This window comes from Novosphingobium aquae, from assembly GCF_037572715.1.
GTDB lineage: Bacteria > Pseudomonadota > Alphaproteobacteria > Sphingomonadales > Sphingomonadaceae > Novosphingobium > Novosphingobium aquae.
Map to the genome: position 1 here is coordinate 282316 of NZ_JBBHJY010000002.1, position 56042 is coordinate 338357.

52 protein-coding genes and 1 tRNA gene (2 of these 53 only partly in view) are annotated in these 56042 nt (G+C 63.8%); 24 read left to right on the forward strand and 29 right to left on the reverse strand.

The genetic code is table 11. The features are described from left to right. Positions 1–55: the 3' end of a GbsR/MarR family transcriptional regulator gene (locus WG900_RS06680; protein WP_339965756.1), read on the forward strand. The gene continues 401 nt to the left of window position 1, outside the view; only the last 55 of its 456 coding nucleotides appear in the window; its start codon lies off the left edge, out of view; it ends in the stop codon at positions 53–55. 52 nt (positions 56–107) lie between these two features. Continuing rightward, positions 108–242: a hypothetical protein gene (locus WG900_RS06685; protein WP_339965758.1), complete on the forward strand. Its 135-nt coding sequence runs from the start codon at positions 108–110 to the stop codon at positions 240–242. Between the two features lie 363 nt (positions 243–605). On the opposite strand, the gene tig is transcribed toward WG900_RS06685, so the two are convergent. From tig to sppA, 3 genes are all read right to left on the reverse strand, one after another. After that, positions 606–2144: a trigger factor gene (gene tig, locus WG900_RS06690; protein ID WP_339965760.1), complete on the reverse strand. Its 1539-nt coding sequence runs from the start codon at positions 2142–2144 to the stop codon at positions 606–608. Between the two features lie 73 nt (positions 2145–2217). Then, positions 2218–2302 (reverse strand) — tRNA-Leu (locus WG900_RS06695). 84 nt (positions 2303–2386) lie between these two features. Further along, positions 2387–4276, reverse strand: coding sequence for a signal peptide peptidase SppA (gene sppA / locus WG900_RS06700; RefSeq protein WP_339965762.1), 1890 nt, complete (start codon positions 4274–4276; stop codon positions 2387–2389). Positions 4277–4585: 309 nt separating this feature from the next. On the opposite strand from sppA, the gene WG900_RS06705 reads away from it, so the two are divergent. The 4 genes from WG900_RS06705 to glnA all read left to right on the forward strand — a co-directional run bounded on the left by WG900_RS06705 (position 4586) and on the right by glnA (position 9084). Further along, entirely contained in the window at positions 4586–5617 is a 1032-nt protein-coding gene (locus WG900_RS06705; RefSeq protein WP_339965987.1) for an aspartate carbamoyltransferase catalytic subunit, read from the forward strand. Then, on the forward strand, positions 5614–6843 hold the full coding sequence (locus tag WG900_RS06710) for a dihydroorotase (RefSeq protein ID WP_339965764.1): 1230 nt from the start codon (positions 5614–5616) through the stop codon (positions 6841–6843). Before WG900_RS06705 ends, WG900_RS06710 begins: the two co-directional genes overlap by 4 nt. Before the next feature lie 323 nt (positions 6844–7166). After that, a complete protein-coding gene (locus tag WG900_RS06715) occupies positions 7167–7505 on the forward strand; it encodes a P-II family nitrogen regulator (protein ID WP_264415199.1) in 339 nt (112 codons plus the stop codon). 169 nt (positions 7506–7674) lie between these two features. Beyond that, complete coding sequence (gene glnA / locus WG900_RS06720) at positions 7675–9084, forward strand: type I glutamate--ammonia ligase (RefSeq protein WP_339965768.1); 1410 nt, start codon at positions 7675–7677, stop codon at positions 9082–9084. Between the two features lie 165 nt (positions 9085–9249). Here the strand turns inward: glnA and WG900_RS06725 are convergent, their stop codons facing one another. Both WG900_RS06725 and WG900_RS06730 read right to left on the reverse strand, forming a co-directional pair. Further along, positions 9250–11574 (reverse strand): putative bifunctional diguanylate cyclase/phosphodiesterase, encoded by a 2325-nt coding sequence (locus WG900_RS06725; protein ID WP_339965770.1) that lies wholly within the window; start codon positions 11572–11574, stop codon positions 9250–9252. A 122-nt stretch (positions 11575–11696) separates the two neighbouring features. After that, positions 11697–12551 (reverse strand): arginyltransferase, encoded by an 855-nt coding sequence (locus WG900_RS06730; RefSeq protein ID WP_339965772.1) that lies wholly within the window; start codon positions 12549–12551, stop codon positions 11697–11699. A gap of 202 nt (positions 12552–12753) precedes the next feature. Here WG900_RS06730 and WG900_RS06735 point away from each other — a divergent pair, with 202 nt between their 5' ends. Further along, positions 12754–13464 (forward strand): spermidine synthase, encoded by a 711-nt coding sequence (locus tag WG900_RS06735; RefSeq protein WP_339965774.1) that lies wholly within the window; start codon positions 12754–12756, stop codon positions 13462–13464. Positions 13465–13466: 2 nt separating this feature from the next. Here WG900_RS06735 and WG900_RS06740 read toward each other — a convergent pair whose 3' ends face one another. Beyond that, complete coding sequence (locus WG900_RS06740; RefSeq protein ID WP_417597081.1) at positions 13467–15392, reverse strand: potassium transporter Kup; 1926 nt, start codon at positions 15390–15392, stop codon at positions 13467–13469. A gap of 102 nt (positions 15393–15494) precedes the next feature. On the opposite strand from WG900_RS06740, the gene WG900_RS06745 reads away from it, so the two are divergent. Both WG900_RS06745 and WG900_RS06750 read left to right on the forward strand, forming a co-directional pair. Next, entirely contained in the window at positions 15495–16835 is a 1341-nt protein-coding gene (locus tag WG900_RS06745; protein ID WP_339965776.1) for a DUF4118 domain-containing protein, read from the forward strand. A gap of 63 nt (positions 16836–16898) precedes the next feature. Further along, positions 16899–17474: a hypothetical protein gene (locus WG900_RS06750; RefSeq protein WP_339965778.1), complete on the forward strand. Its 576-nt coding sequence runs from the start codon at positions 16899–16901 to the stop codon at positions 17472–17474. Positions 17475–17560: 86 nt separating this feature from the next. On the opposite strand, the gene WG900_RS06755 is transcribed toward WG900_RS06750, so the two are convergent. From WG900_RS06755 to WG900_RS06765, 3 genes are all read right to left on the reverse strand, one after another. Further along, positions 17561–18406 carry a TauD/TfdA dioxygenase family protein gene (locus WG900_RS06755; RefSeq protein WP_339965780.1) on the reverse strand — a complete coding sequence of 282 codons (846 nt, stop codon included), beginning with the start codon at positions 18404–18406 and terminating at the stop codon, positions 17561–17563. A 91-nt stretch (positions 18407–18497) separates the two neighbouring features. Beyond that, positions 18498–19076: a TetR/AcrR family transcriptional regulator gene (locus tag WG900_RS06760; RefSeq protein WP_339965781.1), complete on the reverse strand. Its 579-nt coding sequence runs from the start codon at positions 19074–19076 to the stop codon at positions 18498–18500. Positions 19077–19159: 83 nt separating this feature from the next. Next, on the reverse strand, positions 19160–20800 hold the full coding sequence (locus WG900_RS06765; protein WP_339965782.1) for a tetratricopeptide repeat protein: 1641 nt from the start codon (positions 20798–20800) through the stop codon (positions 19160–19162). Positions 20801–21116: 316 nt separating this feature from the next. Between WG900_RS06765 and WG900_RS06770 the strand changes: the two genes are divergently transcribed. Together WG900_RS06770 and WG900_RS20195 are read left to right on the forward strand one after the other, a co-directional pair. Further along, positions 21117–21269 carry a hypothetical protein gene (locus tag WG900_RS06770; protein ID WP_339965783.1) on the forward strand — a complete coding sequence of 51 codons (153 nt, stop codon included), beginning with the start codon at positions 21117–21119 and terminating at the stop codon, positions 21267–21269. 39 nt (positions 21270–21308) lie between these two features. Continuing rightward, on the forward strand, positions 21309–21497 hold the full coding sequence (locus WG900_RS20195) for a CcdB family protein (protein WP_417597165.1): 189 nt from the start codon (positions 21309–21311) through the stop codon (positions 21495–21497). Between the two features lie 12 nt (positions 21498–21509). Here the strand turns inward: WG900_RS20195 and WG900_RS06775 are convergent, their stop codons facing one another. From WG900_RS06775 to WG900_RS06790, 4 genes are all read right to left on the reverse strand, one after another. Continuing rightward, entirely contained in the window at positions 21510–21824 is a 315-nt protein-coding gene (locus WG900_RS06775) for a DUF6481 family protein (RefSeq protein WP_339965784.1), read from the reverse strand. Between the two features lie 177 nt (positions 21825–22001). Beyond that, positions 22002–23819, reverse strand: a complete 1818-nt coding sequence (gene lepA, locus WG900_RS06780) for a translation elongation factor 4 (protein WP_339965786.1) — start codon at positions 23817–23819, stop codon at positions 22002–22004. 48 nt (positions 23820–23867) lie between these two features. Beyond that, on the reverse strand, positions 23868–25997 hold the full coding sequence (locus WG900_RS06785) for an EAL domain-containing protein (RefSeq protein ID WP_339965788.1): 2130 nt from the start codon (positions 25995–25997) through the stop codon (positions 23868–23870). Between the two features lie 176 nt (positions 25998–26173). Further along, positions 26174–28885 carry an EAL domain-containing protein gene (locus tag WG900_RS06790; protein WP_339965790.1) on the reverse strand — a complete coding sequence of 904 codons (2712 nt, stop codon included), beginning with the start codon at positions 28883–28885 and terminating at the stop codon, positions 26174–26176. Between the two features lie 189 nt (positions 28886–29074). Between WG900_RS06790 and WG900_RS06795 the strand changes: the two genes are divergently transcribed. Further along, positions 29075–30394: an FAD-dependent oxidoreductase gene (locus tag WG900_RS06795; RefSeq protein WP_339965791.1), complete on the forward strand. Its 1320-nt coding sequence runs from the start codon at positions 29075–29077 to the stop codon at positions 30392–30394. Positions 30395–30429: 35 nt separating this feature from the next. Here WG900_RS06795 and WG900_RS06800 read toward each other — a convergent pair whose 3' ends face one another. From WG900_RS06800 to WG900_RS06820, 5 genes are all read right to left on the reverse strand, one after another. Next, positions 30430–30765, reverse strand: a complete 336-nt coding sequence (locus WG900_RS06800; protein ID WP_339965792.1) for a hypothetical protein — start codon at positions 30763–30765, stop codon at positions 30430–30432. Between the two features lie 11 nt (positions 30766–30776). Then, positions 30777–31895, reverse strand: coding sequence for a DNA polymerase III subunit beta (gene dnaN, locus WG900_RS06805; protein ID WP_339965794.1), 1119 nt, complete (start codon positions 31893–31895; stop codon positions 30777–30779). A gap of 196 nt (positions 31896–32091) precedes the next feature. Beyond that, complete coding sequence (gene fabG / locus WG900_RS06810) at positions 32092–32841, reverse strand: 3-oxoacyl-[acyl-carrier-protein] reductase (protein WP_339965989.1); 750 nt, start codon at positions 32839–32841, stop codon at positions 32092–32094. A gap of 11 nt (positions 32842–32852) precedes the next feature. Then, positions 32853–33788, reverse strand: coding sequence for an ACP S-malonyltransferase (gene fabD / locus WG900_RS06815; RefSeq protein ID WP_339965795.1), 936 nt, complete (start codon positions 33786–33788; stop codon positions 32853–32855). 48 nt (positions 33789–33836) lie between these two features. Then, entirely contained in the window at positions 33837–34646 is an 810-nt protein-coding gene (locus WG900_RS06820; RefSeq protein WP_339965796.1) for an LD-carboxypeptidase, read from the reverse strand. A 55-nt stretch (positions 34647–34701) separates the two neighbouring features. Here WG900_RS06820 and WG900_RS06825 point away from each other — a divergent pair, with 55 nt between their 5' ends. The 4 genes from WG900_RS06825 (at position 34702) to WG900_RS06840 (ending at position 38243) form a co-directional block, all read left to right on the forward strand. Next, positions 34702–36123, forward strand: coding sequence for a glutamate ligase domain-containing protein (locus WG900_RS06825; RefSeq protein ID WP_339965798.1), 1422 nt, complete (start codon positions 34702–34704; stop codon positions 36121–36123). Continuing rightward, positions 36120–36593 carry a hypothetical protein gene (locus WG900_RS06830; RefSeq protein ID WP_339965799.1) on the forward strand — a complete coding sequence of 158 codons (474 nt, stop codon included), beginning with the start codon at positions 36120–36122 and terminating at the stop codon, positions 36591–36593. The genes WG900_RS06825 and WG900_RS06830 overlap by 4 nt, the downstream gene beginning before the upstream one ends. Positions 36594–36800: 207 nt before the next feature. Then, positions 36801–37085 carry a hypothetical protein gene (locus WG900_RS06835; RefSeq protein WP_339965801.1) on the forward strand — a complete coding sequence of 95 codons (285 nt, stop codon included), beginning with the start codon at positions 36801–36803 and terminating at the stop codon, positions 37083–37085. 78 nt (positions 37086–37163) lie between these two features. Further along, entirely contained in the window at positions 37164–38243 is a 1080-nt protein-coding gene (locus WG900_RS06840; RefSeq protein ID WP_339965802.1) for an alpha/beta hydrolase, read from the forward strand. Positions 38244–38282: 39 nt separating this feature from the next. Here WG900_RS06840 and WG900_RS06845 read toward each other — a convergent pair whose 3' ends face one another. Together WG900_RS06845 and WG900_RS06850 are read right to left on the reverse strand one after the other, a co-directional pair. Beyond that, entirely contained in the window at positions 38283–39230 is a 948-nt protein-coding gene (locus tag WG900_RS06845; RefSeq protein ID WP_339965803.1) for a DUF808 domain-containing protein, read from the reverse strand. Between the two features lie 81 nt (positions 39231–39311). Next, entirely contained in the window at positions 39312–39992 is a 681-nt protein-coding gene (locus WG900_RS06850; RefSeq protein WP_339965805.1) for a response regulator transcription factor, read from the reverse strand. A 244-nt stretch (positions 39993–40236) separates the two neighbouring features. Between WG900_RS06850 and WG900_RS06855 the strand changes: the two genes are divergently transcribed. The 5 genes from WG900_RS06855 (at position 40237) to rplI (ending at position 44910) form a co-directional block, all read left to right on the forward strand. Then, positions 40237–40767, forward strand: coding sequence for a hypothetical protein (locus tag WG900_RS06855; RefSeq protein WP_339965806.1), 531 nt, complete (start codon positions 40237–40239; stop codon positions 40765–40767). Between the two features lie 217 nt (positions 40768–40984). Next, positions 40985–43459 carry a TonB-dependent receptor gene (locus WG900_RS06860; protein WP_339965808.1) on the forward strand — a complete coding sequence of 825 codons (2475 nt, stop codon included), beginning with the start codon at positions 40985–40987 and terminating at the stop codon, positions 43457–43459. Positions 43460–43695: 236 nt separating this feature from the next. Further along, positions 43696–44058, forward strand: coding sequence for a 30S ribosomal protein S6 (gene rpsF, locus WG900_RS06865; protein WP_339965810.1), 363 nt, complete (start codon positions 43696–43698; stop codon positions 44056–44058). Positions 44059–44061: 3 nt separating this feature from the next. Then, positions 44062–44286 carry a 30S ribosomal protein S18 gene (gene rpsR / locus WG900_RS06870; protein WP_101798422.1) on the forward strand — a complete coding sequence of 75 codons (225 nt, stop codon included), beginning with the start codon at positions 44062–44064 and terminating at the stop codon, positions 44284–44286. 12 nt (positions 44287–44298) lie between these two features. Next, positions 44299–44910: a 50S ribosomal protein L9 gene (gene rplI, locus WG900_RS06875; protein ID WP_339965812.1), complete on the forward strand. Its 612-nt coding sequence runs from the start codon at positions 44299–44301 to the stop codon at positions 44908–44910. A gap of 115 nt (positions 44911–45025) precedes the next feature. Here rplI and WG900_RS06880 read toward each other — a convergent pair whose 3' ends face one another. Next, positions 45026–45430 (reverse strand): host attachment family protein, encoded by a 405-nt coding sequence (locus WG900_RS06880; RefSeq protein ID WP_339965813.1) that lies wholly within the window; start codon positions 45428–45430, stop codon positions 45026–45028. A gap of 158 nt (positions 45431–45588) precedes the next feature. Between WG900_RS06880 and WG900_RS06885 the strand changes: the two genes are divergently transcribed. After that, entirely contained in the window at positions 45589–45756 is a 168-nt protein-coding gene (locus tag WG900_RS06885) for a hypothetical protein (RefSeq protein WP_339965815.1), read from the forward strand. Positions 45757–45775: 19 nt separating this feature from the next. Here WG900_RS06885 and WG900_RS06890 read toward each other — a convergent pair whose 3' ends face one another. Continuing rightward, positions 45776–46315: a pseudouridine synthase gene (locus tag WG900_RS06890; protein ID WP_339965816.1), complete on the reverse strand. Its 540-nt coding sequence runs from the start codon at positions 46313–46315 to the stop codon at positions 45776–45778. 93 nt (positions 46316–46408) lie between these two features. Between WG900_RS06890 and WG900_RS06895 the strand changes: the two genes are divergently transcribed. Then, positions 46409–47842 carry an AMP nucleosidase gene (locus WG900_RS06895; RefSeq protein ID WP_339965990.1) on the forward strand — a complete coding sequence of 478 codons (1434 nt, stop codon included), beginning with the start codon at positions 46409–46411 and terminating at the stop codon, positions 47840–47842. Here the strand turns inward: WG900_RS06895 and WG900_RS06900 are convergent. From WG900_RS06900 to WG900_RS06915, 4 genes are all read right to left on the reverse strand, one after another. Further along, the gene (locus WG900_RS06900; protein ID WP_339965817.1) at positions 47839–48792 is read right to left on the reverse strand and encodes an energy transducer TonB; all 954 of its coding nucleotides are present in this window, start codon (positions 48790–48792) and stop codon (positions 47839–47841) included. The genes WG900_RS06895 and WG900_RS06900 overlap by 4 nt on opposite strands. Before the next feature lie 74 nt (positions 48793–48866). Further along, positions 48867–50672, reverse strand: a complete 1806-nt coding sequence (locus WG900_RS06905) for a M2 family metallopeptidase (protein WP_339965819.1) — start codon at positions 50670–50672, stop codon at positions 48867–48869. A gap of 95 nt (positions 50673–50767) precedes the next feature. Next, positions 50768–51523, reverse strand: coding sequence for an alpha/beta fold hydrolase (locus WG900_RS06910; protein WP_339965821.1), 756 nt, complete (start codon positions 51521–51523; stop codon positions 50768–50770). Continuing rightward, positions 51520–51969, reverse strand: coding sequence for a GFA family protein (locus WG900_RS06915; RefSeq protein WP_339965823.1), 450 nt, complete (start codon positions 51967–51969; stop codon positions 51520–51522). Before WG900_RS06915 ends, WG900_RS06910 begins: the two co-directional genes overlap by 4 nt. 94 nt (positions 51970–52063) lie before the next feature. Between WG900_RS06915 and WG900_RS06920 the strand changes: the two genes are divergently transcribed. Next, positions 52064–52735, forward strand: coding sequence for a hypothetical protein (locus WG900_RS06920; protein ID WP_339965824.1), 672 nt, complete (start codon positions 52064–52066; stop codon positions 52733–52735). A gap of 299 nt (positions 52736–53034) precedes the next feature. On the opposite strand, the gene WG900_RS06925 is transcribed toward WG900_RS06920, so the two are convergent. From WG900_RS06925 to WG900_RS06935, 3 genes are all read right to left on the reverse strand, one after another. Next, a complete protein-coding gene (locus WG900_RS06925; RefSeq protein WP_339965826.1) occupies positions 53035–54060 on the reverse strand; it encodes an aspartate-semialdehyde dehydrogenase in 1026 nt (341 codons plus the stop codon). 76 nt (positions 54061–54136) lie between these two features. Continuing rightward, complete coding sequence (locus WG900_RS06930) at positions 54137–54736, reverse strand: DUF1287 domain-containing protein (RefSeq protein ID WP_339965827.1); 600 nt, start codon at positions 54734–54736, stop codon at positions 54137–54139. Beyond that, a protein-coding gene (locus WG900_RS06935; RefSeq protein WP_339965828.1) for a DUF418 domain-containing protein crosses the window boundary here: on the reverse strand, positions 54702–56042 show its 3' portion. 45 nt of this gene lie beyond the right edge of the window; the window shows 1341 of its 1386 coding nt (coding positions 46–1386); its start codon lies beyond the right edge, outside the window — the gene reads right to left on this strand; it ends in the stop codon at positions 54702–54704. Before WG900_RS06935 ends, WG900_RS06930 begins: the two co-directional genes overlap by 35 nt.

Consider the following 56042-nt stretch of genomic DNA (forward strand, 5'->3'; position numbering starts at 1 on the left):
CGCGATGGAACAGATCATTGCTGCCGATACCGAGCGGGCGGAGAAGTCGGTTTAGTGCCGGTGCCTCCATGGCGCTCGTATCAAGCGCCCCGCAATGGATCAGCCGCATGTTCCGCACCGGCCTGGCGGAGAGCATGCCGAAAGACATTGCCGAAGAAATGGCCGTGCTGGTCAGGCGGGCGCGGACGGTTTTTTTGGGGTTTCGGGTTGCGCTGCCGCGCCTTTGGGATGGCTGCTTCTGACACGCTACCAATCCGGAACATCTTCGACGCGTCAGTATCTACGACTACGTTGACTTCATCCCTCTCAAGGCTTTGGCCGCTGCTTCCGCCAGCCCGCCCAAGTCGGCTCGCCGGTCGTTTGGCAACCTCGCGTTGGCATTGGTGAATGAGGATTAGACCTCCAGGCCGCATAATCGAGCGCAGTTGAACGGCAGCGTGTCATGAGACCCTACAATCACGCCCTTTCGGGCTAACGACGGGTCGTTGTCGTTACCGGAAAGTCCGCTCTCGGTTCCATAATTCGCCACGCCGCCCCGAACGCAAAAAGGGCGGGCAATCGCTTGCCCGCCCCCTTTGTCTGTCGCTCAAAAAGCGTCGCGCGAATTACTTCTTCGCGGCGGCTTTCTTGGCCGGAGCCTTCTTCTCAGCGGCCGGCTTTTCGTCAGCAGCCTTTTCAGCCTTGGGAGCGGCTTCCTTCTTCGCCTTGGCAGGCTTTTCCGCAGCCTTTTCCTCGGCGGGAGCAGCGTCCTCGCTCTTGGCAGCGGCCTTCTTTGCCGGAGCCTTCTTGGCGCCCTTGGCCGGGGCCGGAGCGGCGTCGTCGGCTTCGATCGCGGCCTGCAGTTCGTCCTTGGTCACGGTGCGTTCGGTGACTTCGGCCTTGTCGAACAGGAAGTCGACGACCTTGTCCTCATAGAGCGGCGCGCGCAGCTGGGCGGCGGCGAGCGGTTCGTTCTGAAGGTATTCGGCGAAACGCTGGCGATCTTCGGGGCGGTACTGCTGCGCCGCCTGCTGGACCAGCATGTTCATTTCCTGCGCGGTCACTTCGACGCCATTCGACTGGCCGATTTCCGACAGCAGCAGGCCGAGGCGCACGCGGCGCACGGCGATACCCCGGTAATCGTCCTTCTCGGTCTCGATTTCCTTCATCGCGGCTTCGGGATCGGGCTCGTTCTGTGCTTCCTGGGTCAGCTGCGCCCAGATCTGCTCGAACTCGGCTTCGACCATCGAGGGCGGCACGTCGAATTCGTGATCGGCGGCGAGGATGTCGAGCAGCTGGCGCTTCATCTGGGTGCGGGTCAGGCCGGCAGTTTCCTGCTCCAGCTGGCCGCGCATCAGGTTCTGCAGCAGCTCGAGGCTTTCCAGGCCGAGGCTCTTGGCGAATTCGTCGTCGATCTTGGTTTCGCCGGCGATCTTCACCGACTTCACGGTGACGTCGAATTTGGCGTCCTTGCCCTTGAGGTTTTCTGCCGGGTAATCGGCCGGGAAGGTCACGGTGATCGTGCGCTCTTCGCCTTCCTTGACGCCCATCAGCTGTTCTTCGAAGCCGGGGATGAAACGGCCTGCGCCCAGTTCGATCGCAGCGTCCTGAGCGGCGCCGCCTTCGAATTCAACGCCGTCCAGCTTGCCAACGAAGTCGACGATGATCTGGTCGCCGCCTTCGGCCTTCTTGCCCTTCTTGGCGTCGACAAAGCTCTTGGCGCCGGCAGCGATGCCCTTGACCGCTTCCTCAACCTGCTCGTCCGACACCGGCACGATCAGCTTTTCCAGCTTCAGCCCGTCAAGGCTGGGCGCGGCGATTGTCGGGAGCACTTCGAGCGAGACGGTGAGGACGGCGTCCTTGCCTTCTTCATAGCCATCGCCAAGCGCGACGTCGGGCTGCATCGCGGGGCGCAACTTGTTGTCAGCCACCAGCTTGTCCATCGCTTCGCGAATCGAATTGTTGAGCGCTTCCTGATGGATCTGCGGCCCGTGCATTTTCTTCACGAGGTTGGCGGGCACCTTGCCGGGGCGGAAGCCGGGCATGCGCACCTGCGGAGCGATCTTGGTGATCTCGCCTTCAACGCGGTCAGCAATCGACTTGGCGGGGATGGTAATCGTGAAAGCCCGCTTCAAGCCTTCGTTCGTGGTCTCGACAATCTGCATTTCAGTTCAAGCCTTCTCGCACAATCTGCTGCCCAAATTGCAGCCGGGCCGCGTCCTTCCGATCGTGGCGAACTGGTGCGGGCGAAGGGACTCGAACCCCCACATCTTTCGATACTGGTACCTAAAACCAGCGCGTCTACCAGTTCCGCCACGCCCGCATACCAAGACGAAGCCGAAAATCAGGCGCTGGCCCTTAGTGGCATGACGGCCAAAGGGCAAGCGCCGAGGACTCTATAGCGTGCCTATTCGGCCACCCTTCGCGCCAGCCATGCGGCGAGCCGTCCGGGCTCGGCACGCCGAGCCACCGGCGGCGCCGGACATTCAAGGCAATAGACCTGCGCGCCGGGGGCGGAGAGCAGGCGCTGGGCGTCGGTTATCACTTGCGCCACCAGCGACTGCTGGCGCTGAGCGATCATGGCGAACAGATCACCCTGCGGCGGGGCGGAATCCTCGTCGTCCTTTTCGCCGCCGGTGAGCAGGGCTTCGAGGAGCGATCCCGCCACCTTTTCCTTCGCGCCGAGGTAGAGGGGGTGCCAGTCCCCCTCGCCCAGTTTGGCGAGACTGGCGGCATGGGCGAGCGCATCGTCCAGCCCGCCGAATTGATCGACCAGCCCGACCTGCCGCGCGGTGCCGCCGTCCCACACGCGGCCTTGCGCGATGCCGTCGATCTGTTCGGGCGTCTTGCCGCGCGCCTTGGCGACGAGGCCGACGAAGCGGGAATAGCCGCGTTCGATGTTGGCCTGAAGCATACCATCGAGTTCAGGGGTGAAGCCGCCGAGCACGTCGGGCTGGCCCGATAGCGGCGTGGAGCGCACGCCGTCCGAAGTCACGCCATATTGCGCCAACGCCTTTTCAAAGCTGGGCAGCACGGCGAAGATGCCGATCGAGCCGGTGACCGTGGCGGGTTCGGCAAAGATGCGGGTGCCGGTGGTCGAAACCCAGTAGCCGCCGCTCGCCGCGACATTGCCCATCGAGACGACGACCGGAATGCCGCGCGCCTTGTGGCGTTCGATGGCCTGGCGGATGCGTTCCGACCCCGTCACCGTGCCGCCCGGTGAATCGACCCGGACGACCAGCGCGGCCACGTCCTTGGCCTCTGACGAATCGAGCAGTTCGGCGATGCGGTCGCCGCCGGCGGTGCCGGGGCCGGCCTTGCCGTCAACGATGTCGCCAGCAATCGTGATAACGCCGATCGCCTTACCGGGCGTCTCCACCGTCTGCGCGGCGAGGTAGGCCTTGAGGCCGGAATGGGCGAAAGAGCCGGGACGAGGATCGTAGGTGTCCTTGCCGACCAGTTCGGCGATGCGATTTCCGAAAGCGACCTTGTCCCCGATGCGGTCAACCAGACCCGCCGCCTTCGCCGCTTCCGCACCGTCGCCGCCGGAGGCGCGATACCACGCCGCCGGGTCCTTGATCGCGAGGTCGAGATTGGCCTTGGGCCGCGCCTTTTTCACATCGGCCTGCCACTGGTCGAACACCGAACCGAGCACTGCGGAGCGCGCGGCGCGGGCTTCGGGTGACATGTCCTTGCGCAGATAGGGCTCGACGAAATCCTTGTAGGTGCCGACGCGGTAGACGTGCGGCGTTACCTTGAAGCGTTCGAACAGGCCCGCGTAATAGAGGTTGTGCCCGCCCGGCCCCAAGATGAAGGCACCGCCCAGCGGATCGACCCATGCCTCTGTCGCGTGGGCGGCGAGCATCACGCCATCGTCGGCATAGCCGAAGGCGTGGACCAGCACCGGCTTCTTCGCCGCCTTCACCCGGTCGAGCGCGGCGCCGACGTCCATCATCGTCACCAGTCCGCCGCCGGTGAAGCGCGACAGATCGAGCACCACGGCCTTGACGTCCTCGTCCTTCGCCGCCGCATCGAGCGCGCGCACCACGTCGCGGGTGCGGTACTGCTTGGCCGGCAAGCTGCCCGAAGTCAGCGCCGCCCAGGGATCAACCGCCTCGGGCTCCTCGACGATCGAACCGTCCAGTTTGAGCAGCAGCGCCCCTTCGCGCACCTGGCTGGCGGTGGGGCGGCTCGACAGGACGGCATAGAGCGCGATGAAGAACAGCAGGAGGAACAACAGCGCGAGGCCGTCCTTGATCGCCACCAGGACGTGCCAGAGCTTGCGTGCGAAGATCATGAGTTGCCGGTTCCCGAGAAAAGGCTTGTGCCGCGCCTAGATAGGGCGAGGTCGACAATTGGCAAAGCGCAACTCTACGAGCGGCGTTGCCGTGGAAATTGCAGTTTCCCACCTTTACGGTTGGCCAAATCCAACTTATTAACCCCGACCATGGACGACCTGCTCAGCGAAATCGAGGATTTCTGCCGCCTTCATGGCCTCTCGGAGACGCGATTCGGGGAACTTGCGCTGCGCGACAAGCCCTTCGTTTCGCAGCTGAAACAGGGTCGGGATCTGCGCACCAGCACAGCGGACAAGCTGCGCCAGTTCATGCGCGAATACGGTGCGAACCCCGCCGCCCATGCTTCACGCTACCCCACTGGCAGTCTCGCCTTCCCGCACCGGCACCTGCTGGGCCTCGCTGGACTTGCCCCGCACGAACTGCTGTTCCTGCTCGACGAGGCGGAGCAGTGGGTCGAGCTTAACCGCCAGCCGGAAAAGCGCGTTTCGGTGCTGCGTGGGCTGACGATCATCAACGCCTTTTTCGAGAACTCCACCCGCACGCTGCTGTCGTTCGAGCTTGCCGGAAAGCGGCTGGGCGCGGACGTGGTCAACATGTCAGTCGCGACATCCAGCGTGAAGAAGGGCGAGACGCTGATCGACACGGCGCTGACCCTCAACGCCATGCGCGCCGATGCCATGGTGATCCGCCACGGATCGTCGGGCGCGGTGCGGCTGATTGCCGACAAGGTCGATTGCCCGGTGCTCAATGCCGGCGACGGCCAGCACGAACACCCGACGCAGGGGCTGCTTGATGCCCTGACCATCCGCCGCGCCCTCCGCAACCGTGGCCGTACAGAATTCAACGGCCTGAAAGTGACGATCTGCGGCGATATCCTGCACAGCCGCGTTGCCCGGTCGAACATTCATTGCCTGACCACGCTCGGCGCTGACGTGCGCGTCTGCGCACCGCCCGCGCTGATGCCCGAGGGGATCGAGCAACTGAAGGTCACAGCCTTCCACGATTTCGTTGCCGCGCTTGAAGGTGCCGAAGTCGTGATGATGCTGCGGCTGCAGAACGAGCGGATGCAGGGCAGCTTCATCCCCAGCCCTCGCGAATATCGCCACCTCTACGGGCTGACGCTTGAGCGGCTGAGACACGCCGCGCCCGATGCGCTGATCATGCACCCGGGGCCGATGAATCGTGGGGTCGAGATCGATTCGAACGTCGCCGATCTTCCCAAACGCTCGCTGATCACCACGCAGGTGGAAATGGGCGTGGCAATGCGGATGACCTGCCTTGAGGTACTGACCCGCAAGGCGCGCGGGATGCCCGGTTGGAATGGGGATGCTTGGGCATGATTTCCTCCGCTCTCACCATCACCAACGCGACGATCCTCACACCGCAAGGGCCGGTGAAGGGCGCGCTGCGAACCGAAGCTGACCGCATCGCCGCAATCGGCCCGGAAGTTACCGCGCAGGACGGCGACCGGACGCACGACGCCAAGGGCAAACTGCTCACCCCCGGCCTCGTCGACCTTGGCGTCTTCGCCATCGACAAGCCAGCCTTCCACTTCGGCGGCATCACCCGCACCGCGCTGATGCCGGACCAGAACCCGCCGCTCGACCATCCGGCACGGGTGCGGTTCGCGGCAAGTTCGGGCAAGCCTGACCTCTGGGTCCATCCCCTCGCCGCGGCTACACGCGGGCTGGAGGGCAGCGATCTCGCCGAACTGGCGCTTATGCGCGATGCTGGTGCCCGCGCGGTGGGCACCGGGCGGCGGTGGATCGCTGATAGCGGCACCATGCTGCGGCTGCTGCGCTATTGCGCGATGCTGGGGCTGGTCGTCGTCAGCCACGGCGAGGACAGCGGCATTGCCGGCAGCGCCGTGGCGACCGCTGGCGAGATGGCGACCCGGCTCGGCCTGCCGAGTGCCCCTGCCGAAGCCGAGGCGCTGGCCGTGGCGCGCGACATTGCGCTTGCCGAAATGTCCGGCGCGCGGCTGCATATCCGGCAAGTCACCACCCGCGCATCGCTGGCACTGATCCGCGCGGCCAAGGCGCGCGGCGTCAACGTCACTGCCGGCGTCACGCCCGCGCACTTCATGCTCTCCGACATCGCGATGAGCGACTTTCGCACCTTCGCCCGCCTTTCCCCGCCGCTGCGCTGCGAGGACGATCGCCGCGCGGTGATCGAGGCGGTGGGCGACGGCACGATCGACGTGATCGCCTCAGGCCACGACCCGCGCGGACCGGAGGACAAACGCTTGCCCTTCGCCGATGCTGAACCCGGCATGGCGGGCGCGGAAACGCTGCTCCCGCTCACCCTTACGCTGGTGCGCGACGGCGTGATCGACATGGGCCGCGCCTTCGAACTGCTCGCCGCCAATCCGGCCGCGCTGCTCGGCGTCGAGGCCGGGCGGCTGGAAGTGGGCATGGAAGCCGACCTCGCGGTGATCGATGCCGACCGGCCGTGGATCGTCGACAGTGACAAGATGGCGGCGGCGGCAGGCAATACACCGTTTGACCGTCAGCCGGTCCAGGGGCGTTGTCTGGCGCTGTTCAAGGGTGCGACTTTGGTGGGTTGAACACCCAGATCCTCACCATTTGCACTTCGTGAAAATGGGGAGGATTGAAAACTTCTGCCCAAATTTTAAGCACCCCTGCCCACAATTTAGGCAAAGCCCCAGCCCCGCACCCGGCAAGTCCGTTTCACCGGAAACCGGCGCGGGATAAGATTCTTGCGATTCCCCCTCTTTCGCGCCGAACGCGGTTCGCCTAGGGCGTTTGCAGCGCTCTGGCACGATTCTTGATACGGGATTCGCGTAGAGCTGTTTGGGTTGTCCGGGCCGTCATTGCGGTACCGGCCTTGCGCGCAGCGGCTTAAAAGCCACTCGAATTAGGGGGCCACGTGAAAAAGATTGAAGCCATCATCAAGCCGTTCAAGCTCGACGAGGTGAAGGAAGCGCTGCACGAAGTGGGCGTGTCCGGGATCACCGTGACCGAGGCCAAGGGCTTTGGCCGCCAGAAGGGTCACACCGAACTCTATCGCGGCGCCGAATATGTCGTCGATTTCCTGCCCAAGGTGAAGCTTGAGGTTGTCGTACCTGACAGCCTTGCCGACCGCACGGTCGAAGCCATTGCCAACGCCGCCCAGACGGGCCGCATCGGCGACGGCAAGATCTTCGTTATCCCGGTCGAAAAGGCCGTCCGCATCCGCACCGGCGAGCGCGACGACGACGCGATCTAAAGCACACGAAGTTCACTGAACTCCCCTCTCGCCTGCGGGAGGGGCCGGGGGAGGGAATGTTACCCGACCCCAAATCCAACAAGCCCTCCCCTAGCCCCTCCCGCGGGCGGGAGGGGAACTCAAGGGCCCCGTCCGCTGCGCGTCCGGGGGAAATCTAGAAGGACGAAAAATGGCCAAGGCAAAGGACATCATCAAGCAGATCGTTGACGACGAGATCGAATGGGTCGATCTGCGTTTCACCGATCCCAAGGGCAAGTGGCAGCACCTCACCATGGTCGCCGCGCTGCTCGGTGAAAGCGAACTCGAAGACGGCCTGATGTTCGACGGTTCGTCGATCGAAGGCTGGAAGGCGATCAACGAGAGCGACATGATCCTCAAGCCGGATCTCGATTCGATCTACATCGATCCGTTCAGCGCCACGCCGATGATGATCATCAACTGTGACATCGTCGAGCCTTCGACCGGTGACCTCTATGCCCGCGACCCGCGTTCGACCGCCAAGCGCGCCGAAGCCTATGTCGTCGCATCGGGCGTGGGTGACACGGTCTACGTTGGCCCCGAAGCCGAGTTCTTCATGTTCGACGACGTCCGTTTCTATGACGGCTACGACGGCAACGGCTTCAAGATCGACGATATCGAACTGCCGACCAATTCGGACACCAAGTACGAAGCCGGCAACCTTGCGCACCGTCCGCGTGCCAAGGGCGGCTACTTCCCCGTCGCTCCGGTCGACTCGTGCGTCGACATCCGCGGAGAAATGGTTTCGACCATGATCGAAATGGGCCTGCCCTGCGACAAGCACCACCACGAAGTTGCCTCGGCGCAGCACGAACTCGGCCTGACCTTCGGCACTCTGGTCCAGACCGCTGACCGCATGCAGGTCTACAAGTATGTCGTCCACCAGGTCGCCCAGGCCTATGGCAAGACCGCGACGTTCATGCCCAAGCCGATCATGAAGGACAACGGATCGGGTATGCACACGCACATCTCGATCTGGAAGGAAGGCAAGCCGCTGTTCGCCGGTAACGGTTATGCGGGCCTTTCGGACATGTGCCTGTACTTCATCGGCGGCGTCATCAAGCACGCCAAGGCGCTCAACGCCTTCACCAACCCGACCACCAACAGCTACAAGCGTCTCGTTCCGGGTTACGAAGCCCCGGTTCTGCTCGCCTATTCGGCGCGCAACCGTTCGGCTTCGTGCCGCATTCCTTACGGCACCGGTGACAAGGCAAAGCGCGTGGAATTCCGTTTCCCCGACGCGATGGCCAACCCCTACCTGTGCTATTCGGCGCTGCTGATGGCCGGCCTCGACGGGATCAAGAACAAGATCCACCCGGGCGAAGCCATGGACAAGAACCTATACGATCTGCCGCCGGCCGAACTCGCCGAAGTGCCGACCGTCTGCGGTTCGCTGCGTGAAGCGCTGGAATGCCTTGAAGCGGACAACGAATTCCTGCTGCAGGGCGGCGTGTTCACCAAGGACCAGATCGATGCCTACATCGAAATGAAGTGGCCCGAAGTGATGCGCTGGGAAACCACGCCCGCTGCCTGCGAATTCGACATGTACTACAGCTGGTAATTACTGGCTGGCGTCATTGCCAAAACGAAAGGGCGTCCGGAGCGATCCGGGCGCCCTTTTCTTTTGGGCGCCGTGCGGCAAATGGAAGCGAGATCTGACCCCGGATATCCGTCATGCTGAACTCGTCTCAGCATGACGAGCGTGATTGGGAACGAGCGGCGTGAATCAACCCGCCGCCAGCCGCAGCACGGTGCCGGAAGGCTCTGGCGGCAGCAAGGCAAGCGCCTTGGCCAGGGGCACGGCGCGCGAATGCAGGTGGCCCTGCACCAGTTCGCACCCGGCGGCTTCGACCAGTTGCTGCTGGAACAGCGTCTCCACGCCTTCGGCCACCACCTTCATCCGCAGCGTGCGGCCAAGGCTGACGATGGTCGTGAGGATCGCCTGACCATCAAGGTCCGCCTCGATCCCCTGCACGAAAGTTCGGTCGATCTTGAGCGAGTCGAACTGGAACAACCGCAGGTAGGCAAGGCTGGAAAAGCCGGTGCCGAAATCGTCGAGCGCGATGCGGAAGCCCATGTCGCGAATTTCGCTGAGCACGCCCAGCACGCGGTCGGAGTTTTCCAGCAGCACGCCCTCGGTAATCTCGAAGACGATGCCGTGTGGATCGACGCCGGTTTCCTCGACCAGAGCGTGGAGCCGGGTCATGAAATCGTGCGTGGCGAGTTGCAGCGGTGACAGGTTTATCGACACCTCGCGGCTGCCGAACTGGGCGCAGTCTTCGAACACGCGGCGCATCACCCATTCGCCGAGCGCCGGCATCAGCCCGCAATGTTCGGCCAAGGGCACGAATGTGCTTGGCGAAATCTCGCCCCGGTCCTCGTGGAACCAGCGCACCAGTGCCTCGAAGCTGACGACGCGGCGGCCGGCGACGTGGACGATCGGCTGGTAATGGACTTCCAGCCCCCAGTCGCCGCCCGCCGTGCACATATTGCAGGTGCTGGAACAGGTCAGCGCGCGGCGTAGTTCGGCTTCCAAGTCCTTGCGCCAGCGGATCGAGGCATTCATGTCCTCGGTGAAATAGCGATAGCGGCCGCGCCCGCGCTGCTTGGCGCGGAACAGGGCGATGTCAGCCAGCCGCAACAGGTTTTCGTGCGTGTCGGCCTGTTCGGGTGCCCAGGCAATGCCGCAACTTGCGGTCACCGGCACGCTGGTATCGTGAATGTCGAAGCGTTCGGCAAAGGCGGCGAGTACCCGTTCGCCCAGCTTCCTGGCCTCCTCGATTCCGGCTGGGCCGCGGTGGACGATGACGAATTCGTCGCTGGCCAGCCGTGCCAGCACATCGCCGGGCATCAGTTCGGCCTTGAGGTTGGCCACGGCCGCGATTAGCACGGCATCGCCAGCCGGGTGGCCCATCGCCTCGTTGATCGCCTTGAAGTGATCGAGGTCGATATAGGCCAGGAACACCGCGTCGCCATCGCTCACCCTGGCCAGCTGTTCATCGATGTGCCGCATCATCAGGCGGCGGTTGGGCAGGCCGAGCATCGGATCCAGCATGGCGTCCTGCTTGGCCTCAGCCTCGCGTTGGGCTGATTCGCGCGCCATCCGCAGCGCCTGCCGGACGATCACCGTGCCCGCTGCCAGGATCAGCAGATAGAACGCCAGATAGGCGATCAGCAGCGGCATCGTACGGTCCGAAATGATGGTGCCGACATCGTTGGGCTTCCACGCCAGCCAGCCAAGCGACTGACCGGTGGGCGAATGCAGTTCGATGGCATTGCCGCTGTCCGGCTGCCGGCGCTGCAAGCCGAAATCCTCAAGCAGTAGCCCCGCGCCGACATGGCGCAGATAGGCCGGATCAAGCGAGCGCACCGCGACCAGCGCGTTCGGGCGGCGCTGCAGCATGGCATAATCGGTATCAGGAATGATCGAGGCTGTCGTCACGATCGCTGTGCGCCGGCCAACATCGTCCAGCGCGCCTGACCAGCGGGTCAGCGGCTTGCCATCGGCGGCGATGGGCCACTCGGCATCGGGCAGCGTGCGAAATCGCACCGGATCACCGATCACCCGGGTATTGGTGTTCATGGCATCGAGAGCGGCGCGCACCTTGGGCGCGAGCGCGGCAAATTCATCGCCCTTTGCCGGCAGCCCCTGATTCCACGCGCGCAGCAACTTGCCTTCGGGGGACACCAGATAGAGCTGTTCGACCTGAAGATTGGCCCACAGGAAATCGCCGAAATAGCTATCGGCCCAGCGCTGATCGATCGGCACGCCGGCCCTTCCCGTCGCCCGGAAGGCATCGTCCCAGGTCAGCTGGATCTTCATCGTCTCGGTCAGGGCCTGGATCGCGCGATCGATCTGTGTGTCGACAGTGGCCTGTTCGCGGCGGCGCACTTCCCAGTCGGCAACCTCGGTCGCCCGCATGAAACTGCCGTAAAGCGCGAAGGAAAAAGTGACCAGCGCCACCACCGCGATCAGCAGCAGGCTGCGCAAGGCAGGGTGCAATCCCGTCAGATTGCGGATCGGAACAAACAAGCGGGTGACCACGGCCATGTTGCAATTGTTGCACGGCAGTCACGAAAAACTTGTTAACTGGATTGCGGGGTAATCACAGGTTCCAAAAATCAGGCGGCAGGCCGAAAATCAGACCTCGGGAAGCTCCGTCGCCAGAACGTTCACGCCTCTACGCGGTATTGTTCCTGATCGCCGTGCGCGCCGTCCTTCGTCTCGCCGTCAAGCGGCTTGGCCTCGCCCCGCTGCAGCGCGGCGGCATCGGCGATCAGGGCATCCTGTTCGGCATCGGACAAGCGATGCCAGCCATCGCGGGTCAGCCGCTCCATCGGGCGGTAACGCACCTTGTAGGCCATGCGCGGCGAACCTTCGACCCAATAGCCAAGGTAGACATAGGGCAGACCGCCCTGCACCGCGCGGCGGATGTGATCGAGGATGATGAAGTTCCCCAGCCCTGCCCGCTCGGCATATTCGGGATCGTAGAACGAATAGATCATCGACAGACCGTCACCCTGCCGGTCGGTCAGGCAGGCGCCGACAAGTCGACCGGGGGTGCCATCGACCGAGGCTTCGCGGTATTCGATCACCGTGCTGGTGACCGGCGTGTGTTCGATCATGTCAGCGAAATCGACTTCGTCCATCGCCGCCATGCCGCCGCCGGGGTGCCGCGCGGCGAGGTAATCGCGCAGCAGTTCGTACTGTTCGGAGGTCGACCATGGCCGGCATTCGGTGACCACCAGATCGGCGTTGCGCTTGAGGTTGCGGCGCTGCGTGGCTGAGGGGCGGAATTCATTGGCGAGCACCCGCACCGAAACGCAAGCGCTGCAATCGAGGCACGATGGGCGATAGGCCACGGTCTGGCTGCGGCGAAAGCCGATCCGGCTGAGCGCATCGTTAAGCGCATCGGCGTGCGGACCGCGCAGTTCGGTGAACACCTTGCGCTCGCTCTTGCCCGGAAGATAAGGGCACGGGCTCGGGCTCGTCACGAAGAACCGGGGAAAGCGAACTGGAGCCGTCACGCGCCTTGGGTTTCCTGTGTTGCGCCCCGCCGCGCCCATGCACGGCTGCTGTGAAACCTTGTATGCCTGCACGTACCAAAGAGTAAAAGGGCCTTAACCATCAATCAGGGTTAAACTGGTGTGAATCTTCCCTTCAGGGAATTCCCGTACCCCTTGGGGAAACCCTTGGCATGGCAAGGGCCGAGCCGCTATGCGCGGGGCCATGATCGCACGCGAACACCTGGGCACGGCCCGCATCCCCGGCGGGGACGAGCTCAAGCTCTATCGCCACGACCGCGATTTCATGATCGTGCTGGGCCATAACGAACTGATGTCCACGCGCAAAAGTGGGTCCGAAGTGGCGCTGGCGTCGATGCCGATCGACCGGCTGAAGGGCCGAAAGGCCCTGCGCCTGCTGATCGGCGGCTACGGCATGGGCTTTACGCTCCGCGCCGCGCTGGAAAAGTTGCGGCCGGACGCGCGCATCACGGTCGCCGAGCTGGTCCCCGGCATCATCGACTGGGCGCGCGGACCGATGGCCGAGGTTGCCGCCGGCTGCCTTGACGATCCCCGCGTGACGCTGGTGATGGAAGACGTCGCCGATACTATCCTTACCGCTGCCGCCGGCGGCATCCCGCGCTTTGACGCGATCCTGCTCGATGTCGACAACGGCCCCGACGGACTGGTGCGCGAGGCCAATGACCGGATCTATTCCGCCAAGGGCCTGCGCCAGACCAAGAACGCCCTCACCCCCGGCGGCATCCTCGCCATATGGTCCGCCGCGCCCGACACGGTGTTCAGCAACCGGCTGAAGAAAAACGGCTATGTGGTTGACGAACAGAAAGTCGCGGCGCGCAGCAATGGCAAGGGACCAAAGCACGTGATCTGGTTTGCAGTACCGGGTCAGGCGGAATCAGCCTTACCCGGCACCTGATTTCAGATCCGCAACTGGCTGCCCAGTTCGACCACGCGGTTGGCGGGCAGGCGATAGTAATCCATCGCCGATTCCGAAGCCTTGAGCAGCCAGGCAAACAGGTGTTCGCGCCATAGTGCCATACCGGCCACTTCCTTGGCGGCAATCAGCTTTTGCCGGCCGAGGAAATAGCTCGTCCGCATCGGATCGAGCGCCACACCCTGCTTGCTGATTGCGGCAAGATCGCGCGGAATGTCGATCTCTTCGGTAAAGCCGTAGTGCAGGATCACGCGGGTGAAGCCGCGGCCAACCTCATGCACTTCAAGCCGGCTCGCTGCCTCAACGCGCGGGGTTTCGGCGACCGCCACCGTCAGAAGCACGACATTCTCGTGCAGCACCTGATTGTGCTTCAGGTTGTGCAGCAGCGCTGCCGGCACGCCCTCCTTTGCGGCTGAGAGGAATACCGAGGTGCCCTTGACCCGGTGGACCGAAGCGGCGGTCGATTTGACGAAGACCTCGAGCGGGATTGAATCCGCCGCCAGATGCGCGCGCAGCACGCCGCGGCCCTTGGCCCAGGTGGTGAGCACGGTGAAGATCACCCCCGCCACAAGCAGCGGCACCCAGCCGCCATCAGCGATTTTGGCAATGTTCGACAGGAAGAAGGCGATATCGACCAGCGCGAACAGGGCAATCATGGCTGTCGCCGCCCAGCGATTCCAGCGCCACACCTTAAACAGCAGGAAGGCCAGCATGGCCGTGGTGATCAGCATCGTGCCGACCACCGAAATGCCATAGGCCGAGGCCAGCCGCGTCGATTCCCCAAAGCCCAGCACGAGCACCAGAACCATGATCAGCAGGCCCCAGTTGATCGCCGGCATATATATCTGCCCGGCGGACTTCTCACTGGTGTGAAGGATCTTGAAGCGCGGCAGGAAGCCTAGCTGGATGGCCTGATGCGTGACAGAGAACGCGCCGGTAATAACTGCCTGGCTGGCGATGATCGTCGCGCAGGTGGCAAGGCCGATCAACGGCAGTCGCGCCCATTCCGGCGCCATCAGGTAGAACGGGTTTTCCACTGCCGCCGGATTGCCAAGCAACAGCGCGCCCTGCCCCATGTAATTGAGCATCAGGCAGGGGAAGACGAGCACCAGCCAGCTTATGCCAATTGCCTTGCGGCCAAAATGGCCCATGTCGGCATAAAGCGTCTCTGCACCCGTCACCGCTAGGAACACCGACCCCATCGCGAGGAAGGCCAGCTTCGGGTCGTTCTGGAAAAATTCGACAGCCCACAGGGGATTGAATATCCCGAGTATTTGCGGCTGCGCGGCAATGTTGACCACGCCGAGCACAGCCAGCACCACGAAATAGACCATCACGATGGGGCCAAAAAGCGCGCCGACCCGGGCCGTGCCGCGCGACTGGATGAAGAACAGCCCGAGCAGGATCAGCACGGCAATCGGCAGGACCAGCGGTTCCAGCCTTGCCTCGACAATGGTCAGGCCTTCGACGGCTGATAGCACCGAGATCGCCGGGGTCAGCATGGCATCGCCATAGAACAGCGCTGCGGCCAGCACGCCAAGCACCAGCAGCACCGCCTTGCGCCGCTCGTCGAGGTGGCTAGATATGAGCGCGAGCAAGGCGAAGGAGCCACCCTCGCCGCGATTGTCGGCGCGCATGGCGACGAAGACATATTTCACGGTCACAATCAGCATAAGCGACCAGAAGATCAGGCTGAGCACGCCAAAGATGTGCAGCGGATCGACCGCGAGCGGGTGCGGGCCGATGAAGCTCTCCTTCATGGCGTAGAGCGGCGAAGTGCCGATATCGCCGAAGACGACGCCGATGGCGCCGATCATCAGAACAGCGAAACTGTCTTTGGGAGTGTCCTTTGTCGGGGCGGGGAGGACTGCGGCCTTGCCGGCAGGCGATGGCTGTGCGGTGTTTGACATGCCTTTATAATGGGGCCTGACCGCATAAAGATTCCATGTGGATTTCGCGCAGGACCACCGTAATTTCTCGACGTGCCGGCGCCGCAGGTCCATTCCTGCAGCATGACCGAAGACATTCTTGCCATACCTTACAGGCACCGCCCCGTGGCCATCCGACTGGCCGGATATTCAGGAGCCCTGCTGCTGGTCGCCCTCGCGACAGTGGTCGGACTGTTCCTAGCCTCGCGCTGGGGCAATTCGCCCGTTGTCATGCTCTACCTGCTGCCAGTGCTGGCCGCGGCGATCTATGGCGGGCTTGGGCCGGGCCTTTTGGCCGCAGTGGCCTCAGCACTCGCCTACAATTACTATTTCACCGCGCCGGTGCACACATTCGTCATTCACAGCGCGGCAGACATTGTCACCGTCATGGTCCTGTTCCTTGTCGCGCTGGTCTGCAGCCAGCTGGCGGCTTCGATTCGCCAGCAAGCGCAAATCGCCTCGCAGCACGCCGCCCGCAATGCTGCGATTGCCGGGTTTGCCCGCCGCCTGCTGTCGGCGCGCGGCGAGGCAGAAGTTGCCGAGGCCAGCGCGCTACGACTCGCCCAGCTGTTCGGCTGCCATGTCGTTATCCTGAGCCCTGACAATGAGGCACCGCCGATGGCCCGATCATCACCCGATGCAACGCTCAGCCCCAGCGATCTTGCCGCCGCCTCGTTCACGCTGCTGTCGGGCGAACGCTCAGGCCGGGGGGAAAAGCGCGCACCACAGGCCGATTGGCAGTTCCATCCCGTCATGGCCGATACCGATGTCATCGCGGCGGTCGGCCTCGCCCGCAACGATGGCGCGCCGCCGATCCGGGACGATGGCTTGTGGCTGTTCGAAAGCCTGACCGACCAGATGGCACTGGCGCTTGACCGGGCGAGACTGGACGGCGAGGCTCGCGCTTCGGCAGCGCTGCGCGCGCGTGACAAGCTGCGATCTGCCCTGCTGACATCGATCGGTGACGACGTGAAGCCCCGGCTGAAAGCCATACAGGCCGCCGTCCGCGCGCTCCGCCGCGAAGGCGCTGCCGACCGCACCCTGGTGGCGCAGCTCGATAGCGAGGTCACCGGGGTCGAGCGCCACATCGACAACCTCGTCGATGTCGGCCCGGTGGCACAACACGAAGCGATCGAGCTGGGTGAAATTTCGATAGACCTGCACCGCCGGACGGTGAGCAGACTTGGTGAGCCGGTGCACCTGACGCCCAAGGAATTCGCGGTACTGTCCGAACTCGCCAAACACGCCGGCCGGGTCCTGACGCATGCCCAGCTGCTCCGCGCCGTCTGGGGGCCGGCCCAGCAGGATCACGTCGATTACCTGCGCGTCGCCGTGGGCACGCTGCGCAAGAAGCTGGAGCGCGATCCGGCCAATCCCGAACTGATTCGCAACGAACCCGGCGTCGGCTACCGACTGGCAGCGTGACGGCCAGTTTTCGCGGATAGGGGCGGCAAAGGTTTGGCAATCAACCTGCATTAGGGTGGGGTCATGAACCGCACCGTGTCCAGCCGCCCGTCCGTTCCGGCCAGCTTTTTCGCCAAGCTGACGCTGCCCTTTGCCCTGCCGATCCTGCTGACCTTTGCTCTACTGATCGTAGTCGGCGATCGCTGGCCGCGCGATGTTGCGCCGGGTTCCGGGCTGAAGCTCGCCGGGCTGTTAGCTACTGCGCTGACGGCGACCGCCGTCTGGCACTTCATGGTTCGAGGACGGCCCGACGTACGGGTGCGCAAGTTCGCCGCGATCGCCTGTCTGGTCACCGGCCTGATGGGCTGGCCGGTGTGGACCGTGGGCCTGCTACCCAGCGCCAACGGGGCCGCGCTCGGCAGCGAATGCAGCGTGCAAATGGTGCTCGACCGCACCGAGACGACCACCCGGAGCAAGAGCCGCGCGCTCAATTACTGGGCGTGGCTGAAGCCGGGCGCCGAGGATGCGCCGCTGCAAGCGGGGCGCTATTTCATTCCGCAGCAGCGCCATGACGACTGGTCAAAGCGCCTGCCGACCACGGTCGAAGTGACCTATGCCGAGGGCGCGTTCGGTGCTGTCGTGATCACCGGCTACCGCTAGGACAACGCAAAAGGCGCGCCTGCTCCACCAGCAAGCGCGCCTCATGCAATGCCCCGGGGGACTGGGCCCGGGACCGTGCAATTGCCTCAGCTGAATTCTTCCTCGCCCAGCAGGATCGTGCGCTTGAGCAGGCGGCCGCAGTCCGGGTCATAGGGCATGGCGCGGTGCAGCGTGCCGGTGTTGTCCCACATCACGCTGTCGCCCACCTCCCATTCGTGGGCGTAGTGGTACGGCTCGCTGGTGGCGTGTTCGCGCAGGCCGTGGAGCGTACGGGCGCTTTCCTCGAAATCCTGACCGACGACATTGCGCGCCGTATTGCCCAGCACCAGGCTCTTGCGCCCGTTCCTGTGCGTCCAAACCAGTGGCAGTTCCTGCGTACCCTTCGACTGCCAGTCGAGCAGTTGCTCCATGCTGGGTTCGGGCGTGTGGTACAGCTGCGAAACCCACATGGCGTGGACCACGCGCAGCGGATCGATCTTGTCCTTCACCTCCTGCGACAGGTCGTCATAGGCGGCGTAGCAATTGGCGAACTCGGTATTGCCGCCCCAGGTGGGCAGGACCTTGCTGGTCAGGATCGAGCCGCGCACCGGCACGGGGTTCATCGTGCCATCGACATGCCAGAACAGCGATCCCTTGAGGTATTCGATCACCGACTTGTGATGCTCGCCGGCATCAAGGCTGATCGAGAAGATCGCGCCGCCATCGACGCCGATCTCAGTGGCATTGCCGCCGAGCTGGTTGGTGAAAACGATCTGCTCTTCCTCGGTGAAGTGCAATTGCTTGAACACCAGCACGCCGCGGGCTTCGAGCAGGTCGTTGATCTCGGCGGAAAGCTCGCCCGAAAGCAGCTCTTCCTTGGTGTTCAGCACGCGCGCGCCAATCTTTTCCTTGATCGGCTCGTAGCGCAGCTTGGTGGTGGTCATGACGTTCATCGCAGGCTCTCCCGGTGGCCCGTTAAGGGCTGACTGAACAGGTGTTCAGCAGGAGAAATAGCGGGTGCCCGAAACTGCGCCTTGATTCAGATCAAGCCGGGGCGGACTTGCGCCTGAGCCAGTCTTCGAACCATTCCCTTGCCTCGGCATGGCCGTAACCGGTTCCCATGCCGGACTCCATCACCAGGCTTCGGCCCAGCGCCGAAATCACGGCAACGAGCACGACGGGAGGAACTTCCTTGGCCCGTTCGCCCAGCGCGCGTTCAACTGCCGCTACCTGCAAGGCATGGGTCTGCCCGGCATGTTCGGACATCGCCTCACGCAGCGATGGGCGGTGGGCAGCCATGGCGATAAATTCAATCATCAGCGCGGTTCGTGTCGTGTCGATCGTATAGCGCCACAGCGCCAGCAATGGATCTGGATCGGCCAGCGCCTTTTCCAGTTCCTCGTTCGCCCATTCGGCCGATCGGCGATAGACGGCGACGAGAAGGTCGTCTGTGGTCGGGAAGTAATAGTGGACCAGGCTGGGCTTCAGCCCCGCGCGTGCCGCAACCCGGCGGGTGGACGCCGCAGCATAGCCCTCTTCGACGAGCACCTGCTCGGTCGCCTCGAGAATCGCCGTTCGAGTCGCAGAGTTTTCCGCCCCGACCCTGCGCCGTGGTGCCGTCATTGTAACCGATCCCCTATCCGGTCATCAGGGTTAGGCCAGAGCAGAGCAGCGCGCAAGATTGGCTTGGGCGGCATAGCACGGCGTCATTCGATCACCGGCCCCAGCCAAGCCAGCAGCCGCGCCTCGATCTCGGGAGAAGCAGGGCTGGCAGCAATGAATATCCGCGGACTGATGCCGAGCGCCGGCCGCTGGTTGATCGCCAGCTTCCAGGCCGCCTTGGCCGCAGGCACATTTCCTGAGCGGGCAAGGTAGGCCGCCTGGAACACCTGCCCCCAGACGGAGGTCCGGTTCTCGACAAGCACGCGGTCCAGCGCCTTGCCCGCACCGCCAACATCGTCGCGCATCATGGCGACGAGGAACTTGCCGAGGAAATAGCGCGCCGGCGGATCGGGATGGAAAGCGATCGATTCATCGACAAGCGCTTCGCCCGAAAGGTCGTTCTGCAGGATCATGAACATGCCGGCCAGGTTGATCAGATCGGGGTTGGAGCCGGCCGAGGCGCGCAGGCCCTTCACGGTTTCGTGAACCGACTCCCGATATCCCAGCAAGGCATAATTGCGCGCGAGGGCAAGCGCGATGTGCCGCGATTCCGGATAGCGAGCGCGCGCCCTTTCGAGCAGCTTGAGGGTGTCCCTGAGCTTGCTTTCCGTTGACCCGGAAGCCAGCGGAGCAAGCGCTGCGTTCATCTCGCTCCAGGCAAAGATCGCCACCGCCACCGGGCGCTGCGGAGCGTGTTCGTGCCACCGCCGTGTGCATTCCGACAGTTCCGGATCGTCGTACATCGGATCGGTACGCACTTGCTGACTGAAACGCAGCCAGCAATCGTAAGGCGAGTTGGCCGCCACGCTGTTGCGCGATTCCAGCGATTCAATCTGGCCGGAATAACCGAAGATTGCATAGGCCGCCCGGCCCAGGGCAAGCCTGCTCGCCGCATCCGGCTGCCCCGCGCTGACCGGCACCTCCGCCTGATAGGTCACGCGGTTGCGCTTGAGGCTGGTCACCTCGATCCGCACGATGCGGCCCCCCGCCTGCCCCGGCTTCACCTGAAGATCGACTAGGTAGGTCACCTCGCCGGTCATGGCATGGGCCAATCGGATGGCTTCATAGGGACGGATGGCCTCGCGGAAGCTGTCGGCAATCTCGCGTTCCTCGGGCGAGGCAGAGGCCCCGGCCGGACTGGCCAGCCGGACCAGAACGTTGGGGAAATTGGTCTGCTGCCACGTCGCCGCCTCGATCAGCGAGCGATTGTAGAGCCATTGCCCGGCGAACAGGGCGCAGGCGAGGAGCATCATCAGGATCGGCCAGCGATAGCGGCGCAGGATTGTGAGGGGCCGGGCCGCAAGCGCGTTTTCGAGCTCAGGCCCTGGCGCTGTCTCTCCTTCTGCTGCGTTCTCAAGCACAACCTTGTAGGACCCGAGCGGAATGTTCAGCCGCTGCCCACTGGCCCGTGGGTCAGTCTGGTAGAACGTATCGAGCGCCCGGCGCAGGCGCACCATGGCGACGCGCGAATAGGTATCGAGCTGCGGATCATGCCCGCTCTCGCGCCCCAACCCGTCAACCGCGACGGTGTACGATTTCAGCCGCTCCGCCCGCCCGGCAATGCTCTCGTCGACGAGGTAGCCCAGCAGCCGCGACAGGACGGGCGAGCGCGCAAAGGCCGGGCTGGCCAGCACTGCGGCCAGTTCGGCCCGCATCGCTTCGGGGGTGGGGCGGTCCTGATCCATCGAAGCCGGTAGCGCTCCCTGAGGCTCCACCGTCAAGGTAGTTGCCGATTGTCTTGTTTTTTCGATCCTGCGCCTAATGGTTGCCGACGCATCAAGCAACACTTGTGTCTTTTGGCTAACGCCGCGCTTACCTTCGCCCATCCCGCAAACTCCGCGCCGCTGCACCCCGTGAAACCGTTTCACACCCCCGGGCCACTGTATGAACCTTGCGAGCGCCCGCAGGCTCTGGTGAATCACGGAGCGGCCGATCGAATGTAGTCCAACCTCCCACCCCCTGTTGACGCGCTCGGTCGGCCCACGGAGTTGCAAAAAGCCAATGAGCTACATCTGGACCGACAAAGAGCAGGCGGGCAACGCGCAAGGCGCGAACCGCAAGCCGTGGAGCGAACCGCAGATCGTACGTCTGCGCCCCGGCACCCCTGAATACGACCGCGCGCGCAAGGCGCTGCTGGGCCACCAGGAGGACTGATCCGCGCGGCGGCAGGCGGGCGATTATTTACCACAGCTTCTGGCTGACGCACCAAAGCCCGCGCACAATCTCAATCCACTGTTCGATGTTGATGGCGCAGGCCATGTAACGCTGGCGCAGCAGCTATCCGCGGGAGAGCGGCGGGAGCTTGGCGCGCAAGTCGGATCACTTGCAGAGCATGAGCGCGAGATTGTGAACGCGCTGGATTTCCTGCTGACGGGGGTTTGAAGCCCCCCGCCCTCACTTCTTCCTGTTCTTCCGCGCGGCATACTTCGCATCGCGCGCCGCCTTCAGTTCTTCCTCGGTCGGCTTGGCGACTTCGGGCACCATGGCGGCGGCCTTCTTCTCCGCCTTAGCCTGCTCAAGTGCGGCCTTCTTGGCGGCGCGCTTTTCGGCTTCGGCGGCTTCCTTGGCTTCGCGGGCGGCCTTGCGGCGGGCAACTTCGGCCTCGTCGACGGGCGCCTTCTTGGCGGCGAGGAGCTTCAGGGCCTTTTCGCGGGCCTGCTGGGCCAGCGCAGTGCGGTCCTGGAAGCTGGGGTCTTTGTAGGATGCCATGGTGGAGCGGGCCTTTCGTGCACTGCTATAGGGGTTAACTGCCGGTTTGGCGAATAGGTCCGGCTGGGCCGGAGGTTTTTGGTTTTGCTGGGGTGGTGCGGGGAGTTTTACCCTCCGTCAGCGCTACGCGCTGCCACCTCCTCATCTGGGCTGCACAAAAATGGAGAGGGTCTTTGGTTACTCTTCGCCCATGCGCAGGGCGGCGATGAAGGCTTCTTGCGGGATGGAGACGTTGCCGTATTCGCGCATCCGCGCCTTGCCCTTCTTCTGCTTGTCGAGCAGCTTTTTCTTGCGACTGATGTCGCCGCCATAGCACTTGGCCGTCACATCCTTGCGCATGGCGCTGATGGTTTCGCGGGCCACCACCTTGCCGCCGATCGCCGCCTGGATGGGGATCTTGAACAGGTGGCGGGGGATGAGGTCTTTCAGGCGTTCGCACATGTGGCGGCCGCGGGTTTCGGCGACGGAGCGGTGGACGATCATCGACAGCGCATCGACCGGTTCGTTGTTGACGAGGATGCCCATCTTGACGAGGTCGCCTTCGCGCAGGCCGATCTGTTCGTAATCGAAGCTGGCATAGCCGCGGCTGATGCTCTTCAGGCGGTCGTAGAAATCGAACACGACTTCGTTGAGCGGCAATTCGTAGCTCACCTGGGCGCGACCGCCGACATAGGTGAGGCCGGTCTGCACGCCGCGCCGGTCCTGGCAGAGCTTGAGGATCGAGCCGAGGTATTCGTCTGGCGTGTAGATCACCGCCTTGATCCACGGTTCCTCGATCGTTTCGATCCGGCTGGGATCGGGATAGTCGGCCGGGTTGTGCAGCAGAATCTCGCGCGCGTCGTCGGTCTTCGATTTGCGTAGCTGGATGCGGTAGACGACGCTGGGAGCGGTGGTAATCAGGTCCAGATCGTATTCGCGGGTGAGGCGCTCCTGGATGATCTCGAGGTGGAGCAGGCCGAGGAAGCCGCAGCGGAAGCCGAAGCCGAGCGCAGCGCTGCTCTCCATCTCGAAACTGAACGAGGCGTCGTTGAGGCGCAGGCGGGCGATGGATTCGCGCAGCTTTTCGAAGTCGGCGGCATCGACCGGGAACAGGCCGCAGAACACCACCGGCTGGACTTCCTTGAAGCCCGGGAGCGCCTGCGCGGCCCCGTTCTTCACCGTGGTGATCGTGTCACCGACGCGGGCCTGGGCGACTTCCTTGATCTGCGCGGTGATGATTCCGATTTCGCCGGGGCCGAGTTCCTCGAGCACTTCCAGCTTGGGCGTCATGCAGCCGACGCGGTCAATCAGGTGTTCGGTTCCGCCGGCCATGAACTTCACGTTCAGGCCCTTTTTGATCACCCCGTCGATCACGCGCACGAGGATGACGACGCCGAGATAGGAATCGTACCAGGAATCGACCAGCATGGCCTTCAGCGGCGCGGCGCGGTCGCCCTTGGGCGGGGGAATGCGGGTGACCACGGCTTCGAGCACTTCGGCGATGCCGATGCCGCTTTTCGCCGAGGTGAGGACGGCCTGGCTGGCGTCAAGGCCGATGACCTCCTCGATCTCGGCCCTGACCTTGTCGGGTTCGGCGGCGGGGAGGTCGATCTTGTTGATGACGGGGACGATCTCGTGGTCATGCTCGATCGACTGGTAGACATTAGCGAGGGTCTGCGCTTCCACGCCCTGCGCCGCGTCAACCACCAGCAGCGCGCCTTCGCAGGCGGCGAGGCTGCGGGAGACCTCGTAGGCGAAGTCGACGTGGCCGGGGGTGTCCATGAGGTTCAGCTCATAGGTGATCCCGTCCTTGGCCGTGTAGTTCAGCCGCACGGTCTGCGCCTTGATGGTAATCCCGCGCTCTTTCTCGATATCCATGTTATCAAGGACTTGCGCGCTCATCTCACGCTCGGTCAGCCCGCCGGTGTGCTGGATCAGCCGGTCAGCCAGCGTGGACTTGCCGTGGTCGATATGCGCGATGATGGAGAAATTACGGATAAGGGCGAGATCAGTCATCCGGGCCCGTTAGCAGCGGCGCTGCAAGGTGTCACGCCATCAGCGCATTCAGGCGGCTTTGCCCTGCTTTCCGGCGGTTTCCATGGTGGCGAACTTGGGCAGGTGCATACCCCCGCTGGTGTTGAGCGCGACCACGGCCGCGGTGCTGCCGGGGGCCGGCATACCCATCGCATCGAGCAGGTGGCGCGGCACGCGGTGGCGGGTGCACAGGCCGCCCGCGCCGTCATCGACCAAGGCGCTTTCGAACTCGAGACCCTGCACCGCGCCATCTGAACGGCGCACGATGGAAACCATCAGTTGTCCCTCGCCCAGATCCACGACGAATTCGGTGCCGATAGGAACGTCGAACAGTCCTTCGACCAGTGCGCCCCCCCGGCTGAGGTTGCGCATGATCACGTCATAGCGGAAGTCTTCGTGGATGACCCCGACGCGGCGATAGACCGAGCGGCGGTCGGCGCGCTGGCGTGCCGGACCATCGGGCTCGAGAATCCACAGTCCGGTCGCCAGCGCGTCGATCACTTCCTCGATCCCGCACGGCGGCGAATAGATGTAGCCCTGCACCTGCTTGATGCCGAGGTCCTGCATGGCCTTCAATTCGTCGCGCGCCTCGACGCCGACGGCAATCGCCGTCATGCCAAGCTCTCGCGAGAGCGTGACGATCGACGCTCCGATGGCTGCGCAGCGGCTGCGGCCCGAGGCCATTTGCTGGACCACCTGCCGGTCGATCTTGACCTTGTTGAAGTGATGGTTGCGCAGCCGTCCGAGTGGCGAGATGCCGGCGCCGAAATTGTCGAGCGTGACGCGCACGCCCAGCGTTTTCAGTGCGCCAAAGGTCTCGTTGATCAGCTCCTCGCTGACACCGAAAACCGCTTCGTTGAATTCAAGCTCAAGCCGGTCGCCGGGCAGTTCCGACTCGGCCAGGGCCTGCATCAGTCCCGCCATGAAGCCGTTGTGCGCCAGGTGGGCAGGCGCGACGTTGACCGCGACAAACAGGCTGCCCGGCCACTGCGCTGCCTCGCGGCAGGCCTCGCGGAGAGCCCATTCGCTGAGCCCGACGATCAGGTCCGATTCCTCGGCGATGGGAATGAACATCGACGGAGACAGCTCGCCGAATTCGGGGTGCTCCCAGCGCATAAGCGCCTCGAAGCCACAGACTATGTTGGTCGCCGGGGTGACAATCGGCTGGTAAGCGAGCCGGATCTGCCCTTCTGCCAGCGCATGGCGAAGGTCTTCTTCCAGCACCTTGCGCTTTTCGGCGGTGTTCTGGAGTTCGATCGAGAAGAAGCGGAACTGCCCGCGTCCGCCGCCCTTGGCCGCGTAAAGCGCCAGGTCGGCATTGCGCACCAGTTCCTCGCTGGTCGCGCCATCGAACGGCGCCACGGCAATGCCGATCGACGCGCCGATGACGCAGCGCGAATTGTCGATCGAATAGGGCTGCGATACCAGCGCGATGATCCTCTTGGCAATGTCGCCCAGCTTGCCGCGGTCCTCGCAATCAGGGAGGATGATCTGGAATTCGTCCCCACCAAGGCGGCCGATCTCGCCGTCCTTGCCAATCACGCCGCGCAGCCGTTCGGCCACCTGCTTGAGCAGCGCATCGCCCACCGGATGGCCCAGCGTATCGTTGACCTGCTTGAACCGGTCCAGGTCGATCATCATCAGCGAGCACGAACGCTGGCTCGACTTATAGGCGCTCAGCGTCGATTCAAGCCGCTGCCCCATGGTGAAGCGGTTGTTAAGTCCGGTCAGCGAATCGAATTTGGCGAGCCGGCTGGTGTCGCGCCTTTCGCGCAGCTGTTCGGTGATGTCGACGCCATTGCCGCGAAAGCCGATGAATTCGCCCTTGGCATCCAATTGCGGACGGCCGGATACCGACCACCAGATCTCCGCGCCTTCGCGCCGGGCGCGCAGCGGAAAGTCGGCGAACGTCTTGTGCGAAGCGAGCGCGAGGGGCAGCGTGCGGCCCGTATCCTGTCGTTCCTCGTTATCGAGAAAGAACAGGGCGCCCAGCGGCTGGCCGACCAGTTCGCCGGGCTCCTTGCCCAAGGCCTTGGCAACGCTGGACGAAACATAACGCAAAAGGCCATCGGCATCGGTAGTCCAGAACCAGCCAAGGCCCGATTCCTCGTAATCGCGAAGGGCGGCCAGCGCCTCGCGCTCCTCGTCCACCGACGGCACGGGTCGTGCCTCGGAGGAGGATGCGCTGCGCCTGAAGTTGCCAAGCCTTCTAATCATCTGTGCCTCTGGCCGGCGGCCGGGCAAAAAGCGCGGTGCGGCTTGGATGCACTTGTAAACCCGCAATGGTTAACCAACCACCAAGGTTTAGGGGCTTGTCCTTGGGGAAAGCCCTCGGCCTAACCCGCTTTCAGCAGCTTTGATCGATCAAGCAGCGGCCGCTTCACCGGTTCGGGCATGAGGATCACGCGGCCGCTCTCGTCAGTATCGAGCGGCCGGGCAAATTCGATGCCCATGCGGTCTTCCTTCGACCAGCGCGAGGTGATGGTGAGCACCTGGCCTTCACCCAGTTCGAGCGTGAACACGGTGCCTGACGGCACGTTCCACAGCCCCGATACCAGCGCCCCGGTGCGCGAGATATTGCGGATTGTCGCGTCATAGCGTTGCTGTCCGTGCTGCAGCATCACCCGGCGCAGCATCGTCTGACGGGGGCTGCGAGCCGAACGCGGACCATCGGCGGTCACGGCAAGGCCGCGCGCCAGCAGCGCCTCGGCATCTTCGCGGGTCAGCGGCTTGGCATAGACGAAGCCCTGAACGTGGCTGCAGCCCAGAACGCGGACCAGATCGAGCTCGTCCAGCGTCTCCACGCCTTCCGCCGTGGTTTCCATGTCGAGCGCTTCGGCCAGACTGACGATCGAGGAAATGATCGCGCCGTTGCGGCTGCCGTGAATCGTTGCGCCGTGCACGAAGGACTGGTCGATCTTGATCTTGTCGAACGGCGCTTTCTTCAGATAGCCGAGCGAGGAATAGCCAGTGCCGAAATCGTCGAGCGCCAGACGCACGCCGATCCGCTTGAGCGCGGCGAACATCGCGTCGGTGCCGTCGCTGTCATTGAGGAACACGCTTTCGGTGATTTCCAGTTCGAGCCGCGAGGGATCGATCTGGGCCGAGGCGATGACATTGGTGACCACTGCCGGCAGCGTCGGGTTGGCAAACTGCAGCGGCGAGACGTTGACCGCCACGCGCACGCCTTCGGGCCACTTGGCCATGTCATGACAGGCCGTGCGCAGCGCCCATTCGCCAATCTGGACAATCAGACCGGCGTCCTCGGCGATGGGGATGAACTTTGCCGGGCTGAGCTGCCCGCGCACCGGATGGTTCCAGCGCAGCAGCGCCTCGAAGCCGGTGATCTTCTCAGTCGTGGTCGAGACGACCGGCTGGTAATACAATTCCAGCCCGCCAGTAGTCAGCGCATCGCGCAGGTCCTGTTCAAGCTGGCGGCGCTCCTCGGCGTCGGAATGGAGGTCGGGCGCGTAGAAATGGTGGCGGCCGCGCCCGCCGTCCTTGGCCGCGTAAAGCGCAAGGTCGGCGTTGCGGATCAGGGCTTCGGAGGTCACCCCGTTTTCCGGGGCCAGGGCAATGCCGATCGAAGCGCCGATCATCACGCGGTGCCCTTCGATCAGATAGGGCTGAGACAGCGCCTCGATCACGCGGCGGGCGAGTTCGGCAAGCTCGGCATTGGGCGTGTGGCCCGGGACGATCACCTTGAATTCGTCACCGCCCAGGCGCCCGACTCGGCCGGCCCGGCCGACCACGCGTTCAAGCCGCTGCGACACCTGCTTCAGCAGGGCATCGCCAGCCGGGTGGCCCAACGTATCGTTGACCTGCTTGAACCGGTCGAGATCGAGGAGCAGGACCGCGCAGGCGCGCTGCGCCTCGGCCCTGGCGGTCAGGATCTTCTCGAGCATCTGCGACATTTGCAACCGGTTGGCGAGGCCGGTCAGCGAATCGTAATGCGCCAGACGGGTCACCTTTTCTTCCGAACGGCGGCGCTCGGTCAGGTCGCTGCCCGAACCGCGAAAGCCCTGGAAGTTGTTGTAGTCGTCATAGATCGGCAGGCCGTTGATCGACCACCAGCGCTCGTCACGGTTCTTTGTTGCCGCGTGGACGGCGAGCTCCTGGAACGAGGACCGGGTGGACAAGTGGAACGCCAGCGTGCGCTCGCCTTCCTGCGACTGGTCGTCGAGGATGAACAGTTCGGTGAAAGGCCGGCCAATCAGGCGGCGGCTTTCGCGCCCGACGATCTCACCGATGGTCGGCGAAACATAGGTGATCATGCCGCGCCGGTCGGTTTCCCAGAACCAGCCCTGACGGGTCTGTTCGAAATCGTTGAGGATCAGTTCGGCCCGCTGCTGCGCCCGCTCGACCTCTTCCTGCGCTTTCTGCGCGCGGTTGTCTTCGCGCGCCTGCTGGCGTGACGAATAGAGGCCCATCAGGGCGGCGGCGATGATCGCCATGAGCACGACAGGATGGAACGAGGTGATGAGAAATCCCAGCCACAGGGCCAGCTTGCCGGTGATCAAGGCCTTCAGCCGTCCACTGGTCTTGATCGCGCAGATCAGGTCGAGCAGCACGAGGCTGGCAACTTCGACGCCCAGCACGCCATCCGCTTCGAACCACATTCCCATCCCTGCGCCGAACAGGATCATCGGCAGGCCGACCATCAACGCGACGACAAGATAAGTCGCCTGCGTGCTGAGTTCGTGGTCCTGCTCGAAAGCAATGGCCTTGCGCGCCAGCATGGCAACAGCCATGGCAACGCCGCAGATCAGGCTCTGGACGATGGACGGGAGCGACCACGAAGTCAGCCCGTTGCCGACCATGACAATGGCCATGACCGGCCCCATGTGCCACCATTCAGGCGGCAGGGCATAGCGCTGAACATAACGCTTTCCGCGCACTTTCGCGGTGGTCGCGGCGCGGCGCGAGGAGCCGGAATTGACCGGGGCCGGACCGGAATTTTCCGTTACCAGCGACGTGTCTGGAGCAGGCGTCAACGGGCGCGCGGCATCCTGCGCGGATATATCCCGTTGAACCAAATCATCACTCATTCGCCAACCCTGCCAAACTGCCCCTGCAAAACGGTTAATTGCGCGCCGAATTTCCTCAATTTTACAAGTCAAACACCACGGCCCGCCGCTGGCTGGTGGAAAATCTCAGAAAAGCCTTGCGCAATGCCGCGATTCCGATTGCAAATGGTCCTCACAGAAAATGACGAAATAAACGAATTGGGGTGAGGCGTGCGGCAGATTGCGATCATCGGTTCAGGACCGGCTGGATATTACACCGCGGAAGCCGCGCAGAAGCAGTGGGGCGAGGATGTTGTGGTCGACATTTTCGACCGCCTGCCCGTGCCTTTCGGCCTGATCCGCACCGGCGTCGCGCCCGATCACCAGTCGATCAAGGGTGTGTCGAAACGTTACGAAGCCGTCGCCCTGTCAGACAATGTACGCTTCATCGGCAATGTCACCGTGGGCGAGGATATCTCCATCGCCGAGCTTGAGGCCATGTACGATGCGGTCGTGCTCGCCACCGGCGCGCCGCATGACAAAAAGCTGGGGCTGGAAGGCGAAGACCTGGCCGGAGTTTACGGCAGCGCCGCCTTTGTCGGCTGGTACAACGGCCACCCGCAGTTCGCCGGGCTCGATCCCGACGTGTCGGGCGGCCACGCCGTGGTAATCGGCAACGGCAATGTCGCACTCGACGTGGCGCGCATTCTCGCCAAGACGCGCGGTGAATTCGCCGGCAGCGACATTGTTGCCCATGCGCTTGATATCCTTCAGCAATCAAGAATCGAGCAGATCACCATCCTGGGCCGCCGCGGACCCCACCAGATCGCCATGACGACCAAGGAACTGGGCGAACTCGCGCACCTGACTCGCGCTTGCCCGCGCGTCGATCCAGCCGACCTGCCCGACGAGGGCGAGGACGCGCTGCTCGAACCCGGCCAGCGCAAGTCGGTCACTCACCTGCGCTCCTTCGCCGCCATTCCGGAAAGCCACCGCGCCGACAAGGACATCGAGATCGAGTTCGATTTCTTCGCCTCACCCAAGCGTATTCTGGGTGATGGGGGCAAGGTTACGGGTGTCGAAGTCGAGCGCACGAAGCTGGACGGCGGCCGCGCCGTTGGCACAGGCGAGACTTACGTTGTGCCCGCCAGCCTCGTCGTCGCCTGCATCGGCTACCAGACATCGCCGATCCCCAGCGTACCGTTCGAGGAAAGCGCAGGCCGCTTCGCCAATGTCGATGGCCGCATCCTGCCAGGGCTCTACTGCGTCGGCTGGGCGCGGCGCGGACCTTCGGGGACGATCGGCACCAACCGGCCAGACGGCTTCTCGATTATCGAACGTATTGTAGAGGACCTGGCGTCAGGCGCAGCCAAGGGCGGCAAGCCCGGCCGCGCGGCCTTTGATGCGCTGGCAGAACAGCGCAACCTCAAGATTGTCCGCTTCCGCGACTGGCAGAACATCGACGAAGCCGAAAAGGCCAACGCCCGCGAGGATTCGCCGCGCGAGAAGTTTGTGAATGTCGATCACATGATCGAAGCGGCAAAGCGGTAAGCCGGGAGCGAAACAGGCGGCCCCGCCAAACGCGGCTATTTGCCCTGAAGGACGTCGCCCCAAGTGGTCATCCGCGTTCCGAGATCCATCATGCGCGGCAGGCACTCATCCTTGGCACCTTCGATTTCCGCGCCGTTTTTATTGATGTAGTCGGCAGTCAGGCCCTGTTCGAAGCGCTTGCCCGTGGTGCCTTCCCAGCGCCCAATGAAAAAGGCCAGGACGAGCGACATGCTGCTGGCCAGTTCCTTGTCCTTCTGGTTGGTCCCGACCATCATCGCCGCCCAACCGGCACAGCGCAGGTCGGAATCGCCGATTGCCGTTGCATTCGCGCCAGAGGCAGACGTCGCCAGCAAGCCGAGGGCAAGGGTCATCGACATCGCGGTCAGACCCGCATCGGCATCAGCACGTAAAGCGCAGCCGACTTGTCATCCTTGCGGATCAGCGTCGGCGCGCCGGCATCGGCAAGGTGCAGTTCGACCGTGTCGCCATCGATCTGGGCGAGGATATCCTTGAGGTAATTGGCGTTGAAGCCGATCTCGATCCCTTCGGACTTGTAGTCCGCAGGCAATTCTTCCGCCGCCGTGCCGTTGTCGGGCGAGGTGACCGAGAGGGTCACGCGGTCATTGTCGAGGCTGATCTTCACCGCGCGGGTCTTTTCGGTGGCGATGGTCGCCACGCGGTCCACACCTTCGTAGAAGGTGCGCGGATCGAGGCGCAGAAGCTTGTCGTTCCCGGTCGGAATCACGCGGCTGTAATCGGGGAAAGTGCCGTCGATCAGCTTGGACGTGAGCACGACGCCGTTTTCGCCGCCAAGGGTGAAGCGCACCTTGCTGGCCGAAAGATCGATCAACACGTTGGTATCGAGCGATTCTTCGAGCAGCTTGCGCAATTCGGCGACGCATTTGCGCGGCACGATCACGTCGGGCATGCCCTCGGCGCCGTCGGGCCGCTTGAGGGTATAACGTGCGAGGCGGTGGCCATCGGTGGCGGCTGCCTTCAGCTCGTCATCGCTGACGTGCAGGAAAATGCCGTTGAGGTAGTAGCGCGTTTCCTCGGTGCTGATGGCAAAGCGGGTGCGGTCAATTAGTTCGGCCAGCGTTGCGGCGGGCAGTTCGAAGCTGGTCGGCAGATCGCCTTCGACGATCACCGGGAAATCGTCCCGCGGCAGGGTCGGCAGGCTGAAGCGGCTGCGGCCGGCCTTCACCGTCATGCGGTTGTCGGTGACTTCCAGGCTGACCTGGCTGCCGTCCTGCAACTTGCGCGCGATATCGAACAGCAGGTGGGCCGAGACAGTGATCGCGCCGGCCACGTCGACCGAGACCGCGTTCATCGTTTCGACGACCTGAATGTCGAGGTCAGTCGCCATGATCTTCACCGCGCCGGCGCCCGATGCCTCGATCAGGACGTTCGACAGGATCGGAATGGTATTGCGCCGTTCGACAACGGACTGGACGTGCGACAGGCACTTCAGGAGTGTCGCGCGTTCGATAGTGGCTTTCATCGTCGTCCCATTCCCCATCGCGCCTTCGCGCAAAGACCCTTGATTGGCACGCAGCAGACAAGAATCGGCTGCAAACCGGAAATTTTCGGACTTTCTTCCTTAACGCGGGGTCCGTCGCGGGCAAGCGTAAAGGGCCATGACAAGGGCGAAACTGGGGATAATTCCGGGGTTTCGCCCAATCAAACCAGCAGCCCCGTTACAGCATCGCCATGCCGCCGTTCACGTGGAGCGTCTGGCCGGTGATGTAACTAGCCTCGCGGCTGGCGAGATAGGCGACGGCAGCGCCGATATCCCCGCCCTCGCCCATGCGGCCCATCGGGATGCGGCTGTTGAGCGCGTCCTTTTGGCCGTCGGGCAGGCCGTCGGTCATGGCGGTGCGGATGAAGCCGGGGGCGACACAGTTGACCGTCACGCCGCGGCTGGCGAGTTCCTGACCCAGCGACTTCGACATGCCGACAAGGCCGGCCTTGGCGGCGGCATAGTTGACCTGCCCCGGATTGCCGGTCGCGCCGACCACGCTGGTGATGCTGATGATGCGGCCAAAGCGCGCCTTCATCATCGGCTTGGTCGCAGCGCGCATCAGGCGGAAGGCGGCCTCCAGATTGACGCGGATCACCGCGTCCCACTCCTCGTCCTTCATCCTCATGGCAAGGTTGTCACGCGTGATGCCGGCATTGTTGACCAGAATGTCGATCTTGCCGAGCGTGTCGACGGCGGCAGGCACGAGATGCTCGACCTGCTCGGTGTTGGAGAGGTCGCAGGTTATCTCGACATGGTCATGGCCATAGGTGTCGTTCAGCTCCTCACGGAACGAGCGCAACTTGGACGGGTTGGTCCCCGAAAGCGCCAACCGCGCACCCTGCTTGGCGAGTGCGTGGCTGATTGCGGAACCAATACCGCCGGCGGCACCGGTGACGAGGGCGGTCATTCCTGTGAGATCGAACATCTTGTCCATAATCAGAGTCCCTTCGCCAAATCTTCAATATCCGCCATGCCGATCACGCTGGTGATCGAGACATCGGCGACCGATCGCATGATCATCGGGCCCAGCACCTTGCCGCCCAGTTCGACGAATTGCTCCACACCGGCATCGACCATGGCAATCGCGCTTTCGCGCCAGCGGACGCGGCCGGTGACCTGTTCGACCAGCAGGCGCTGAACTTCGGCGGGATCGCTAACCACGGCGGCGGTGACATTGGCGAATAGCGGCACGCGCAGTGCGCCGGGCGCGGTCTTGGCGAGTGCTTCGGCCATGGCATCGGCAGCCGGCTGCATCAACGGGCAGTGGAACGGGGCCGAGACCGGCAGCAGCAGGCCGCGCTTGATCTCGAAGTCCTTGACCATGGCAATTGCGCGTTCGATCGCTTCGCGGTGGCCCGAGATCACGACCTGCGTGGGATCGTTGTCATTGGCGATGGTGCAAACCTGGCCCTCGGCTGCGGCTTCGGCAAGCCGCGTGGCCTTGTCGATGTCCGCCCCCAGCAGCGCCGCCATCGCGCCCACGCCCACCGGCACGGCCGCCTGCATCGCCTGTCCGCGCAGCTTGAGCAGGCGGGCGGTATCGGCAAGGCTGAACGCCCCCGCGGCGCACAAAGCGGTATATTCGCCCAGACTGTGCCCGGCGACGAAATCGGCCCTCTCAGCGAGGTTAATGCCGCCTTCGCGTTCCAGCACGCGCAGCACCGCGATGGCATTGGCCATGATCGCCGGCTGGGCGTTCTCGGTCAGGGTCAGCGCGTCTTCTGGGCCTTCGCGCATGATCGCGGAGAGGTTCTGGCCGAGCGCGTCGTCGACTTCCTGAAACACCTCGCGCGCGGCGGCGCTGGCTGCGGCGAGGTCAACGCCCATGCCAACCTTCTGGCTACCTTGACCCGGAAATACGAAAGCGCGCATGGCTGCAACCTCTCCATCTGTAATGTGGCGCGCGCCCTATTGCCGGCGCTACGCTGTGGCAAGTCCGAAGGGGACGATCTTGTTGGCGGCATCATGGCCGATGTCGGCCCGGCCCAGAAAGGGAATCGCGTGGCGCTGGCACCAGTAGCGGGCAATGTCCTCCGCCTCGGCGCCGAACGGCCGGTCGTTCTCCGGCACTTGCCCCACCCGCCCGAGCCGCAATCCGGCAATGCCCGAAAGGTGCGCGGTGGCGTGAAAGAACAGGCGGTCGACGGCGTAGAGGTGCTCGCTGACTTCCTCGACCTGCACGACATGGCCCGCAAGCCCCGGCATCAGCGGCGTGCCGCAAAGCATGGCCAAGGTCGTCAGATTGAAGGCAACCGTCGGATGACTGTCGAGCGAAGGTTCGATGCCGGCATGGTCGCCCTCCAGCCAGTCAAACACCCGCGTAACCGCATCTGCCCCGCCCTCGCGGCGAATGTCGGCGGGCATGGGGGCATGGACCGGGCGGCCGATCCGCTCGCGGTACAGCCCGCCGAGCAGGTAGCCCATGTCGGAATAGCCAAGGAACGCCTTGTCCTGCGCCGAAGCATTCAACCCGGCCATCGCCGCCTCGGCTATCCGGTTCGAGCCATAACCGCCCCGCGCGAACCACACCGCGTCAAAGGCGGGATCGTTCGCGCACTCAAGGAAAGCCGCCAGCCGCGCCTCGTCCGGGCCGGCGAAGTGGCCTTCGCTCTCGAAGCATTGCGGATGGAACATCAGTTCGATATCGCGCCCTTCGGCAAGGCGCGCCACTGCGGCCGCGTCGTCATGCGTGATCGGGCAGGCCGGGGCGCAGATGGCGATGGAGATCATGGCAACCTCCTATCCGAGGTTGTTTCCAAGGCAAAGGGCGCATACCGACGAACTGATGACTCAGCCTGCCGACAGCCTCACTTCGCATCCCTGGTTCTTCTGCGGCATCGGCGGCTCCGGCATGTTGCCGCTCGCGCTGATCCTCAAGGGCCACGGGGCGACTATCGCCGGTTCCGACCGCAGCCGCGATCAGGGCCGCACCCCGGAAAAATTCGCCTGGCTGGAAAGTCTGGGCTTCACGCTGTTCCCGCAGGACGGCAGCGGCGTGACCAGCGCCGACCAGACGCTGGTGGCCTCCGCCGCGGTTGAAGACACCGTGCCCGAGATGGTTCGCGCGCACGAACTGGGCTGCCCGCGTATATCCCGCGCCGAGCTGCTCGCCGCGCTGTTCAACGCCTCGCCTTGCGGGATCGCGCTGGCCGGCACCAGCGGCAAGAGCACGGTCACTGGCATGACCGGCTGGATCCTTGATCAGGCAGGCCGCGATCCGACGATCATGAACGGCGCGGTGATGAAAAACTTCGTTTCCCCCGACGCGCCCTTTGCCTCGGCGCGGGTCGGCCAAGGCGACGTCTTCGTTTCCGAGGTCGATGAAAGCGATGGCTCCATCGCGCTGTATGCACCGCAGATCGCCGTGCTGCTCAACGTCAGCCTTGACCACAAGTCGATAGAGGAACTTCGCGAGCTGTTCGGCAATTTCCTTGGCGCGGCACAGGTTTGCGCGGTGAACATCGACGATGCCGAAACTGCGGCGCTGGCCGGGCGGGCGAAGGCGCTGGTGACCTTCGCGGTTCAGGCCCCGGAGGCGATGATCGGCGTGGAGCAGGGCTCAGTGCAGGAACGCCCGACCAGCCTTTCGGCCTGCGTGATTGATCGGCGTGACGGGTCGATCCACGCGCTCGGCCTGCAGGTGCCCGGTAGGCACAACCTCGCCAACGCGCTCGCCGCGATTGCTGCTGCCAGTGCTGCCGGGGTTCCGGTGAGCGAGTCCGTGGCTGCGCTCTCGACTTTCGCCGGCCTCGCCCGCCGGTTTGATATTGTCGGCACATCGCCCTCCGCCGTGACCGTGATCGACGATTTCGGCCACAACCCCGAAAAGTGCGCGGCGACGCTGTCGGCTTTGAAGGCGCACCCGGGCCGGGTTATCGCGTTCTTCCAGCCGCACGGCTACGGCCCGCTGCGCCAGATGGGCCGCGAACTGGCTGAAGTCTTCGCCCGCCTGCTGGGCCCCGATGACGTGACGATCCTCTGTGATCCGGTCTATTTCGGCGGCACCGTCGACCGCAGCGAAGGCAGCGAGCGTATTGTCGGCCTGATCAAGGCAGGCGGCGGTAACGCGGAATACGTTCCTTCGCGCGAGGATTGCGGCAAGCGCATCGCGCAGATCGCCCGCCCCGGCGACCGCGTGGTCATCATGGGCGCGCGCGACGATACTCTTTCCGCCTTTGCGAGGGGCATTCTGCAGAGCGTTGAATGATCAGGACCACTGTTGCCATCGCCGCTCTGCTCGCCGCGCCGGTCGCGGTTCTGGCCAAGCCGACCCCGAAGAAGCCGGTGCTCTTGCTGCAAGGCGGTTACCGTTTCACCAGCAGCGATTTTGACAGCGTGACGAAGAAGCCGGTCTGCACCGAAACCTGGACCTTCAACCTCGGCAAAATGCTGGTAGAAAGCGGCGAGGAGCGGGTTGAAAAGCGCTTCCGATTGATCACCGACCGCACGGGCAACTGGCTGGTCGCTGCAACGCTTTCAACCAATGGCAAGCCAGATTGCACCGGTTACGCCAGCGCGACCATCAACCCGGACGAATCGCGCATTTACATTTTGCCGCTGAACAGCGGCGACTTTCTGACCTGCCCTGCCCCGACCAAGACCGCCAGGGGCATTCCGCTGATCGCCAACTGCTTCGGCTCGCTGCGCCGGATCGCGCCCACGGCTACCCCGCGTTAACCACCAAGGCACCTGCAACAACGCCAAAAAACCCACCCCCTTAATCCCGCAGTTAGCCCTCCGTCCTTCCCATCAGGTTTCAAAAGAACGGGGAAAAACGGCGGTGACTGACAGCATTGAAACGATGGGAATCCAGCTGCGCCGGGCCGAGCGGATCGCCTTTGATATTATGGTCAAATACCGGCTCTGGGTTTTCGTGGCACGATCATGCTGAAAGACATGCCCCCGCTTGGCGCGCGGATCGAAGGCATGTCGGACGTGCGCATGGGCGATGCGATCACCCTGCTGCTGCCCTGCCTTGAGCCCAAGCTTTCCAACGTCGTCTGGCAGGATAGTTCGTCTGCCGGGGTCGAATTCGACCACCCGCTTCACGGCGAGGTGTTCAAGGAACTGGTCCGGGATTACGCCCCCTCACGCCCGTCGTTCGAACCGGTGCCCATGCCGATGCCTGCGGCGATGCCCGCATCGCGGCCGATGCGCGCGGCGGCCTGATCCATCGCTGCGGCGCTCTGGCGGTTAGGCAGTTTGCGCAATAGACTTCCTCCCGGACACAAGATCCGGGAGAGAGACATGCGCCGCCTGATCCTGCCGCTACTGGCCGCCAGCGCCTTTACCACGGCTCTCCACGCCGATGAGCCGAAGCCGCGTCCGGTCTTCTCCGAAGATGGCTCGGTCAAGGTTCCGGCCTTCGAGCTTCCTCCCTCCACTCTGCTCAGCCCCGAGGCGCTTGCCCAGCAAAAGTCGCGGGCGAAGATGGCCATGCCGGTCATGGACACCTCGCGTGCGCAGATGAGCCCTGCTGACGCCCGCAAGGCGCTGGCCCGCTATCTCCAGCCGCAAGTTGACCGCTATCTCAAGCATTTCGCCGTCGACGTCAGCGAAACCACCGTCGGCGGGGTTCCGGCGCGCATCATCACGCCCAAGGGCGGCAAGGCAGAGCCGCGCCGCGTGCTGATCAATCTCCACGGCGGCGCCTTCACCACCTGCTGGGAAAGCTGCTCGCTGATCGAATCGGTGCCGATCGCGGCAACCGGCAATTACAAGGTCGTCTCGGTCAATTACCGCATGGGGCCCGAGGCGAAGCACCCCGCCGCACTTGAGGACGTAGAGAAGGTCTATCGCGACCTGCTCAAGACCTATAAGCCAGGCCAGATTGGCATCTATGGCTGCTCGGCAGGTGGCGCGCTTGCCGCGCAGCTCGGCGCATGGCTGCCAAGGCGCGGCCTGCCCCAGCCGGGAGCCCTCGGGATTTTCGGCGCGGGAGCCCTGCGCTTTGGCGCGGGCGATTCGGCATGGATCGCATCGGCCATCGACGGGTCCTTTCCCGCCCCGGCCCGTCCCGGCGAAAAGACCGCCGACATGACCAAGGGCTATTTCGACGGCGCGGACATGAGCGACGAAGTGCTCTCCGCCGCCCTCCATCCCGCGGTCATGGCCAAGTTTCCGCCCAGCCTGATCATCACCGGCACACGCGCCATGGATATGACGCCGGCGATCTTCACCAATTCCAAGCTGCTGGAAGCCGGGGTGAAATCAGCCCTGATCGTGGGCGAAGGCATGGGCCATTGCTATATCTACAGCGAGGAATTGCCCGAGGCGCGGGCGGCGTGGCAGGTGATCGTCCAGCATTTCCGCCAGACGCTGAAGTAACGCCCGTTGTCCCGGATCAAGTCCGGGACGACAGGCGGATCAATGGTCCTTGTGGCCGATCCTCAGCACCTTGTGCAGCACGAAGACCACCAGCATTCCCATGACAAGCCCGACCACGGCGGAAAGCGCCGCGTAGGTCAGCCAACCGAGCAGGCCGGCGAGCGGGCCGGTGACGACTTCGACCGCGTGCTGCGCGGCGTGGGCTACGTCCGATGGCGCGTGCAGGCCAAGTTCGTGCGAGCCGTGCAGCAGAATGCCGCCACCGACCCAGAGCATCGCCAGTGTGCCGACCGAAGACAGCAGCGCCAGCACCACTGGCATCGCATGTAGCAGGCCACGCCCGACGGAGCGGGCCGCTGCCGTCTTGCGATTTTCGACCATGTGCAGCCCGATGTCGTCCATCTTCACGATCAGTGCGACCGCGCCATAGACCATGACCGTAATCACCACCGCGATCGCCGCAAGGATCAGAGCGCGGTTGAGCAAAGTCTCGCCCGCCACTTCGGCCAGCGAGATCGCCATGATTTCCGCCGACAGAATCAGGTCGGTGCGCACCGCGCCGGAAACACGGTCCTTTTCGAAGGCCGCCATGTCGGTGATTTCATCACCCAGCGTCTCGCCGTGCTTTTCGCCGCCGAGCTTTTCCAGCACCTTTTCCGCGCCTTCATAGCACAGGAACAGGCCACCCAGCATCAGCAGCGGGGTGATCGCCCAGGGCACGAATTCGCTGAGCAGCAGCGCTGCCGGGAGCAGGATGAGCAGCTTGTTGCGCAAGCTGCCCTTGGTGATCTTCCAGATGATCGGCAGTTCGCGGTCGGGGGTGAATTCGGTGACGTAGCTGGGGGTGACGGCAGCATCGTCGATCACCACGCCCGCCGCCTTCGACCCGGCCTTCGCGGCAGCAGCGCCAACATCGTCAATCGATGCAGCGGCGGCCTTGGCGATGACCGAGATATCGTCAAGCAGGGCGACTAGGCCGGATGGCATGGTGAGAGAACTCCCGAAATTCGTGATGGTTGCCGCGCCGATGTGCGTCAGCGCGGTGATCCAATCAAGGGGAGCACGCGATCAATCCAGCGAATCGAGCACGTAGCCCAGCGAACGCACAGTGCGCAGCGGGTCTGCCGCGCCTGCCGCGACGAGGCTGCGGCGCAGTCGGCCGATCCACACGTCGACCGTGCGTTCATCGATACCCAGCGCATGTTTGCCGAGATGCTCGATCAACGCCGCGCGGGAAAACACCTGGTCGGGATGTTCGAGGAAGTGGACGAGCAGGCGGAACTCGTTGGGCCTGAGCGCGATCACACCGCCATCGTGGCGGACCTGGTGCGCCGTGCAATCGACCGCCAGAGTGCCGTGGCGATGGACCACCCGTCGATTGTCCAAAGCGCCTTCGGGCGGGACCAGCCCGACGCGGAGCAGCACGGCATCGGCATTGAGCGGACCGACCAGATAATCGTCAGCCCCGGCTTGCAAGGAGCGGCGGCGCGCTTCGACATCGCCGCTTTCCAGCACCATCGTCAGGTGCGCACGGCGGGTTGGTTCGGCCTCGCGCAGGCGGCGGCACAGTTCGAGGCCGGACAGGCTGGGGCAGAGCCAGTCAATAAAGCCCCAGACGCGGCCGGCGATCGCCTCGGGCGGCGGAGCGTCGCCAATCTCCATCACGCACCAATCCGGACGGCGGCGCGCAAGGTCGACGATGAGCCCCGGCGGCGGAGCAGTGATCAGCAATGTGGTCTTGTTGAGCATGGATAAGGCGGACGATTTGCTGGTGTTCGCAGCCCTTGTGCCTGCGCTGAGTGACGCTTTCATGACGGGCGGGTGTCAATCCGGTGCCTGTCGGACGGCGGTCGCAGCAAGGTAACGCCGATGTCCGCAAAATGCCGGCCTGATCCGCACTGGTGGCCGCGTTATTGTCATATTACTGTCACACTAAACCGCGTGATTTCCGGGCTTTCTACGCCTAACCTTGCCGGCGATGACTTTTGGGAAAATGATCGTCTGCACTCTCGCCGCGCTGCTGGCCTGGGTGCCTGTTGCCGCTCATGCGGAACAGCTTGAATTCGATCACCGGCTCTATCCTCCGCTCAAGCAGGTCCTCGATAGCGGCGATGCCGGCATGGTGAAGTTCGATGCCAGCAACCCGCGCCGTTTGGTTGACCTGATCGCCGTGCGCGGCAAGTCGGCCAAGGACTGGACCGAGGCTCTCGAAATCGTCGCCACTTTGCCGTTTCCGCAATTAGGGTCGGCGCAAGCGTGGATGGAGTTTCAGCGAGACGCGGCCATCAAGCGGTGCCCCGGAGCAACTCCCGCGACGTTCAAGGTAATCGCGCAGGACGATTTCTCGATCACGTTCGAACGCCAGTCCCCCGGCTGCCGCGCCGAGCGCGCCGAGACCGGCATCTACCGCCTGCTCACCGGCAAGCGGTCGTGGTTCCAGCTGGCGGTGCTGGCAAAAACGCCGCTCGACGCAGCGGCGCGCGACCAGTGGCTCGCGCTGCTCGCCTCGGCGAAGTTCAAATAACCCAGAGACTGCGGCCCGTGCTGCGGGCCTGACAGCGCATTGTCATGAGACCGGAATATCCGTGTCACATGGCTGTCGTTCAACTTACGCAGAGCCGACATGGAGCGCGCTTAGAGGCAGCTGGAAGCCGGCCTCGGGGGCGATTCGGATCATAAACGATCGGATCATCAGAGGGGTTGGCATCTGACAACAATTCCAATCTCAGGGAACGATCCAGATGACCGTGTTTAACACTCGCACCAATGCCTCGCTCGCCGCACTCGCCACTGCGCTTGTGTTTGGCCTGGCCACCCCGGCGGCCGCGTCGATCACCGTCACCGCCGACGGCGTAACCGTGGCCAGTGCCGATACGGGCGCCGCTACTGGTGCTGAACAGACCGCTGCTCCTGCCGAAGCGCAGGCCGAACAGACCACCGAGGGCAAGTACAGCTCGGGCCTCACCGAAATCGTCGTCACCGCTACCAAGCGCGAGACCAACCTGCAGAAGACGCCGATCGCGATTTCCGTCCTCGCGCCCGAAGCGATCAAGGACCGCCACGTGCAGAGCCTGATCGACATGGCCGACGGCGTGGTCCCCTCCTTGCGCGTCGCCACTTTCGAATCGCGCCAGACCGCGCTGACCATCGGCATCCGCGGCATCGTGCCGGCTGACGCAAACCAGACCGCCCGCGATCAGGGCGTCGGCGTCTATATCGACGGCGTCTACCTTGGCCGCCAGCAGGGCCTCAACGCCGCGCTGTTCGATATCCAGCGCGTTGAAGTGCTGCGCGGGCCGCAAGGCACGTTGTTCGGCCGCAATGCCGAAGGCGGCGCGCTGAACATCGTCACCCGCAAGCCGAGCGGCGAATTCGGTGGCCGCGTCACGGCAGGCCTGGGCAACTACGGCAGCTACAACGGCGAAATCCACCTCGACCTGCCCGCCGTCGCCAATATCGCGATCAAGATGGATGCACTGGTCAACCATCAGGACGCCACGACGAAGAACCCGCTTTCGGGCCAGTTCGGCTGGAACTATCGCCACAACATCGGCGGCCGCATCACCGCGCTGTGGAAGCCGTTCGATGGCTTCAGCGCCGAACTCTCGTACGACAAGGCCAAGGGCGAAAGCACCCCCTATTACAGCCAGCTGATCAACTACAATCCGCTGGGCCGGACGGTTGGCCAGTACGACCCCGTGACGCTCAAGTTGGTGGCACCGGGCAGCCCGTCGGGCACGTCCACGGTCTGCACCACCTGCATCGCCCCGCTTTCGCCGCTGGTCGTCGTGAGCGGTGAGAACACCCGCCAGACCGTCGCCGAAATCGGCGTGCCGCAGCAGCCGAGCGTGGACCGCACCGACGGATTCACCTCGACACTGAAGTTCAAGGTCGCGCCGGAGCTGGAACTGCGCTCGATCACCGCATGGCGCAGCGTTGGCACCGAACAGTGGGACAATTCGGGCGGCGCACACCGCACGATCTTTGCTCCCAATGCCAACTTCAGCCGCTACAGCCTGTCGAACCTTGCCCAGACCCAGTTCAGCCAGGAACTGCAGGCCGTGGGCAGCATGGACCAGTTCGAATATGCCGTCGGCCTGTATTATTTCACCGAGCAGGTCCGCGAATTTGCCGCGACGCCTTCGACCAACAAGTGGAATGCGACCGGCACCGGCTACACGATCAACGATGCCATGACCTGGCAGCAGGCCAACTGGTCGCGCCAGCGTGACAGCAATGCCAATGCCAAGTCCTATGCCGCTTTCGCCCAGACCACCTGGAGCCCGCAGGACAACCTGCACCTGACGCTGGGCGGCCGCTATACCAAGGACAAGCGCAAGGGCGCGCTGACCACGGTGCAGAACAAGACCGTGAACTTCCCCTTCACCTTCGAGAACAGCCGGTTTGACCCGATGGTCACGCTGGCGGCTGAGCCGATGGACGGGGTGAACCTCTACGCCAAGTATTCGACCGGCTACCGCGCCGGCGGTGCCAACGCCCGTTCGCAAACGTTTGCCTCGTTCGGCGCCGAAGCGGTCAAGGCCTATGAACTGGGTGCCAAGCTTGACTTCTTTGATCGCAAGGTCCGCCTGAACCTCGCCGGTTACATCATGGACCGCACCGGCACGCAGATCGACTTCGACAACGTTGACACCAACCCGGCCAGCCCGACCTTCAACCTCCATACCCAGGAAACCCGCAACGCCCCCGGCGTTTCGAAGATCCGCGGCTTTGAGGTCGAAATGACGGCACGCCCGGTCGCCGGCCTGACGATGGGCGCGAGCTATGCCTATACCTCGGTCAAGGTGCCCTCGATCGCCAACCCGTTCTTGCCCGGCAATCCTCTGACGACGGTGTTCGTTGCCTTCACGCCCAAGCACGCTGCATCGGGTTACATGGACTTCGACCTGCCGCTCAACGAAAGCGGCACGAAGGTGCGGTTCCACATCGACGGCAACTATGCGAGCGAGCAGTACACGTTCCAGGATGAAGACGTCCTGGCCCAGCCCAGCTTCATCGTGAACGGCCGCGTGGCACTGGTTGACGTGCCGGTCGGCAACAGCGGCCAGTTGGTCACCTTCTCGGCCTGGGCGCGCAACCTGTTCAACGAGACACACATCTATCGCCGGTCGAACGCCAACAATGCGACACTGGGCGCCTATGCCAACTTCAACGCCCCGCGCACATTCGGTGCGGACGTGACCGTCAACTTCTGAGTTCCTCCCTGGAAGGCCCCACCCTGAACGGGGCTTTCCTTGCCTTGCCGGGGCGGGCGACCGAGAGGTCTCCCGCCCCTTCTTTTTGGCGGAATTGCGGGAATCGCGCTTGCAAAGTACCCGGAAACCGCTAAGGGCCGCGCTTCTCCTTTCACCGGGAGAGCGAAGAAAGCCGGAGGGGCCCCGCAATCGTGCGGATCAGCCAGCGATCGGTTAGATGAATGAAAGGCATAGGCATGCCGCTCTACGAGCATGTTTTCCTGGCGCGCCAGGATCTGAGCCAGGCGCAGGTTGATGCGCTGGCCGCTACCGCCACCGAGATCGTCGAAGCAGGACAGGGCAAGGTCACGAAGACCGAAACCTGGGGGCTCAAGAGCCTGGCTTACAAGATCCAGCGCAACCGCAAGGCACACTTCGTCATGCTCAACATCGAGGCCCCTGCCGGCGTCGTTGCCGAGCTGGAACGCCAGACCGCGATCAACGAAGACGTGATCCGCTGGCTCACCGTGCGCGTTGACGAGCACGAGGGTGGCCCCTCGGTGCAGATGCGCAAGAACGACCGCGAGCGCGCCAAGCGCCGCGAACGCGAGGAGTTTTAAGCAATGGCCCGCGCATTTTTCCGCCGCCGCAAGTCGTGCCCCTTCTCGGGCAAGAACGCGCCGAAGATCGATTACAAGGACACGCGCCTGCTGCAGGGCTTCATGTCCGAGCGTGGCAAGATCGTGCCCAGCCGCATCACCGCCGTTTCTGCAAAGAAGCAGCGTGAACTGGGCCAGGCCATCAAGCGCGCCCGCCACCTGGGCCTTCTGCCCTACCTCGTGAAGTAAGGGAGAGACGACATGGAAATCATCCTCCTCGAACGCGTCGAGAAGCTGGGCGCCATCGGCGATGTAGTCACCGTGAAGGACGGCTATGCCCGTAACTTCTTGCTGCCCAACAAGAAGGCGCTGCGCGCCAACGAAGCCAACCGCAAGGTCTTCGAAGCCAACCGTTCCAAGATCGAGGCCGACAACGCCGAACGCCGCACCGCGGCCGAAGCAGAGTCGGGCAACGTCGAGGGCCGCTCGGTCATCCTGATCCGCGCTTCGTCGAACGCCGGCCAGCTTTACGGTTCGGTTTCGGTGCGTGACATCGTTGATGCCCTGGTTGCCGATGGCGCCAAGGTCACCAAGTCGATGGTCGTGCTGGAACGCCCGATCAAGACCATCGGTGTCTACGACGTCAAGGTTGCCCTGCACCCTGAAGTGTCGGTCACCGTCAAGGTCAACGTCGCCCGCTCGCCGGACGAAGCCGAACAGCAGGCCCAGGGCGTCGACGTCCTCAAGCAGATGTTCGAAGACGAAGCGGCTCCGACCGGCTTCACTGAAGCTTTCGACCCCAATGCCGAACCGGGCGAAATCCCGGCCGACATGGTGGACGAAGTTGCGAACGAAGGCGGCGACGAAGCCTGATCGGTTTCCTACTGCTGACGAAAATTGGGGGCGCTCCGCAGGGAGCGCCCCTTTTTCGTTGCGGATTGGAGGGCTTGACCAACAAGTTCCTGTCCGCAGCCCGCGCCCGCCAAACTCAGGCCGCGGCAATGGTTCTTTCTACATCGGCAATCGAATGGCCGGTAAGATCCTTCGATATCTCTCCAACCAGCACGGCTGAAAGTGCCTTGTGATAATGCTTGCGCAGTTCGCCGAGCGTACGGGGAGCGGCAACGACGATGAGGGCATCGATCTCACCGTCAAGCACGCGCTTGTTGAGCATCTCGGCGGTGCCAGCCGCGAAGCTGTCTTCATCGAGCTGGCTATCCGAAGGATTGGCCGAACTGCTGTGATGCCGGCCGCCGGATCCCTTGTTCTCCGTCGAGATGGCAGCAGCGGGCATGGCTGTAAGTTTTGGCGCCGATTCCTCGCCATCGTTGCGGTACAGGTTCAACAGTTCACCGTCAGCGACTGCGACTATCGCGTTTTTGGGTATCTTCATGGGGGTTCCTTTTGAGGCTCGTCATGTGCGTAACGCCTGAGCGGAGGGAATGACCCCATGGCCGAGCGCAGCCTGATCGGTTTCGCATTGCTCACAAGATTGGGGGCGCTCCTGCGGGGGCGCCCTTTTCGTTTGGGTGGTGAAATTCCGATGTCGATGTGGCCGTCACGCTTGATTCCAGCCGGCGGATTTCGCTGTTCGACCTTGCTGAGGTCAGCCACCGGCTCGAGGCCATGCTCGGCACCAAGGTTGATCTGGACAGCGAAGGCGACCTGCGTCCACGATTCAAGGCGCGGATCGATGCGGACCGGGTCCATGTCTTCTGACGATCCGCGTCTCTGAGTCCTAAACCTCCCGCCACTCCCCCTGCCCAATCCCCTCCAGCGACCAGTCCCCCACGCGCCAGCGCACCAGCCGCAAGGTCGGGTGGCCCACGGCTGCCGTCATGCGCCGCACCTGCCGGTTCTTGCCTTCGCGGATGGTGAGTGAAATCCAGCAGTCAGGCACGGACTTGCGAAAGCGCACCGGCGGGTCGCGCGGCCAGAGGGCGGGGTCGTCGATGCGCTCGGCTTCGGCGGGGAGGGTCAGGCCGTCCTTGAGCGTGACCCCCTTGCGCAGCAAGGCCAGCGCAGCCTCGTCCGGCTCGCCTTCGACCTGCGCGAGGTAGGTCTTGGCCATCTTGAAGCGCGGATCGGCGATGCGCGATTGCAGGCGGCCATCATCGGTGAGCAGCAGCAGCCCCTCGCTGTCGGTATCGAGCCGGCCGGCGGGATAGACCCCCGGAACCTTCACGAAATCCGCCAGCGTCGGCCGCGGCGGGCCGCCGCGTTCGGGGGAGAACTGGCAGAGCACGCCGTAGGGCTTGTTGAACAGGATGAGGGCCATGGCTGTGTCCTTGCAGTCACGTGCGCGCCTGTCAAAGACCGCGCTAAACCGGTTGCAATTGAAATGTCATCGATCCTTCGCTATAGGCCCAAGATGAACATGATAGAGAAAACCATCGCGGAATTGGTCCGCGTTTACGAAGCCGCCGTCGAAACCCTCCGCCAGGACATCCAGTCCTTCGCCGCCGACGGCACCCTCCCCCCCGCAGATCGCCGCGAAACCCGCGCCTGGTGCTACCCGGAACTGCGCATCCATTATTCGGGCGTCGAGAACCGCCCCGACTTCGCCCGCGCCTTTGGCCGGCTGGGGCACAGCGGCACCTTTTCCACCACGGTCACCCGCCCCGCCTTCTTCGCCGATTACCTGCGCGAACAGATCTCGATCATCGCCGATGACTACGAGATCGAGGTCGAGGTCGCCCGGTCGGCACAGGAAATCCCCTTTCCTTACGTGATCGACGCAAGTTCGGTGCTGGGGAGCCTCAGCCCGCAGGACATGGCGCGGCACTTCCCTTCGGCGGAACTGGCGCTGATCGGCGACGAACTGGCCGACGGGATCGACCTGTCCGCCCCTGATGCCGACATTCCGCTCGCCCTGTTCGATGGCCTGCGCACCGATTTCAGCCTGGCGCGGCTGGCGCATTACACCGGGACCAGCGTGGATCACTTCCAGCGCTTCATCCTGTTCACCAATTACCACCGCTATGTCGATGAATTCGTGGACTGGGCCGGCCAGCAGCTGGGCCAGGGTGACTATACCGCTCTGTCCGGTGCCGGCGGGCTCTATGTTGACGAGCCGACCGACAATGCCCGCGCGCGTCTGTCGGACACGGCATGGCGGCGGCACCAGATGCCGGCCTATCACCTGATCGCCAAGAACGGCATGGGCATCACGCTGGTCAACATCGGCGTCGGCCCAAGCAACGCCAAGACCGTCTGCGATCACCTCGCCGTGCTGCGGCCCGAGGCGTGGCTGATGATCGGCCACTGCGGCGGCCTGCGCGATACCCAGCGCATCGGCGACTATGTCCTTGCCCATGCCTATCTGCGCGATGACCATGTACTTGATGCCGTGCTGCCGCCGGAAATCCCGATCCCGGCGATTGCCGAAGTGCAGGTAGCGCTAGCCACGGCGGCGGAGATCGTCAGCGGCGATGCCGGCGCGAACCTGAAAAAGCGGATGCGCACCGGCACCGTCGTCACCACTGACGATCGCAACTGGGAGCTGCGCTACACCGACAGCGCCATGCGCTTCAGCCAGAGCCGCGCCATCGCCATCGACATGGAAAGCGCGACCATCGCCGCACAGGGCTTCCGCTTCCGCGTGCCTTACGGGACGTTGCTCTGCGTGTCGGACAAGCCGCTTCACGGCGAGATCAAGCTGCCCGGGCAGGCCAACCGGTTTTACGAGGAGACGATCTCCTCACACCTCAAGATCGGCGTGCTGGCCTGCGAACTGCTCAAGGCCGAAGGGCCGAGGTTGCATTCTCGCAAGCTGCGCGCGTTCAACGAGCCGCCGTTCCGCTAACCCTTCTTGTACTGCTCAAGAAACCGCGCCCCCGGATCCTTGCGGCATTGCTCGACCGCATGGGCCCAGGCGGCGGGGTGGCGTTTCACCAGCGAGAGGGTGTCCAGCTTGCCCCAGCCAAGCGCGTCAGGGGCGATGAAGGCCACGCCGCCCATGAAGCTGTAGAATTCCAGCTCGGAAATTTTCGCCCCCGGATGGGCGGCAGTCCACCAGTCCAGCTCGCCGATAAAGGTATCGCAGCGATAGGACTTGAGCCCGGTGAGGTAGCTGCCCCCACCCTGCTCGGCCTGGCTGAAGTTCTGCGTGACCTGGGCGGCATAGCTGGCTGGTCGCCCCTGCAGGTCGAGCGGCTTTTCGTAACGTGAGGCGGCTATTGCTGCCAAAACAGAATTGTCGAGCAGGTCCGACTTGCTGCTGCGCACCACTTTAACTTCGGTGGGCAGGCCTGCCGGATCGATGCGGAAGCCGACCACCACCTTGCCGTTGTGGAAACCGAGTTTCGCAGCCTGTGGCATCTCCGCCTCTGTGCCAGACAGCCGCTCGGGCCCGCGGCCGATCACAAAGGGGAACTTCGCCCGGGTCGCCACCTTGTTTCCCGCCTTGTCGACCGGCGAGGTCAGCCGCCAGCTCGCCAGCGCGGCCAGGATCTCGGCATCGAGCACGGCGTTGCCGGTGGGCTCGGTCAGCGTGATGTCGCTCAGCACTCCGTTGGGCAGCACCGTCGCGCTGGCAACGGCCCTGCCCGACCAACCCTTGCGGGCCGCGGCGAGCACTTCGGGCAAGTCGTCCAGCCGCTTCCCCATGCTGTAGCGGGGACGCTGACTCAACTGCGCAGCCTCGATGATGGTGGGCGGCTGCGCTTCCGGCTGGGGCGTGGAGGCAACCGGGGACTGACCGAGCGCGGGGGTGGCCAGCATCATGCACGCCGCCAGCAGGATTCGCCTCACCATGCCGCTCCGCCCGTTTGCGGCGGCCACTTTGCAGTGGCCGCCGTTGTCGCATTCCCATCCTCAGGCGCGGCGCCTTACCAACCGCACTTCTGTCCCTTGGTTTCCTTCTTCAGGTACTTCGTCAGCGGGGCGAAGTACTTGATCATCGACTTGCCGCTCATCTCGCGGCTGCCGGTGAAGGCCTCCAGCGCATCGGGCCACGGCTTCGATGCGCCCATGGTCAGCATGGCGTTGAGCTTTTCGCCCACCGCCTTGTTGCCATAGAACGAGCAGCGATGCAGCGGGCCCTTCCAGCCGGCCTGCTTGCAGGCAGCCTCGAAGAACTGGAACTGCAGAATGCGGGCAAGGAAGTAGCGGGTGTAGGGCACGACCGCCGGCACGTGATACTTCGCGCCGGCATCGAAGGCATCGGGCCCGCGCTCACCCGGCGGGGTGATGCCCTGATACTGCAGGCGCATCTGGGTCCAAGCCGTGTTGTAGTCTGCAGGCTGGATTTCGCCCGAGAAAATCTTCCAGCGATAACGGTCAATCAGCAATCCGAACGGCAGGAAGGCGACCTTGTCCATCGCCTGGCGCAGCAGCAGTCCGGTGTCCTTGTCCGCGCCCGGGACCTTTGCCGGATCGAGCAGGCCGATCTGGACGAGGTATTCCGGCGTCATCGACAGCGCGACGGTATCGCCGATCGCTTCATGGAAGCCGTCGTTCGCGCCTTCCATGTAGAGGCGATAGGGCTGGCCGTTGTAGGCGCGCTGGTAGAAGTTGTGGCCCAGTTCGTGGTGGATCGTGACGAAGTCGTCGCCGTTGACCTTGGTGCACATCTTGATGCGCAGGTCTTCCTTGTTATCGACGTTCCAGGCCGAGGCGTGGCAGATCACTTCGCGGTCAGCCGGCTTGACGATCTGCGAGCGCGTCCAGAAGCTGGAGGGCAGCGATTGCAGGCCGAGCGAGGTGAAGAAGCCTTCACCCGCCTTGACCATCTTCGTCTGGTCATAGCCCTTTTCCTTGAGCAGGTCAGTCACGTCATAGCCAAGATCGCCGGCCCCCTTGGGCGCGACGATATCGTAGATATTGCCCCATTCCTGCGCCCACATGTTGCCCAGAAGGTCGGCGCGGATCGGGCCGGTCTTGGCCTGCACGCTGTCGCCATACTTCTCGTTGAGCTTCTTGCGCGTGTAGCAGTGGATCTGCTCGTAAAGCGGCTTCACCTCGTTCCACATGCGCTCGGTGGTCGCGGCAAAGGCGTCCGGCGTCATGTCGTAGTTCGAGCGCCACAGCGAGCCGAGATCGGCGTAGCCAAGCTCCTTGGCGCCGGCATTGGCGATCTCGACCATGCGGACGTAGTCGGCCTTCATCGGCTTGCCGACATTGTCATTCCACGACAGCCACATTTCCTTGAGCTCGGCCGGGTTGCGGTTGGTGCCCATGGCCTCTTCGATGTCACTGCCGTTGATCGGCTTGCCGTTCAGCGTGCCCTTGCCCTTGCCGTAAATGCCCGAAAGCTTGGCGGCGAGTCCGGCATATTCATCGGCCGCACCGGCGCTCGACGGGACCGGGTTGACGATCTGGGTCCGGAACATGTTGAGCGCGCGCTGCGTCTCTGCCGAAAGCCCGGGGACCTTGGCCATCTGCGCCGCCTTGCCGGCATTGGCGACCTGCAGCTTGGTAAACTCGGCATTGGCGCGCGCGGCCACGGCGGCGCTGTCATCGTTGATATAGGTCGCATAGACCCAGTCGGCCTGTCCGACCTTGATGGTCTCGTCGAAATAGGCCTTGTCGGCGGATTTGACCCAGGCATCGACTTCAGCGGGTGTTGATTGGGCGAATGCGGGGCTGGCGATCAAAACGGCTGCGACCGCCGCCTGCGACACGTATTTCCTCATGGCATATCCTCGAAAAGACTCAGGTGGTTTCAGCCGTAACGGCTTGGCTGCCGGCATAAGTCGCACGGGCGCGAGGTCAAGGGCAGTTCGTCGAGTTACGCGGCAAGGAAACGCGCGATCTCTACCCCCAGTTCCCGCTTGGTCACGCAGCTCATGTGCGTTCCGGGAATCTCGGCAAGGACACCCTGCGCCAATTCCTCGGCCAGCGCGTGCGGCGAGCCATTATCGCGGTCCTCGGTGCCACAAACGACCAGCGTGGGCATGGTCACGGCAGCAAAATCCTCGATCCCCGCGCCTTCGATCGATTCCAGCAGCAGCCGCGCCGCGACCGGATCGATCTTCATCGAACGCATGAAGTTCTGCGCGAAATAGGCCGGATCGTCGCGCGGAATCGTGCCGTAGCGGGCGATGACATCGAGGAAGAAGGCCGAGCGCCCGCCCCACTTGACCAGCCCCTCAAGCCCCATGCCGCCCAGCACCAGCCGGCGGGGGCTCAGTCCCGCGATCACGCCTTTGAGCGAAGTCCGCGCGCCGAGCGAGAAACCGCCAAGATCGTAGTCCGACAGGCCGAGCGCTCGCACGACTGCCTGAAGATCGGTGACCAGCACGTCATGCGGATAGGCCCCTGGTTCCTGCGGCGCGGCGCTTTGGCCGTGGGCGCGCAGATCGGGCATGATGACCTCGAACCCGGCCTCGGCGATCAGGGCGGCGTGGCCGTATTTGATCCAGTTGACCTCGGCGCTGGAAAACAGCCCGTGGAGCAGCAGCAGCGGCCTGCCCGCGCCGATCCGGTGCACCGCCAGCTTGGCGCCGCCAAAGCCTTCGACGAATTCGGTATCGACCGCGCTCATTCCGGCATCTCCTTGCCCGCATCCTTCCACTTCCGGACCAGCACATCGTAATCCGCCGCCTTGTGTCGCGGCAGGGCAGAGGTGTCGATCCACGCCTCGTGCAGGCTCTCCGCGCCAAAGTGATGCTTGGGCACGAAGGGAGAGGGATCGTCGAACGAACCGATGGTCAGGTCCATCTTCGCCGAGCCTTCCGCGAACCGGAACCCCAGCGGCGTACCGCAATGCGAACAGAACGGCCGCCGCGCGATGGGCGAGCTTTCGTACCAATCGGGTTCACCTGCCCAGGTCACGTCATCCACCTGCACCCCGACAAAAGCCGCCGCGACGCCGCCCGTGGCGCGCTGGCACATCTTGCAGTGGCACAGGTAAGCCTCGGCCGGATCGGCCTCCACGGTATAGCGAACGCGGCCGCACTGGCAGCCGCCGGTCATGGTCTGGAGCGTCATGCCGCTGAATTAGCACGCGCCCGGGGATTTGCCATTGCGATCACCGGGGCAATCGTGCTGCATTGGCGCATATCCCGCGAAGTCAGGTGGACGAATGAAGATCGAAGGCGATTACGGACAAGACGGCTTTGCCACGATCCGGGGCTTGATCCCGCCCGAGGTGGCAACCAACCTCTACAAGCAGATCCAGATAGACCTGCAGGCGGCGGGCCGCTCCGTTCAGGACTTCGCCGTGTCGCAGGCGCTTTCCCGGTTCGAGACCGTGGACATTTCCGGCCACTTCTACCGCCCGCTGACGACCTTCCTCTGGGGGCTGACCCCGATTGTCAGTCACATAACAGGTGCCGACCTGCTGCCGAGCTACGACTTCTTCCGCATCTACCTGCAGGACGACATCTGCCGCGTCCACGCTGACCGGCCATCAAGCGAGCACAGCATCTCGCTCACCCTTGCCTATAGTGACGACAAGCCCTGGCCGCTCGAGGTAGGCTCGCGCCATGTCACCGAGGTTACCCCCTGTGAAGACACCTGGGGCGACGAACCCTATACCTCAGTAGCAATGCAACCGGGCGACGGCGTCCTCTACCGCGGCATCGACCGCCGCCACGCCCGCGTCCAGCCCAACCCCAACCGCTGGTCAGCGCACCTGTTCCTGTTCTGGGTCGAACGCAATGGTCCGTTTGCCCACCACGCCTTCGACGTGGAGCGGCTGAAGTCCGAGCATGAGCGGGTGGCGCGGATGGGTGGCGGTGGTCTCAATCGATGAAAGAAGAATATTATCTAACAATCGATGCAAGTGTTCAAAGCAGCTTGGATTTATTCGAAGTTTGGACCGACACGATTTACCTCGGATTCAGCGGAATCACCTGTTGGGACGCTTTCGACGAGCTAATGCGCGAGTGCTTTGAATACCGAGACATATGCGTCTGCGTCACGCACGCGGACCTTTCGGGAATAGATGGACAAGACCTCCATATTTACAACAGCATCCTCTCCGAGATCGCCTCAGAGCATACAGAAAAGCTGAGAATTCGGTTGGCCGACTAACTAGTTAGTACTCTGCCCTCACCCTTTCTTCAAATGCCGCCGCCCGAGCAGTTCTGCGATCTGCACGGCATTCAGCGCCGCGCCCTTGCGCAGGTTGTCTGACACGCACCACAGTGACAGGCCGCTGTCGACCGTCGGGTCTTCGCGCACGCGGCTGACGAAGGTGGCGTAATCGCCGACACATTCGATGGGGGTGACGTATCCGCCGTCCTCGCGCTTGTCGATCAGCATGATCCCCGGCGCCTCGCGCAGGATGCTCTGGGCCTTCTTGGCGGAGAGTTCCTTTTCGAACTCGATGTTGATCGCCTCGGAATGGCCGACGAAGACCGGCACGCGCACGCAGGTGGCGGTGATCTTGATCTTCGAACCCATGATCTTCTTGGTTTCGGCGACCATCTTCCATTCTTCCTTGGTCGAGCCATCATCAAGGAAAACGTCGATGTGCGGGATCACATTGAAGGCGATCTGCTTGGTGAACTTCTTGGCCACGGCGGGATCACCGACGAAGATGTTGCGGCTCTGCTCGAACAGTTCGTCCATGCCTTCCTTGCCCGCGCCGGAGACCGACTGGTACGTGGCGACGACAACGCGCTTGATCGTTGCGGCATCGTGCAGCGGCTTCAGCGCGACGACCATCTGCGCGGTCGAGCAGTTGGGATTGGCGATGATGTTCTTGGCGGTATAGCCGTCGATAGCGTCGGGGTTAACTTCGGGCACGACCAGCGGCACGTCCGGGTCCATGCGATAGAGCGAGCTGTTGTCGATCACCACGCAGCCTGCAGCGGCGGCCTTGGGCGCATAGGTCTTGGTCGCTTCCGAACCGACGGCGAACAGGGCGATATCCCAGCCGGTGAAGTCGAAATGTTCGAGGTTCTTCACCTTGAGCATCCGCCCGGTCTCACCGTATTCGAGCTCGTCCCCGGTCGAACGCGAGGAGGCGACTGCGGCGATTTCGTCGCAGGGGAATTCGCGCTCGGCAAGGATATTGAGCATCTCGCGCCCGACATTGCCCGTCGCGCCGACGACGACTACCCGGTAACCCATGCTCATCTCCTGAAATGTCTTGCTGCGCCCCTAGAGGATGGCAGCGCCGAGCGCCACTCCCTGTTTCCTGCCCCCGTCAAACCATCCAGCGGAACCGCCCGATCATTCGGCCAGCCGCAAGGATGTCTTCCTCCTGCGTGCCCCGGCCGATGTTGTGGATCACCATCGGGTTGCCGAGCGGCGACACACGGTCCGAAATCACGCCCGTGTGCGGCAGACGTTCCCCCACTAGCGAGGAGAACACATCCCCCGGCTGCCACCCGCCCAGCGGCAGGCGCGCGCCGGCGCGGTCCCAGAACACTTCGAGATTGGGCACGCGGCGGTGGTCGATGTTGCGATCGGGCCGGCGCAAGCCCCAACGGCGGGGATAGGCGGAAAACGTGCGCGCCATGTCGCGGTGGACTTCGGCCTGCAGGTCAAGGCTCAGCGCGTCACGGTAAGCGCGGATCACCACGTCGGTACACACGCCCTTGGCCCGCGGCACGTCACCGCCCGGGAAGGTCAGCACGCTATAGGCAGGGTCATAGGCGCGGGTGATGCCGATCTGCCGCCGCGCCGCCGCGATCAGCGCAGCGGCGCGCGCGCTCGCCGGACGGGGCGTCGCGGCGGCAGGAGCGCAGGCGGCGAGCCCGAAGGCGAGGCTACTGACTAAGAGGTCTCGCCGGTCGAATGACATCACCTGCTCCTGCACCCGGGGTCACAGCGGCCAAGGCTGCCTTGGGCCGCCTGAACGGTTGCTTGCGGCCATAGGCCAGGCTGCGCCAGACCCATTCGAGCGGTCCCGACTGGAACACCCGCATCCAGACATTGGCGAAGATCAGCAGCAGCACGACCACCACCGATGCCTGCCACATGACATAGGCCCAGCCCTGCCCGCTCGGCAGGTGCAGGCCGATCGGCGAATAGAGCACCCAGATGCCAATGATCTGCTCAAGGAAATAGAGCGAGAAGGCCATCTGTCCGGCGGCCTTCAGCGGCGAGAGCAGGCCCTTGCCCCAGGCGAACCGCACCAGCAGGTTGATCAGCGCGACATGGCCCAGACTGACCGCAATGCGCGCCAGTTCCTGCGTCATCCACAGGGTCTTGGGGATCGGCGAAAAGGTCATGCGCTCCAGCCCGCCCACGTACCGCGCGGTGAGGCCAAAGCCATAGGCCAGCACCAGCGCCCAGACATAGGCACGGGTCGACCGCTTGCCTTGCAGGAAGCCGAGCTTCCACAGCGCAATGCCGATCAGCATGGTGCCGAAGGCCTCGATAATGCCGAACAGCAGCGCGCCCTTGGCGTTGATCATCATATAGGTCGAGATGAAGAACCCGGCATATTCGGTGAACGATCCGTCGCGCGCCTTGGCCTCGTCCTTGGACAACTTCTGCAGCATGGGATCACCTTCCGTGATCTTCTTCTGCTTTTCGGTCCAGGTCTTGACCGCTTCCGTTTCCGGCTTGGTCAGCGCCTCGCCCTTGGCCTGCTTGACCTGCGCGGCTTGGTAGGTCGCCTGCGTCTGCGAACGGTCAATATATTCGAGCGTACCGCCGATGAACTGCGCCACGCCGAACAGCAGGCCCAGGGTCAGCAGCCACTTCACCTTCATCTTGCGGAACGGGAAAAGCGCCAGCGCGCAGAGCGCATAGACGTGCAGGATGTCGCCCATCCACGCGAGAATGAAGAGGTCGACGAGACCGAAGGCCAGCAGCCACAGGTTGCGCCGAATATAGAGGTCCGCCACGGCGACCGGCCCGTCAGGCTCCATCGCCTTGGCCGCGGTGACCATCAGGCCGGCGCCGAACAGGAATTCCAGCATGCCGCGCTGGGTGCCTTCAAGGAATGTTTCCATGAACAGCCAAGCGCGTTGGTCAGCCAGGCTCCAGCCCAGTTTCCTGATCTCGCCGAACATGGCGACCATCGGCCCCATCATAGCCGGCAGGTTCATGTAGAAAATGCCGAGAATGGCAAAGCCGCGCATCATATCGAGCACTTCGAT

Excerpts from the sequence above, each read along its gene's own strand:
- WG900_RS06685 (WP_339965758.1), top strand. The coding sequence starts at position 108 with ATGTTCCGCACCGGCCTGGCGGAGAGCATGCCGAAAGACATTGCCGAA.
- tig (WP_339965760.1), bottom strand. The coding sequence starts at position 2,144 with ATGCAGATTGTCGAGACCACGAACGAAGGCTTGAAGCGGGCTTTCACG.
- sppA (WP_339965762.1), bottom strand. The coding sequence starts at position 4,276 with ATGATCTTCGCACGCAAGCTCTGGCACGTCCTGGTGGCGATCAAGGAC.
- WG900_RS06705 (WP_339965987.1), top strand. The coding sequence starts at position 4,586 with ATGCGCGAATACGGTGCGAACCCCGCCGCCCATGCTTCACGCTACCCC.
- WG900_RS06710 (WP_339965764.1), top strand. The coding sequence starts at position 5,614 with ATGATTTCCTCCGCTCTCACCATCACCAACGCGACGATCCTCACACCG.
- glnA (WP_339965768.1), top strand. The coding sequence starts at position 7,675 with ATGGCCAAGGCAAAGGACATCATCAAGCAGATCGTTGACGACGAGATC.
- WG900_RS06725 (WP_339965770.1), bottom strand. The coding sequence starts at position 11,574 with ATGGCCGTGGTCACCCGCTTGTTTGTTCCGATCCGCAATCTGACGGGA.
- WG900_RS06735 (WP_339965774.1), top strand. The coding sequence starts at position 12,754 with ATGATCGCACGCGAACACCTGGGCACGGCCCGCATCCCCGGCGGGGAC.
- WG900_RS06740 (WP_417597081.1), bottom strand. The coding sequence starts at position 15,392 with ATGTCAAACACCGCACAGCCATCGCCTGCCGGCAAGGCCGCAGTCCTC.
- WG900_RS06745 (WP_339965776.1), top strand. The coding sequence starts at position 15,495 with ATGACCGAAGACATTCTTGCCATACCTTACAGGCACCGCCCCGTGGCC.
- WG900_RS06750 (WP_339965778.1), top strand. The coding sequence starts at position 16,899 with ATGAACCGCACCGTGTCCAGCCGCCCGTCCGTTCCGGCCAGCTTTTTC.
- WG900_RS06755 (WP_339965780.1), bottom strand. The coding sequence starts at position 18,406 with ATGAACGTCATGACCACCACCAAGCTGCGCTACGAGCCGATCAAGGAA.
- WG900_RS06760 (WP_339965781.1), bottom strand. The coding sequence starts at position 19,076 with ATGACGGCACCACGGCGCAGGGTCGGGGCGGAAAACTCTGCGACTCGA.
- WG900_RS06765 (WP_339965782.1), bottom strand. The coding sequence starts at position 20,800 with ATGGATCAGGACCGCCCCACCCCCGAAGCGATGCGGGCCGAACTGGCC.
- WG900_RS06770 (WP_339965783.1), top strand. The coding sequence starts at position 21,117 with ATGAGCTACATCTGGACCGACAAAGAGCAGGCGGGCAACGCGCAAGGC.
- WG900_RS06775 (WP_339965784.1), bottom strand. The coding sequence starts at position 21,824 with ATGGCATCCTACAAAGACCCCAGCTTCCAGGACCGCACTGCGCTGGCC.
- lepA (WP_339965786.1), bottom strand. The coding sequence starts at position 23,819 with ATGACTGATCTCGCCCTTATCCGTAATTTCTCCATCATCGCGCATATC.
- WG900_RS06790 (WP_339965790.1), bottom strand. The coding sequence starts at position 28,885 with ATGAGTGATGATTTGGTTCAACGGGATATATCCGCGCAGGATGCCGCG.
- WG900_RS06800 (WP_339965792.1), bottom strand. The coding sequence starts at position 30,765 with ATGACCCTTGCCCTCGGCTTGCTGGCGACGTCTGCCTCTGGCGCGAAT.
- dnaN (WP_339965794.1), bottom strand. The coding sequence starts at position 31,895 with ATGAAAGCCACTATCGAACGCGCGACACTCCTGAAGTGCCTGTCGCAC.
- fabG (WP_339965989.1), bottom strand. The coding sequence starts at position 32,841 with ATGTTCGATCTCACAGGAATGACCGCCCTCGTCACCGGTGCCGCCGGC.
- fabD (WP_339965795.1), bottom strand. The coding sequence starts at position 33,788 with ATGCGCGCTTTCGTATTTCCGGGTCAAGGTAGCCAGAAGGTTGGCATG.
- WG900_RS06820 (WP_339965796.1), bottom strand. The coding sequence starts at position 34,646 with ATGATCTCCATCGCCATCTGCGCCCCGGCCTGCCCGATCACGCATGAC.
- WG900_RS06825 (WP_339965798.1), top strand. The coding sequence starts at position 34,702 with ATGACTCAGCCTGCCGACAGCCTCACTTCGCATCCCTGGTTCTTCTGC.
- WG900_RS06830 (WP_339965799.1), top strand. The coding sequence starts at position 36,120 with ATGATCAGGACCACTGTTGCCATCGCCGCTCTGCTCGCCGCGCCGGTC.
- WG900_RS06835 (WP_339965801.1), top strand. The coding sequence starts at position 36,801 with ATGCTGAAAGACATGCCCCCGCTTGGCGCGCGGATCGAAGGCATGTCG.
- WG900_RS06840 (WP_339965802.1), top strand. The coding sequence starts at position 37,164 with ATGCGCCGCCTGATCCTGCCGCTACTGGCCGCCAGCGCCTTTACCACG.
- WG900_RS06845 (WP_339965803.1), bottom strand. The coding sequence starts at position 39,230 with ATGCCATCCGGCCTAGTCGCCCTGCTTGACGATATCTCGGTCATCGCC.
- WG900_RS06850 (WP_339965805.1), bottom strand. The coding sequence starts at position 39,992 with ATGCTCAACAAGACCACATTGCTGATCACTGCTCCGCCGCCGGGGCTC.
- WG900_RS06855 (WP_339965806.1), top strand. The coding sequence starts at position 40,237 with ATGATCGTCTGCACTCTCGCCGCGCTGCTGGCCTGGGTGCCTGTTGCC.
- WG900_RS06860 (WP_339965808.1), top strand. The coding sequence starts at position 40,985 with ATGACCGTGTTTAACACTCGCACCAATGCCTCGCTCGCCGCACTCGCC.
- rpsF (WP_339965810.1), top strand. The coding sequence starts at position 43,696 with ATGCCGCTCTACGAGCATGTTTTCCTGGCGCGCCAGGATCTGAGCCAG.
- rpsR (WP_101798422.1), top strand. The coding sequence starts at position 44,062 with ATGGCCCGCGCATTTTTCCGCCGCCGCAAGTCGTGCCCCTTCTCGGGC.
- rplI (WP_339965812.1), top strand. The coding sequence starts at position 44,299 with ATGGAAATCATCCTCCTCGAACGCGTCGAGAAGCTGGGCGCCATCGGC.
- WG900_RS06880 (WP_339965813.1), bottom strand. The coding sequence starts at position 45,430 with ATGAAGATACCCAAAAACGCGATAGTCGCAGTCGCTGACGGTGAACTG.
- WG900_RS06890 (WP_339965816.1), bottom strand. The coding sequence starts at position 46,315 with ATGGCCCTCATCCTGTTCAACAAGCCCTACGGCGTGCTCTGCCAGTTC.
- WG900_RS06895 (WP_339965990.1), top strand. The coding sequence starts at position 46,409 with ATGAACATGATAGAGAAAACCATCGCGGAATTGGTCCGCGTTTACGAA.
- WG900_RS06900 (WP_339965817.1), bottom strand. The coding sequence starts at position 48,792 with ATGGTGAGGCGAATCCTGCTGGCGGCGTGCATGATGCTGGCCACCCCC.
- WG900_RS06905 (WP_339965819.1), bottom strand. The coding sequence starts at position 50,672 with ATGAGGAAATACGTGTCGCAGGCGGCGGTCGCAGCCGTTTTGATCGCC.
- WG900_RS06910 (WP_339965821.1), bottom strand. The coding sequence starts at position 51,523 with ATGAGCGCGGTCGATACCGAATTCGTCGAAGGCTTTGGCGGCGCCAAG.
- WG900_RS06915 (WP_339965823.1), bottom strand. The coding sequence starts at position 51,969 with ATGACGCTCCAGACCATGACCGGCGGCTGCCAGTGCGGCCGCGTTCGC.
- WG900_RS06920 (WP_339965824.1), top strand. The coding sequence starts at position 52,064 with ATGAAGATCGAAGGCGATTACGGACAAGACGGCTTTGCCACGATCCGG.
- WG900_RS06925 (WP_339965826.1), bottom strand. The coding sequence starts at position 54,060 with ATGGGTTACCGGGTAGTCGTCGTCGGCGCGACGGGCAATGTCGGGCGC.
- WG900_RS06930 (WP_339965827.1), bottom strand. The coding sequence starts at position 54,736 with ATGTCATTCGACCGGCGAGACCTCTTAGTCAGTAGCCTCGCCTTCGGG.